Below are 56,476 nucleotides of genomic sequence, written 5' to 3'. Positions count from 1 at the left end.
TGGACAGCACGGCCACCGGGGTGTCCGAGCCCATGGCACCGAGCGGTTCGGCGCCGGTGCGGGCCATCGGGCCCAGCAGGATTTTCAGTTCCTCGGTGGTGTAGCCGAAGGTGCGCTGGCGGATGTTGACCGAGGCGGCGGTGTGCACGACGTGCTCGCGTTCGGGCAGGTTCTTGAGGTCGATCAGGTTGTCCTTGACCCATTCGGCCCAGGGGTTCGCCGCGGCAACCTCGGCCTTGACCTCGGCGTCGTCGATGATCCGGCCGGCCCCGGTGTCCACCAGGAACATCTTGCCCGGCGAGACGCGGCCCTTCTTGACCACCTTGGAGGGTTCGACGTCGATCACGCCGACTTCGGAGGCGAAGACGATCAGGCCGTCCTCGGTGATCCAGTACCGGCCCGGGCGCAGGCCGTTCCGGTCCAGCGTGGCGCCGACCAGGTTGCCGTCCGTGAAGGAGACGGCCGCCGGGCCGTCCCACGGCTCCATGAGCATCGAGTGGTATTCGTAGAAGGCGCGGCGGGCCGGATCCATGGTGGCGTGGTTTTCCCACGCCTCCGGGATCATCATCATGATCGAGTGCGTGATGGGCCGGCCGGAGAGCCAGAGCAGTTCGGCGACCTCGTCGAAGGAGGCCGAGTCCGAGGCGCCCGGGGTGCAGATCGGGAACAGCTCTTCGGGTGAGTCCCCCAGCAGCGGGCTGGCGAGCTGCGACTGCCGGGCCCGCATCCAGTTGCGGTTGCCCTTGACGGTGTTGATTTCGCCGTTGTGCGCGATGGTGCGGAACGGCTGGGCCAGCGGCCAGGACGGGAAGGTGTTGGTGGAGAAGCGCGAGTGAACGATCGCGAGCTTGGTCTTGAAGCGCTTGTCCGACAGGTCCGGGTAGAACGGCTCGAGCTGCGCGGTGGTGAGCATGCCCTTGTAGACGATGGTCCGGGAGGAGAGCGACGGGAAATACACGCCAAACTTGTTCTGGGCGCGCTTGCGGATCCGCCAGGCGCGGGAATCGAGCTCGTTGCGCTCGAGGGTTTCCCCGGTGCTGGAGGCGAAGAACGGCTGCGAGAAGTACGGCATGCAGGCCCGGGCCATGGCCCCGACCAGGTCGGCCACGATCGGGACTTCACGCCAGCCCAGGACGGTCAGGCCCTCGTCCGCGGCGAGGCCTTCGATGCCGGCGCGGGCGGCGTCGGATTCGCGCTGCTCGGCGGGCAGGAACGCGGTTCCCACGATGTACTGGCCGGGGGCCGGAAGTTCGAAGTCCGTGACTGCGCGGAAGAATTCGTCCGGCACCTGCATCAGGAGGCCGGCGCCGTCGCCGGTACCTTCATCGGCGCCCACGGCACCGCGGTGCTCGAGGTTGCGCAGGGCGGTCAGGGCGGCGTCGACGATGTCGTAGCCAGGCTCACCGCGGAGCGTGGCGATGATGGCCAGGCCGCAGGCGTCCTTCTCGTTTTCCGGGTTGTAGAGTCCGGCAGCGGCCGGAATCGCCGCGAAGCGGCTGAAGGGTGACGCGGCAGCCGAGGGCTGGTCCGGATCGGACCAGCTGGGGCTGTGAAGAGTTTGGGTCATTGGAGACGTCCTTCCTCCTGATCGTGCGTATGGGAGGGACAACATTGGCCCCACTCGGCACGCCGGTGTGTGACGGGCGCAACAGAGTGTTTTTCTAACTGGAATTGTAGGCCAGCCCGGCCTCCTGTACTAACAGTTACGCAGGTGCTGGCCCGGGCTTGCATGGACAGCTTCGATCTGCTGTCCACGGCAAGCCCTCTTGCCACGACGCTGTGGAGTCGGGTCCGGTGAGCGGTGGCTCCGGTCAACCCGAAGTGCCGGCGCTGAGCTACTTGGTGCCCTCAGCCTCCGGCGCGGTTCCAGTTCCCTGGCGGCCGGAAACTCCGGCTGCCGGAGCTCCATTGGCGGGCGCGGTGCCGCCCGTGGAGTCCCTGCCCGCATCCTCGGATGCGCGAACTGGTCCGCTTTGGTTATTCCGGAGATTAGCACGGGATTCACTATCTGAGACAGCGGCGTCCGAATGGCGGATGGTTGCCGCGTCTGCGGGAACGGTGGCGCGGACGGCGCGTTCGGCGCCGGTGGCGTCGGCGGTGCGGTCAGCGCTGGTGGCGCGGTCAGCGCTGTCGGCCTCGGTCGCGTCAGCGTCCGCCTTTGACTCTGCCGACTCTTCCTCCGCCGACTTTTCCTCAGCCGGCGAAGTCTCCACCGGCTGGGTCCCTGCCGGCTGTGTCTGTGCCGGTGCACGGCCGGGGAGGAACGGGGTGTCCGGCTCGGAGCGCTTGCGCAGGCCGAGGAGGATGAAGGCGAGCAGGGCTCCGGCGAAGACGATGATGCTGGTCCAGACATTGAGCCTGGTGGTGAGCCCGAAGAGGGTGATCTGTTCGGCGTCGTCGATCCGCATGGCCTCGATCCAGACGCGGCCCAGGGTGTAGTACATGGCGTAGACGCAGAAGAGGCGGCCGCGGCGGAAGCTGAATTTGCGGTCGAGTGCCAGCAGGATCAGCACGCCGGCCAGGTTCCACAGCGACTCGTAGAGGAACGTCGGGTGGAAGAGCGTGTCCGTCGGCATGCCGGCGGGGAAGTTCGGGTTGTTGGGATCGATCTGCAGCCCCCACGGAAGCGTGGTGGGACCGCCGAAGAGTTCCTGGTTGAAGTAGTTGCCCCACCGGCCAATGGCCTGGGCCAGCAGCAGTCCGGGGGCCGCGGCGTCCATGAAGGCGCTCAGCTTCACCCCGGCACGCCGGCACCCGATCCAGGCGCCCACGGCGCCGAGCACGACGGCGCCCCAGATGCCCAGGCCGCCGCGCTGGATCTGCGGAATCAGGGACAGGTCCCCTGTGCCGTCGAATCCCGGGCCGAAGTAGGCGTCCGGAGAGGAGAACACGTGGTACAGCCGTCCGCCGATAATGCCGAACGGGATGGCCCAGATGGCGATATCCCAGACGCTGCCCTCGGGGGCGCCGCGGCGTGCCCAGCGGACCGAGGTCAGCCACAGGCCGGCAATAATGCCGGCGAGGATGCACAGGGCGTAGGCGTGGATGCGCAGGGACCCCCACGGCAGCGGGATGTCGAATCCGGACCAGCTGGGGCTCGGAATGCTCGCGGGAATCATCGCCGCCGCGTGGAGGACTGACTGCATTGCTTAGGCTTCTTCCTTGGTAAGGCCGGTGCTGAGGTCTTTCGTCAAGGAGGCTACCGCATCCACGCCGCCGTCCCGGATTGCCGCGACGAGGGCGGTGCCGACAATCACGCCGTCGGCGTACTCGGCGATCTCGCGGACATGGCTGGCGGTGGAGACGCCGAGGCCCACGCAGACGCGCTCGGCGCCCGCGGCGTGCGCTGCGGCGACGACGTCCCTGGCCGCGGAGCTGACCGAGGTCCGGGCGCCGGTGACGCCCATGATGGAGACGGCGTAGACGAAGCCGCGGCTCGCGTCGACCGTGCGTTTCATGCGTTCGGGCGAGGACGAGGGAGCCACGAGGAACACCCGGTCCAGGCCGTACTTGTCCGAGGCCGCCATCCATTCGGCGGCCTCGTCCGGAATGAGGTCGGGCGTGATGAGCCCGGCTCCCCCGGCCTCGGCCAGGCGGCGGGAGAACTCGTCCACGCCCATCCGGACCACGGGGTTCCAGTAGGTCATGACCAGCACGGCGGCGTCGGTCTTGCTCGTAATGCCGCGGACGACGTCGAAGACCTCCCGGACGTGGAAGCCCTTCGCGAGGGCCTCCGTCGTGGCAGCCTGGATGACCTGGCCGTCCATGACCGGGTCCGAGTACGGGATGCCGATCTCGATGAGGTCGGCGCCGTTCTCGGCCAGGGCGATGCCGGCGGCAATGGTGTCTTTAACGCTCGGGTAGCCGGCGGGCAGGTAGCCGATCAGGGCCGCCCGGCCCTGGGCGCGGGCGCGGTCAATGGCCGCGGCCGACTTGCTGGCGTGCTGGGTGCCGTCCTGGCTGGTGCTCACAGCTGTTCCCCCTCTTTGGCGATTTCGGCTTCAGGTGAGTCCTTGTCCAGCAGGTCGAACCATTCCGCGGCCGTGGCCACGTCCTTGTCGCCGCGGCCGGAGAGGTTCACGATCACGATTTTCTCTGAGGAGGCTGTTGCCTTGCCTGCGGCCGCGTCGGCGGCGAGCCGCTGGCCCACCTTGATGGCGCCGGCGAGGGCGTGGGCGGACTCGATGGCGGGGATGATGCCCTCGGTGCGGCACAGGAGGCGGAAGGCCTCCATGGCTTCGCTGTCCGTGATGGGCTCGTAGCTGACCCGGCCAATGTCGGCGAGGTAGGAGTGCTCGGGGCCGACGCCGGGGTAGTCCAGGCCCGCGGAGATCGAGTGCGACTCGATGGTCTGGCCGTCGTCGTCCTGCATGAGGTAGGAGCGGGCGCCGTGCAGCACGCCGGGCTTGCCGAGGGTGATGGTGGCTGCGTGGCGTCCGGTTTCGACGCCCTCGCCGCCGGCCTCGAAGCCGTAGATCTTGACCGAAGGGTCATCGAGGAAGCCGTGGAAGATTCCGATCGCGTTGGAGCCGCCGCCGATGCAGGCACAGACGGCATCCGGCAGCCGGCCGGCCTGGTCCAGGATCTGGGCGCGGGCTTCCTCGCCGATGACCTCGTGGAAGTAGCGGACCATCGCCGGGAACGGGTGTGCTCCGGCGGCGGTGCCCAGCAGGTAGTGCGTGTTGCCCACGTTGGCCACCCAGTCGCGCAGGGCCTCGTTGATGGCGTCCTTGAGCGTCTGGGATCCGTTGGTGACCGGGATGACCGTGGCGCCGAGGAGCTCCATGCGGGCCACGTTGAGGGATTGCCTGCGGCAGTCCTCGGCGCCCATGTAGACCACGCATTCCAGGCCCAGCAGGGCTGCGGCCGTGGCGCTGGCGACGCCGTGCTGGCCGGCGCCGGTTTCGGCGATGACGCGGGTTTTGCCCATCCGCTTGGCGAGCAGCGCCTGGCCCAGGACGTTGTTGATCTTGTGCGAGCCGGTGTGGTTGAGGTCTTCGCGCTTGAGGAAGATCCGCACCCCGCCGGCGTGCTCGGCGAAGCGCTTGGCCTCGGTCAGCAGCGACGGCCGGCCTGAGTAGTTCTTGTTCAGTTCGGCGATCTGGGCTGTGAATTCCGGATCGGCCTTGGCCTTCTCGAAGGTGTCCTCGAGCTCGTCCAGGGCCGCGATGAGCGACTCTGGCATCCACCGGCCGCCGTAGTTCCCGAAGTAGGGCCCCGGGGCGTGGCGCAGGGACGGTTCGCCCTGCGCGGGATGCTCCGCGGGGCGGCCACCCTGCAGGAACGCGTCCACGGCACTTTCGTCAGAGCCGGCTGCTGGTGCATCGACCATCAGTCTCACCATCCTGTTCCACTGCTAGCTTTGGGGATCTGCTGATGAGATCCGCTCATTGGTCCGGGCAAAATCGCGGGCCCGGCACCGCTCACGGTCCGGACGGAGGCGCCAGGACCGGCCGGCCTCAGGCGCGCGCGGCGATTGCCGTCGCGCCGGCAGCCATGAATTCGGCGATCCGCTCGCGGGGCGTCGCGTCACTGACCAGCGCCTCGCCGACCAGGACCGCGTTGGCTCCGCGGGCCGCGTAGTGCTTGACGTCCTCGACGTCGCGCACACCGGACTCGGCGACCACGAGCGCACCGGCGGGAATGCCGCCGGTCAGCGCCGCGAAGACGGAACGGTCGACGTCGAGCGTCTTGAGGTTGCGTACGTTGACGCCGATGATCCGGGCCTCCGCGGCGACTGCGCGGTCGATTTCCTCCGCCGTATGGGTCTCGACCAGCACGTTCATGCCGAGCTCGCGGCTGAGGGCCGTGAACTCACGCAGCTGGGCGTCCGAGAGCGAGGCCACGATCAGCAGGATCAGGTCGGCACCGTGCGCCCGGGCCTCCCAGATCTGGTACTCGTCAACCATGAAGTCCTTGCGCAGCAGCGGAATGTCCACGGCTGCCCGGACGGCGTCGAGATCGGCCAGGGAGCCGCCGAAGCGGCGCTCCTCGGTCAGGACGCTGATCACGGCGGCCCCGCCGTCGGCGTACTGCGCGGCGAGGGACGCGGGATCGGCGATGTCCGCGAGCTGGCCCTTGGACGGGCTGCGGCGCTTGACCTCGGCAATTACCTTGAGCTGGTCCCGGCTGCTTGAGGTCCCGCCCAGGGCGGCCCAGGCGTCACGGGCGGGCGCCGCCGCGGCGGCACGCTCTTTCAGCTCCGCGAGCGTAACCAGACGCTGGCGCGCCTGCATATCCTCCCTGACACCGGCATTGATGTCGTCGAGAACGCTCACGCTCAGTGGCCGGAGTTCTTCAGCTTGCTGCCGCCGACGCCGTAGCCGGCCTTACGCATGGCCCAGCCGGCGAGCAGGCCGACCACCATGACCGCCGCACCCGCGACAAAGATCGGGGTGTTGGCGATGACGAAGGCGATGGACGCAATGAGGGCGCCGATCAGCATCACGATCACGCAGGTCCACGCGGCCGGGCTGTTGCCGTGACCCTGGGGTTCGCTGTGGTCGACGTCGTCGTAGACGCCCTTCGGCGCAGCGGACGTGGATGCGGAAACAGTGGCTTTGCTCATTGAAATCTCCTCAGGATGAATGCTGCTTACATTCTGCCATTTTTTGCTGTGTTATTTGGCCGCGTTGCCGGTCGCGTTGCTGGGCCGCGTAACCGGTCGCGTTGCCGGTCGCGCCCGCGGCATCGGCTCAGGTGGGGTCGTCACCGCGGGACAGCCGGTCCCAGCTGTCAATCTCGTCCGCGGGGGCGGCCGGCGCATTACCGCCAGCTGCAGTTCCGCCGGCGGCGGGCCCGGCGGCGGCCGCGTCATATTTGGTGCGGGTCTTCCAGTAGCGGCCGGCCGGCACGATCGCGAGGGCGCTGAGTCCCAGCAGGGCTCCGGCGACGACGGCGAGGACGGGGAACACCGTGACGTCCACCTGTACGCTGCTGCCGCTGATTCCGGTGGCGGCCGCGATCGATCCCTGCGCCGCGGCCAGCGGGTCCGCCAGCACGACGGCTGCCGCGGCGACGATGCCCGCGGCCGCGAGGAGGATGATCGCCGTGATCACCCAGCGGGCCACGCGGCCGGCGATGGAGGCCGCGAGGCCGCCGGCGAGGGCCACAAGCGCCAGGGCTGTCACGGTGGTGGCAGCCTTGCTGCCCTGGACCTGCAGGCCGTCCTGGCTGGCCACGGCCGCGCCGAGCTGCGTGGGATCGAGGTGCACGGTGAGCCAGGTCTGGGTGGTGGTCCCGAACACGGCAAGGGCCAGGGCAGCGATCACCAGGACCAGGGTGGACTTGCGGGCCCATCCCGGGACGGCGGCCCGCCCGGGGCTCTTCACAGTGCTCTTCACAGTGCCCTTCACGGTGTTCTTGGCGGTGTTCTTGGCGGTGGCTTCCGGCTCCCCCATCAGGACTCGGCTCCTGCGTCGGGCGCTGCGTCAGTGACTGCGTCAACGGTGATGTTGTGCAGCGACCTGGCGGTGTGCACGGCGCGCAGCGGGGCGGCGGCCTTGTTCACGGTTTCCTGGGCCTCGGTCGGGTTCACCGAATCTGCGACGATCCCGCCGCCGGCCTGGACGTACGCGCGTCCCTCACGGAGCAGGGCCGACCGGATGGCGATCGCCATGTCCATGTCCCCGGCGAAGTCCAGGTACCCCACCACGCCGCCATAGATGCCGCGTCGGTGCGGTTCAAGTTCGTCCAGCAGGCGCAGGGCCCGCGGCTTCGGGGCGCCGGAGAGGGTGCCGGCCGGGAACGTGGCCTTGAGCACGTCGTAGGCCTTGGCTGCCGGGGCGAGCTCTCCGACCACGGTGGAGACCAGGTGCATGATGTGGCTGAAGCGCTCCACTTCCATGAATTGCGTGACGTCGACGGATCCTGCCACGCAGACCTTCGAGAGGTCGTTGCGGGACAGGTCGACCAGCATCAGGTGCTCGGCGCGTTCTTTCTCGTCCGCCAGCAGTTCCTCGGCCAGGGCCTTGTCCGCCTCGACCGTCTTGCCGCGCGGGCGTGAGCCGGCGATGGGGTGGGTGATGACTTCGTCCCCGGTCACGGTGACGAGGGCCTCCGGCGAGGAGCCGACGATCGTGTATTCGCGGCCGGCGGCGTCCTCGAAGCTGAAGAGGTACATGTAGGGGCTGGGGTTGGTGTTCCGCAGGACCCGGTAGACGTCGAGGGGGTCGGCGCCGCACTCCATTTCGAAGCGGCGGGAGATCACCACCTGGAAGACCTCACCGTCCACGATCGCCTCCTTGCCGCGGTCCAGGGCGGCCAGGTACTCGGTTTCGTCCCAGCGCTCCTGCACACTGGACGCGAAATCCAGGGCGGCCGTCTCCAGCACGGAGACCGGCTGCTCCACGGGGCGGCTGATCTTTTCGAGCAGGGCTTTGACGCGGGCGACGGCGTCATGCCAGGCGTCGTCGACCCGTTCGGTGCTGTTGTCGAAGTTGATGGCGTTGGCGATCAGCAGGACGGTGCCGTCCATGTTGTCGTGGACCGCCATGTCGGTGACCAGGTTGAGGGCCATTTCCGGCAGTTGGAGGTCGTCCTCCGGCGGGCTGGTCAGTTTCTCCCAGTGCCGGACGGTTTCCCAGCCCAGGAACCCGACCAGGCCCGAGGTGAACGGCGGGAGGCCGTCGAAGCGCTCGGTGCGCAGCGCCGCGACGGTGTCGCGGATGGCGTCCACGGGGTTGCCGTCCAGGGGCACACCGACCGGGGGCTCGCCCAGCCAGTGCGCGCTGCCGTCCTTGGTGGTCAGGGTGGCCCGGGAGCGGGAGCCGATGAAGGAATAGCGCGACCAGGCGCCGCCGACCGCCGCCGATTCCATCAGGAACGTTCCGGGCTGGCCATGGGCGAGCTTGCGGTAGAGCCCGATCGGGGTTTCGGCGTCAGCCAGCACCTTGAGCCGGACGGGGATGACACGGCTGTGGCCTGCGAGTTCGCGGAACTCTTCGAGGCCGGGGCTGATGATTCCAAGGTCCTGCATGGCTGTGCTTTCCGCCTGTTCTTTAGGTGGACCTGCGACCGGATCCGGTCATGGGATCCTGCCTGGGGTCCGGTTCGTGAAGCTGTGGAAGCGCCGGGGCGCTCTGCCGGTGTGCCGGGCGCCTAGCCTCCGTGGCCGACGACGGCGTCGAGCTCGCGGCCGTCGAAGCACGTCCGGGTTCCGGTGTGGCAGGCCGCGCCGACCTGGTCGACCCGCACCAGCAGCGCATCGCCGTCGCAGTCCATGGCCAGCGACTTGACCCATTGCACGTGCCCGGAGGTGTCTCCCTTGCGCCAGTACTCCTGGCGGGAGCGCGAAAAGAACGTCACGCGCCCGCTGGTCAGGGTGCGGTGCAGCGCTTCGTCGTCCATCCAGCCCAGCATCAGCACCTCGTGGGTGTCGAATTGCTGGATGATGGCGGCCACCAGGCCGGCGCTGTCGCGCTTGAGCGCGTCCGCCAGTCCGGCCGGGAGGGGGCTGCCGCTGACGGGACTGCGATCGACGGCGCTGCCGTTAATGGCGCTGCCGTTGGTGGGGCTGGGGGCGGAGGCGGGCTGCTCAGACATCAGATCAAGTCTAGTGCCTCCGGGCCGGTCGCCGGCCTGCGGACAGGTCCCGCCGCTTAATACTGGCGCGCCAATCGGCCCGGCGCCGCGGTCCGGCCCTGCATCATGCGGCCGGGCGCGGTCACGGCGGCGATTCCTGTGCCCACGCACGGCCGTCTCGTGCTAGTTTCACAAGTGATGCATTTCGTCGAACCGTCCCGAGAAGTCCTGGCCGAAACCCTGCTGGCGGCCGGCCCTGATGCCGCCACGCTCTGCACAGGTTGGCTCACCCGCGATCTTGCCGCGCACCTGTACCTGCGCGAGCGGAAAATCGCCGTCGGACTGGGCCTGCTGATCAAGCGCCTGTCCAAGGCCTCGGACCAGGCGACGGCCGAACTGGCGGGCACCCTGAAGACCACCGAGGACTACGCCAAGCTGGTCAACGACTTCCGGGCCGGTCCCCCGGCGCTGTCCCCGCTGCGGATCAAGGCGCTGGACGAAAGCTCCAACCTGATCGAGTACTTTGTGCACACCGAGGACGTCCGCCGCGCCGTGGACCGCTGGGCCCCGCGCGCCCTGGACCAGGCCTACTCGGACGCGCTGTGGGACGAGCTCGTCAAGCGGGCCGCGATCCTGTACCGCGGCGTGGATCTGGGCATCGTGCTGGTGAGCCCCTCGGGTCCGCGGCATGTCGCCAAACGCGCCCCCGTGTCCGTGGCCATCGTCGGCGAACCGGGCGAGCTGCTCATGCACGCCCACGGCCGGACCCGCCACGCCCTCGTGACCTTCGAAGGCCAGCCGGACGCCGTCGCGCTCCTGCAGTCCGCCGAAGTCGGCCTCTAATCCCCACCCGCTCCCTAAAAAAATAGAGCAACGCGGGGTCACTTACGGCCCATAATCCCGTCCGGGATGGGCGGTAAGTGACCCCGCGTTGCTTTAAGCGGTGGGGATTAGCGGACTTCGAAGCCTGCGTCGCGGATCGCGGCCTTGACCTGCGCGATCATGTCCAGCGGGCCGAAGTGGAAGACCGAGGCCGCCAGGACGGCGTCGGCGCCCGCTGCCACGGCCGGCGGGAAGTGCTCCGGCTTGCCGGCGCCGCCGGAGGCGATGAGCGGGACCTTGACCCCCGCCCGCGCCAGGCGGATCAGTTCCAGATCGAAGCCGTCCTTGGTGCCGTCGGCATCGATCGAGTTCAGCAGGATTTCACCCACCCCGCGGTCGGCCGCTTCCCGCGCCCAGGCGATCGCGTCGATGCCGGTCCCCTGCCGCCCGCCGTGCGTGGTGACCTCGAAGCCGGACGGCGTAGGCTGCGAGCCCGGACGGGTGCGCCTCGCGTCGAGGGAGAGCACCAGGACCTGGGAACCAAAGTGCCGGGTGATCTCGTCGATCACGTCCGGCCGGGCCACGGCTGCGGTGTTGATCGCAGCCTTGTCCGCGCCGCAGCGCAGGAGCTTGTCCACCTCGGCCACGCCGCGGACGCCGCCGCCGACCGTCAGCGGAATGAAGACTTCCTCGGCGGTGCGGCGGACGACGTCGAACGTGGTCTCCCGGTTGCCGGAGGACGCCGTGACGTCAAGGAAGGTCAGCTCGTCGGCGCCGCTGTTGTCGTAGCGGTGCGCCAGTTCCACCGGGTCCCCGGCGTCGCGGAGGCCCTCAAAGTTGATGCCCTTGACCACGCGGCCGGCTTCGACGTCGAGGCACGGGATGACGCGCACGGCAACAGTCATGACTTCTCCTGGTACTTGCAGGCGGGTAATTGCTGCAGGGTGATTGCTGAAGGTGTTCCTGGCGGGACCCGGCGGGGCGGGGCGCCTAGATGCGGCAGGCGTGGATGCTGCTGACCAGGATGGCGCGGGCGCCGAGGTCGTAGAGCTCGTCCATGATCCGGTTGGTTTCCCGCTTGGGCACCATCGAGCGGACGGCCACCCAGTCCGAATCGCGCAGCGGCGACACGGTGGGCGACTCCAGGCCGGGGGTGAGCCCGGCGGCCTGCTCGACGAGTTCCTTGCGGATGTCGTAGTCCATCAGCACGTACTGCCGGGCCACGAGGACGCCCTGGAGCCGGCGGATCAGGACCTCCGTGGCAGGGTTCTGCTCGCCCTTGCGGCCAATCAGCACGGACTCCGAATTCAGGATCGGCTCGCCGAAGATCTCCATGCCGGCGGCCTTGAGCGTGGTGCCGGTCTCGACGACGTCGGCAATCGCGTCGGCGACGCCGAGGCGGACGGAGGATTCCACGGCGCCGTCAAGGCGGACCACCTTGGCGTTGATGCCGCGCGCGGCCAGGTAGCCGCGCAGCAGTCCGTCGTAGCTCGTGGCCAGGCGCTTGCCCTCGAGCTCGGCGACCGTGGTGAAGTCGCCGACCGGGCCGGCGAAGCGGAAGGTGGAAGCGGCGAAGCCCAACGGCAGCAGCTCCTCAGCCTCGACCTCCGCGTCGAGCAGCAGGTCGCGGCCGGTGATGCCGACGTCGAGCGTTCCCTGGCCCACGTACACAGCAATGTCGCGCGGGCGGAGGAAGAAGAACTCAATGTCGTTGTCCGGGTCCACCATGACAAGCTCGCGGGTGTCGCGGCGCTGGCGGTAGCCTGCCTCGGCCAGCATGGCCGCGGCAGCTTCGGACAGGGATCCCTTGTTCGGGACGGCAACTCTAAGCATGGGAAAAGTCTCTCTTGGGTGTGGAAGTCTCTGTTGGGGCACATCGGCCACGCGGTGCACGGGCTCCGCCAGCGAAGTCATGGCGGTGTCCGGTGCGGGCGCGGCTACAGATGCTTGTAGACGTCTTCCAGGGTGAGTCCTTTGGCGAGCATCAGAACCTGCAGGTGGTAGAGCAGCTGGGAAATTTCCTCGGCGGCGGCCTCATCGGATTCATACTCCGCAGCCATCCAAACCTCGGCTGCTTCCTCCACGACCTTCTTGCCGATGCCGTGGACTCCGGAATCCAGTTCGGCGACGGTGCGGGAGCCCTCCGGGCGGACGGCTGCCTTTTCACTCAGTTCTGCGAACAGCGACTCGAAATTCTTCACGCCCCCAAGCCTACTTGCTCCCGGCGCGGGAACGCCCGCCGGGGCGTTGCATGACGGCGGAGATGTGAGGCACTGCATATCCAACACGGCCAGCGAGGCCGGCACACTCAGCCGGCGCGGGCGGCCAGGGAGGCGCCCGCACCGGCTTTGGCTGCAGCCTGGCGGCTCAGCCGAACTGCTTGAGGGTCACTGCCGTGGCCAGGGCGGCGGTAACGGCCTCGTGACCCTTGTCCTCGGTGGATCCCGGCAGGCCGGCCCGGTCAATCCCCTGCTGCTCGGTATCGCACGTCAGCACGCCGAAGCCCACGGGAACCCCGGTGCGGACGCTGACCTCAGTCAGGCCCAGGGTGGCCGCCTCGCAGACATATTCGAAGTGCGGGGTACCGCCCCGGATGACGACGCCGAGCGCCACGACGGCGTCGAAGTGCGGTGCCAGCCGGGCGGCCGCGACCGGGAGCTCAAACGTGCCCGGCACGCGCAGGACGGTCGGCTCATCGATGCCGGCGTCCTTCGCGGCGCGCAGGGCGCCGTCGAGCAGTCCGTCCATGATCTGGGTATGCCAGCTCGCGGCCACAATGGCCAGCTTGAGCCGTGAGGTTTCTTCAGGCTTGAAGGTGCTGAGGTCGATCTGGGGGGCGCCGTGGCCGCTCATAGGGTATTCCTTGCTGTTGAGTCTGGTGGTCGTGTTGCTGCCCGGTCAGTCCTGGTCGTGCTCGAATCCGGACAGGCCGGCGGCCGGAGCCGGTTCAACGTCCAGGACCAGGCGGTGGTCCATCCGGTCCTTCTTCGTCTGCAGGTAGCGGATGTTCTGCTCCCGGGAGGGGACCTCCGTGGGGACCATCTCCACCACCTTGACGCCTGCCTGCGCGAGCCGGTCCTGCTTGTCCGGGTTGTTGCTCAGCAGCCGGATCTCGTGGAGACCCATCTCCGCGAGGATCTGGGCCGCGGCCTTGTAGCAGCGTGCGTCGACCGGCAGCCCGAGCTGTTCGTTGGCCTCCACGGTGTCAAAACCGGCCTCCTGCAGGGCGTAGGCCTTCATCTTGTTCGCCAGGCCGATCCCGCGGCCCTCCTGGCCGCGCAGGTACAGCAGGGTGCCGCCGAGTTCGTTGATCAGCTCGAGCGCATAGGCCAGCTGCTCGCCGCAGTCGCAGCGGTAGGAGCCAAACACATCGCCGGTGAGGCACTCCGAATGGAGGCGGACCAGCGGTGGCTGGCCGTCAACCGGCGCCATCGGTGAACTGACGGCCAGGTGCTCCGCGCCGGTGTCGAGGTCGGTCCAGGCCTGTGCCACGAAGTCGCCGAAGGCGGTGGGCAGCTGGACGATGGGTCCTGCGCTGACCGGATGCGGTTGACGGGCCATGGCCGTCTCTTCTCGGGTCTCCGAAGTCGTCACTATTTCTCCTCCATCAGACAGGGTCCGCTGCGTGGCTGCCGTGCTGTTCCGCTTCAAGATACGCCACCAGATCCGCAATCGAAATCAGGGGGCAGCCATGCTCGATGGCGAAGCCGCGCAATCCGTCCAGCCGCATCATTTCTCCGTTGTCGTACACCAGCTCTGCTATCACGCCCACGGGCTCCAGGCCCGCGAGCCGGCACAGGTCCACGGCCGCTTCGGTGTGGCCGGGACGTTCCCGCACTCCCCCCTTAACGGCGCGGAGGGGAAAAACATGCCCGGGACGGGTCAAGGAATTTGGCCGGCTTTGCGGGTCGGCCAGGATCCGGGCCGTCAGGGCGCGGTCCGTGGCGGAAATTCCGGTGCTGACACCCACGGCGGCGTCGCAGGACACGGTGTAGGCGGTGCCCTTCGCGTCTTCGTTGATTGCCACCATTGGCGGCAGCGCCAGGGCGTCGGCCCGGTCGGCGTCGAGCGGTACGCAGATCACGCCGGAGCTGTAGCGGACTGTCCAGCCCATCAGCGCGGGGGTGGCGTGCTCGGCAGCGAAAATGATGTCGCCTTCGTTCTCGCGGTCCTCGTTGTCCACCACCAGGACGGGCCGCCCGGCTGCCATGGCGCTGATGGCGTCCTCGATCGGATCGAGGCCTGCACGCCCGGTGCCGGCAGCGGCGGTACGGAGCACCGCGGCCACATCATGGCCGGGCTGGTCCGTGACCCGGCTCATTTCGCGGCCCCGTCCGTGAGGGCGGCTTCTCCGGCGGAACCTTCGGCTGCCCTGTGCGCGGCGGGCGACGAACCGCCGGCAAAGGACAGCAGGCGTTCGGTGTACTTCGCCAGGACATCGACTTCGAGGTTTACATGGCCGCCGGGTGTCTTCTGGCCCAGGCCGGTCTCGGCCAGGGTGGTCGGGATGAGCCCTACTTCAAACCAGGGCGCCGGATCGTTGGCCGGGCTGACTGCCGTGACGGTGAGGGAGACGCCGTCGACGGCGATGGATCCCTTTTCGGCGATGTACCGGGCCAGCCCGGCCGGCACCGCGAACCGCAGCCGGTCCCAGTTGCCAAGCCCCTCGCGCTCCACGAGTTGCCCGACGCCGTCGACGTGGCCCTGGACCACGTGGCCGTCCAACCGTCCCCCGGCGGGGACGCAGCGTTCCAGGTTGACGGGATCGCCCGCAGTGAGTTCTCCGATCGTGCTGCGGACCAAGGTCTCGCCCATGACGTCAACGGTGAAGTCCCTGCCGTCGATCTGCGTGGCGGTGAGGCAGACGCCGTTGACCGCTATGGAACCGCCCAGGGCGAGACCGTCCGTGGTGCCGGGTGCGTGGAGCCGTACGGTGGCGCTGCTGTCCCCGTTGCGCTCAATGGACAGGACCTTTCCCTGCTCGGCGATAATTCCGGTAAACATCAATTGCCTCCTGCGGCGGTGTCCGCGCCGGTGCGGTGCGGGGTGGTATCGGATGAAGTAGGGGTGGCGGCCGGGTCAGCCTCATCGGCCGGGGCGGCCGGGCGAAGATGGAGCCGGAGGTCGCGGCCGAGGACCTGGACGGCGCCGCCGGATGCCGGGTCCCATTCCCAGCGCTGGGCATCGGCCAGGGTCGTGATGCCGAGGTCGTCCAGGGCGGCGGTGCCGGAGCCAAGCAGTGTGGGCGCCAGGTAGACGATGAGTTCGTCGACCAGGCTGGCGGCCAGGAACGCGCTCAGGATCCGGGAGCCGCCCTCCACCATGAGGTGCCGGACGCCGTGTGCGAACAGCTGGTCCAGGGCCTCGCGCGGGTCGCGGGTGGCCAGGTGCAGGACGTTGCCGTCGGCTCCGTGGATGGCGGCGTCGTCGGGAATGCCCCGGTACCCCATCACGGCGCGGAGCGGCTGTTTGCCCTCTGCTTCGCCGTCGCCGTTCCGGGCGGTGAGCCGGGGGTTGTCGATCAGGACCGTCTGGGTGCCCACCAGGATGGCGTCTATCCGGCCGCGCAGGGCGTGGTTGTCGGCGAGCGATTCCGGGCTGGATATCCATTGGCTGGTGCCGTCGCTGGCGGCGATGCGGCTGTCGAGGGTCTGGGCGATATGCAGGGTGACGAACGGCCGTTTGGCGGCGACGGCGTCGAACCAGCGCCGGTTCAGGTCCAGCGCCGCCTCGGCGGCCAGCCCGGAGCGAACGCGGACTCCCGCGGCCCGGAGCGTCACGGCGCCGCCGGCGGCCGGGTCGTGGGGATCGTCGACGGCGTAGATGACGTCGGTGATGCCGGCATCGATGATCGCCTGCGCGCAGGGCCCGGTGCGCCCACAATGGTTGCAGGGCTCCAGCGTCACCACGATCGCCGCGCCGCGGAGGTCCCGGCCCGCCGCCTTCGCCTGGCCGATGGCGTCAGCTTCGGCGTGGGCAGTCCCGGCTCCGCGGTGGTAACCGGTGGCGAGGTGCGTCCCGTCGGCCCCGACGACGACGGCGCCGACGAGCGGGTTGGCGCCCCGCGGGCCCTGCGCCGCGGCGGCCAGGGCAGCCTGCATCGCAGCATTCTCGGCAGTGTTGAACGCGGCAGTGCCGGTCGGGGCAGCGCCGGACGGCGCGGCGCTGAATCCGGCGCTCACGCCGGCGGTGTTGAGGGCACTCACTTGGCCACCACGGGGTCGGAGAAGGCGGTTTCGACCGTGACCGGCCGGTTCGCCAGCCTGGAGGCACGCCACCAGACAAAGAACCCGGCCAAGGTGAAGAAGCCGTAGAAGAGGTACATGACGGCGCTGGCGTAGTAGCCGGCGCTGAACAGCAGTGGCACACCGACGATGTCCACCGCCACCCAGATGAGCCAGAACTCCGTCCAGCCCCGCGCCATGCCGTAAGTCGCCAGCAGCGAGCCCATGAACGTCCACGCGTCGGCCCAGACCGGCGGGTAGGAGCCGAGGGAGTCGAAGACGGGGGTAAGCGCCATGGTGCCGGCCACGAGGCTGAGGGCCAGGATCACCCGGGTCTGGTTGCCGGCCCAGCGCGGCGCGACGGCAGTCCCGCCGCTGCCGGACTTACTGCCCTGCTGCCAGCGGTACCAGCCGTAGAGGGCGACGCCGATGAACATGACCTGGCGTCCGGCCTGGCCCCACAGCGTGGCCGGCGTGGCGGAACCGAAGACGTTGCCCAGGAAGACCGTCAGGAGCAGCAAGTTGCCGGCGATGCCGACGGGCCAGGCCCAGACCCGGCGGCGCATGCCGCCGACGGCGCTGGCGAGGCCAAAGATGTTGCCTAGCACTTCACGAAGAATCAGGACAGATCCGCCTACGGGGATCTGCGCTTCGAAGAGCCATCGCAAGGGGTCCATGTGTGTGTCGTTCCTTCCCTCAAGAACCGCGATGGCTCCGGGGGTATACGACAGCGCAATTATGCGGCGCCGTTGGGGCGCCGCAGTAACAGCTGTACGTGCTTCTCTCATCCAGACTTTAACTGTCGGTACCGGAATTTCACCGGTTCAACCGTCTGCCGGCTTCCTCCCGAGGAAGGGCGCTGGCGCGCGGGTCGCGGACTGTCACCGCCGGTTCGGACTTTCACCGACCCCGGAGCACGTATGTGTGTTGTTATTCTGACACAACTGCGGCCCTGCCCGGGCTATTCCCCGGATGCCGATGTTACGCCCGGCGTCATCTTCGCAGCAGTTCCCTGCCGGGACCGCGCGTCAGCGGGACCCCGCGTCAGCGGGACCCCGCCGCCCGGAGCCTTTCGACAGCCTCCGCCGGATCCGCGGCGCCGTAGACGGCTGACCCCGCAACAAAGACGTTCGCCCCCGCCTCTGCCGCGCGCACGATCGTCTCCTCGGTGATGCCGCCATCCACCTGCAGTGCCACCGCGACGCCGGAGCCGTCAATGGCAGCGCGGGCCCGCCGGATCTTGGGCAGCGTCAGGTGCAGGAAAGACTGCCCGCCGAAGCCTGGCTCCACCGTCATGATCAACAGCAGGTCCAGTTCCGGGAGCATGTCCAGATAGGGCTCCACGGGAGTGCCCGGACGCAGCGCCATGCCGGCTTTGGACCCACGGGCGCGCAGTTCCCGGGCGAGTTTGATCGGCGCGATCGAGGCTTCGGCGTGGAACGTCACCGAGGCCACCCCGGCGTCGGCGAAGCCCGGCGCCCAGCGGTCCGCGTCGGCGATCATCAGGTGGGCGTCCAGCGGCACCGGGCTGACGGCCTGGATGCGCTGCACCACAGGCAGCCCAATGGTCAGGTTGGGCACGAAATGATTGTCCATGACGTCCACATGAACGGCATCGGCATTACTGATACGGCGCAGTTCGGCCTCAAGGTTGACGAAGTCAGCCGAAAGGATGCTCGGGTTGATGCAGCACTGGGCCATGGATTTCCTTCTCGTTCGTACTTTGCTGGTTCGTTTTTGGTGGCAGTGCCCCAGTATCAGCGAAACTCAGGCCAACTTGCGAATCAGCGCCAGGAACATGGCGTCCGTCTGGTGCACGTGCGGCCAGAGCTGGGCGGTGAGCTCGTGCCCGGCTTCGAGGTGGCCCGTGAGGCTGACGCCGTCCAGCACGGCGCCGGCGTCGAGGAGCTCGAGGTCCTCGCGCTTGCGCAGGGCATCACTGACGACGGCGGTGGTCTCTGCCGGGTGCGGCGAACATGTCACGTACGCCACCACGCCGCCGGGCTTGACGGCGTCGATCGCGGAGTTGAGCAGCTGGCGCTGCAGCGGGCCAAGGTCCACGAGGTCCTTGGGCGTGCGCCGCCAGCGCGACTCCGGACGCCGGCGCAGGGCGCCCAGGCCGGTGCACGGGACATCCACCAGGACGCGGTCGAACGACTCCGGCTGCTCGGCGCCGATGTCGCGGCCGTCCCCGGTCCTGACCTCCCAAGCCTCCCGCGGGACCGCGGACAGGGCCTGCCGCACGAGTTTGGCACGGTGCGGGGCGGATTCGTTGGCCAGCAGGTGGGCGCCCCGCTGCCGGGCGAGGGCTCCGAGCAGGGCGGCTTTGCCGCCGGGACCGGCACAGAGATCCAGCCAGCGCTCCCCCGCGCCCCCGCCGTCCGTCCCCGCTTCGCCGCCAGAATTTGTGTCGGGGTCTGCGCTGATGTTGTTGCCGGGCCCGGCGCCGGGGGTTGTGCCGAGGTCGACGGCGGCCATGGCGCGGGCCACGAGCTGCGAACCGACGTCCTGGACACGGGTGCTTCCGTCACGGACCGAGGCGAGCCGGCCGAGGTCCCCGCCGCTGGAGAGCGCGGATCCCTCGACGAGCTCGCCCGGGGTGGCCCCGCCTTCCAGGGCCTCGTCGAGGCTGCCGACGCCGGGCAGCGCCACAAGGTTCACCACGGGCGCGGCGTTGTCGGCTTCGAGGAGCGCGTCAATCTCAGAAACCGCCCGGCCGTGGGCCACGAGCGACTGGCGGAGCGCGCGGACGATCCACTCCGGGTGGGCGTAGCGGATGGACGCGATCTTGATGGCATCCGTCTCGGTGCTCAGCAGCAGGTCGAGCCACTCGTCGAGGGTGCGGGCGGAGACTTTGCGCAGGACGGCGTTGATCAGTGCCGAGGGCCCGGCCCCGATCACGGCGCGGGCCAGCCCCACCGTCTGGTCCAGGGCGGCGTGAGCGGGCACGCGCATGGCGAGCAGCTGGTGCACCCCGATCCGCAGGGCATCCAGGATCGCGGGATCCAGCTCCTCCAGCGGACGGTCCACGCACCGGGCCAGGATGGCGTCGTACGTGCCCTGGCCGCGGAGGGCGCCATAGCTGAGTTCGGTGGCGAAACCGGCGTCGCGCTTGTCCAGCCCGTGGTGCCGGATCCGGGCCGGGAGCACCAGGTTCGCGTAGGCGTCCTCGGCGGCCACGGCGCGGAGCACTTCAAAGGCAACCAGCCGGGCCGGATCGGCGCGGCGGGTCCGCTGGGACGGGGCGCTCTCGGTGAAGCCGCGCTGCGGGCCGCGGTTGCGTTCCCGGCCCTGGGCGTTCCGCCTGCTGCCGCCCCCGGCGCCCTGGCCACTGCCTCGGCTGTTGCCGTTGGTCCCGGAACCGCTCATTCGAATACCACGCTTTCAAGTGTTGCCTGCCCACGCGCCCAATCAGCGGCGGCCATCATTTTCTTGCCCGCGGGTTGCACCCGCGTCAATTCCACCGGGTGCGATCCCGTACCGACGAGAACCCGTTTTCCGTCCAATGCCAGCTGTCCGGGCCCAAGCGCCGCCGAGTCCGCTGCCGGCAGCACTGGCTCCAGTTTGATCCGCTGGCCCTCCAGCAGTGTCCAGGCGCCCGGTTCCGGCGTGACGCCGCGGGCTCGGCGGCCGATCGCCAGGGCGGGCTGCTGCCAGTCGAGCCGGCCGTCTTCGAGACTGAGTTTCGGTGCCAGGCTGACGTCGCCCTGCTGCGGGAGCGCGACGGCCTTGCCGGCGTCGATGGCGGACAGCGTTTGGGCCAGCAGGACCGCGCCGCTGTAGGAGAGGCGTTCGAGCAGGGCCCCGGCGGTGTCGGCGGGGTGCACGGTCTCGGTGAGGGTCCCGAAGACCGGACCGGTGTCCAGCCCCTCCTCCAGGCGGAAGGTGACGGCACCCGTGACGTCGTCGCCGGCGATGACGGCGCGCTGCACGGGAGCTGCGCCGCGCCAGGCCGGCAGCAGGGAGAAGTGCAGGTTCACCCAGCCGTGGCGGGGGACAGCGAGAGCCGCAGGGGGAATCAGCCCGCCATAGGCCACGATCGCCGCGACGTCCGGTGCTGCGGCGGCAATGCGGGCGGTGACCCCGGCATCGACTTTGGCGGCGTGGATGATCTCAATGCCGAGCTCGGCGGCCCTGGCGGCCACGGGCGACGGCGTCAGGACGCGTTTGCGTCCCAGCGGTGCGTCCGGGCGGGTGAGGACAGCGACGACGTCGAACCCGGCGGCAACAAGGGCGTCGAGCGACGGCACGGCGACAGCGGGGGTCCCGGCGAAGAGAACCCTCACGGGGTGATTCCGAAGCTGGACCCGCCAAAGCTCGTCCCGACGCTCTTCGCGCGCTTGGTGGTTGTCTGTTCCGTGATGGCGTCGTAGTTGGCATTGCGGATGGCGCGCAGGGCGGCCTTTCGGTCTTCGCCCTCGAGCCGGTCGGTATAGAGAATGCCGTCCAGGTGGTCGGTCTCGTGCTGGAAGCAGCGCGCCAGCATGTCTTCGCCCTCCACGGTGACGGGGTTGCCGTGCAGGTCCACGCCGGTCACCCGGGTTTGGCGGTACCGGCGGACGGGGAAGCCCAGGCCCGGGATGGACAGGCATCCCTCGACCTGGTCCGGCTGGAAGTCCTCGCTGTTTTCCAGCACGGGGTTGACGATGTGACCCTCGACGCCGCCGATCCGGTAGGTGAAGACGCGCAGGCTCACACCGACCTGGGGCGCGGCCAGGCCGGCGCCCTCGACATCCTCCATGGTTTCGGTCATGTCGGCGACGAGCTTTGCCAGTTCAGGCCCGAATTCCGTCACGGGATCGGCGACTGTGCGCAGCACAGGATCTCCGATGATGCGGATATTCAAAATGGCCATGTGCAGTCTGTCCTCACGGTGGGCGGCTAGGGGTCCAGTCCAGTTTAGTTGCAGCTGCCCGGCTTCTGTTCGGCGCGTCTGGTCGGTGCTTCTTGTCGGTGCTTCTTGTCGGTGCTTCTGGTCAGCGCTTCTGGTCAGCGCTTCACGGGCGGCGCCAGCGGGAGCAGTGCTGCTCCGGCGGTTGCCGTGTCGGCGGACATCTCCCACACGCGGCGCAGCGCACAGAATTTCCACCAGTGATGCTTCAGGACCTCGGGGTTGGCCCGCTGCGGACGGACCTCGGTCTCGCCGACCGCCACGGCCAGGAGGATCGGGGACTCGCCGTGCTGCCAGGCCTCCCACTCCCCCGCGACGGGATCCACGAGGCTTTCCTCCGCCTTCATGCCCGCCACGAGCTGCATGACCACCTTGTCATCAAGCGGTTTGACGGTGCCGTCCCGGCTGGTGCCCTTGGTCTTGTAGTCGATAAGACAGGTCCGGCCGTTGATCCGTGCGACGAGGTCCAGGGTGCCGGCATAGCCGACCGTCTTGTTCCACACCGTAATTTCCGGGGCGATGGGCTCAACCTGGAAGAGCTCCCACCATTCGTCGAAGCGTGCCGCGAAGGCTTCCTCGCCGTTGGCGGCCAGCGCCTCCCGTGTTTCCTTCATCTGGTGCGGCCGGCCGAGCGCACGCAGCGCAACCTGCTCGCAATAGTTGTGGACCCGGTCGCCGCGTTTGGCGGCATCGTCCCGGTACGACTCCGCCGCCTTGGCGGCCCGGCTGACCGCCTGCCGCAGTTTGGCCGGGCTCCCCAGGATGCCGGGGAGCTCGGGATCCTGGGCCAGGCTGTTGGCGCCCATGTACCCGAACCAGCCATCCAGGCCGTGTGGCTGCTGGCCGATCACCGTGGTGATGGAAGGGACAGAGAACTGAGCCGACGTGGAGCGGGCGTACATGCGGCCATGGTCCGTGGCGTGGGCGAGGAGTGGAGCGGTCATATGAAGACTCTTTCACGGGGGTCAGACAACGACGAAAAGCAAAATGGCCCGCCCCGCTGATTCAGCGGAACAGACCATTTCGTTAGTGGGCGATACTGGGTTCGAACCAGTGACCTCTTCGGTGTGAACGAAGCGCGCTACCACTGCGCCAATCGCCCTAACGACATTGAATGCTAGCCCACCCGGGCGGATTTTAGAAATCGGCCCGGGGGAACCTGGCCGCGGCGGGAATGCGGGCCCAATACTCCCGCGCAACAGGCCCATGCACGGGCAGTTCCACCGGCCCTCCACCGGCCGTTCCAGGCGTCCCACTCAGAAGGCCCGCTCAGTAGTCCCGGCGCCACTTAGGGCCACGGCTGAACACCGACGCTAATTACAGCGCTGTAATTAGCAAAATCCCCTAGAACTCGGGGAAGTAAGGCCATCGAACGCGGGCCAATGGGTCTCGATTTGTAGATTCCCAGAACCTCCTATAGAGTTCTTACTCGTTGGAACGCGAGGAAATGCCGAATGCGGCAAGGAAATGCACACCAACAATGCGGACGTAGCTCAGCTGGTAGAGCACCACCTTGCCAAGGTGGATGTCGCGAGTTCGAATCTCGTCGTCCGCTCGCAGGACACTGTCACGGCAAAGGTTCTTCGGAATCCTGCCTACACGGTGGGTTGGCCGAGAGGCGAGGCAGCGGCCTGCAAAGCCGTATACACGGGTTCGAATCCCGTACCCACCTCGGTGAAAACCCTGGTTTCCGGTTTCGATCGGATGCAAGGGGCGATTGGCGCAGCGGTAGCGCGCTTCCCTGACACGGAAGAGGTCACTGGTTCGATCCCAGTATCGCCCACCAGAGCAAGGCAACTTGCTTGATGCAGTACCACCGGCCCAGCCGGCATGGACTAAAATGCGGACGTAGCTCAGCTGGTAGAGCACCACCTTGCCAAGGTGGATGTCGCGAGTTCGAATCTCGTCGTCCGCTCTCTTCATTACAACTCCACTCCGGATCCTTCCGGTTGCGGGCGATTGGCGCAGCGGTAGCGCGCTTCCCTGACACGGAAGAGGTCACTGGTTCGATCCCAGTATCGCCCACCACAAGAGCAGCTCCCCCGGAGCTGCTCTTTTTTGTGCACTGCGGGTTTGTGCACTGCGGGTTTGTGCACTGCGGATTGGTGCACTCCGGGCCCTTCTACCCTGTGCACCTGGCCTTCCATCTTTTATCCTCTGGGCGGACACCCTTGGCACCCCCGCCACCTCCCGCTAGGGTAGAAAACGCAAGGAGCGATCTGGCTCCGCGACCGAAGGGAGGTGCCCGTGGGTTTACTTGACGATCTAAAGGGCAAGGCTCAGCAAGTTATTGGTGGCAACGAAGAAGCCATCAAGGACGGCATCGAAAAGGCAGGCGACTTCGTCGACTCCAAGACCGGCGGAAAGCACGCCGGCACGATCGATGCCGTGCAGCGTGGCGCTTCCGACTTCGTGGACAAGGCGAACGACCGGCCGAATTCGGCCCCGGTCGCCGATCAGACTCCCGCAGCCGGTGAGCCCCCCGTAGCCGGGGAACCCCGCCAGCCAGGCCTCTGACCCAGATCCGTCAGCGAGGTGCCGGTCCCGCCGAGAGGCGGCGCCGGCACCTCCGGCATTTAAGGGCGACTCCAACCAGGCAACGCGGGGTCAGTTACGGCCCATCCGGTGCATCCGGATGGGCCGTAACTGACCCCGCGTTGGATTTGGCGTTGTACTTGGAGGGGCTGGCGGCTAGGACGGTTCGTGGTTTTGGCCCTCGCGGGCCAGCGCGGTCAGCCTGGAGACGGCGCGGAAGTACTTCTTCATGTACCCGCCGGTCATCATTTCCTCGGTGAAGAGCTGGTCGAACGGCACACCGCTGGCAAGGATGGGCACGTCCTTGTCGTACAGCCGGTCAGCCAGCACCACGAAGCGCAGCGCAACGGCCTGCTCGGTAATCGTGTGCACGTTCTTCCAGACCACGCCCTCGATCCCCTCCAACAGCTGGCGGTAACGGCTCGGGTGCACGCCGGCCAGGTGGTTGATCAACGTGCTGAACTCATCGCGGGCCACGGTCTTGCCGTCGAACTCGGCATGCATGTGGTGGGTCAGGTCATCATTGCGCAGCGGCGACGGCGCGGCCGGCAGGCCACGGTGGCGGAAGTCCTCGCCGTCGATCCGCACGACGTCGAACTGGTCCGCCAGCACCTGGATTTCGCGGGCGAAGTCGACGGCGGCGAAGCGCCCGTCCCCGAGGGACCCCGGCAGCGTGTTCGATGTGGCGGCAAGCTTCACGCCGGCGTCGGCGAGTTCGCGCATGAGCCGGGACATGAGCACAGTGTCGCCCGGATCATCGAGCTCAAATTCATCGATGCAGACCAGCTTGTAGTGGCTCAGGGCCTCAACGGTCTTGCGGAAGGACAGCGCACCGACGAGGTTGGTGTATTCGACGAACGTGCCGAAGGCCTTGGGCCCGGGGGCGGCGTGCCACAGCGATGCCAGCAAGTGGGTCTTGCCCACACCGAATCCGCCGTCGAGGTAGATCCCGGCCCGCGAAGTGTCCTTCTTGCCGAAGAGCCGCTTGAACAGCCCGTCGCCGTCGCGTGCGCCCACGCCCGCCGCAAAATGCTGCAGGGCATGGACCGCCTGGGCCTGGCTGGGCTGGGCGGGATCGGGCCGGTAGCTGGAAAACGACACCTCACCGAACCGCGGCGACGGATAGAACCCATTGAGGAGTTCATCCACGGAAACTGCCGGTGTGCGGGCGGCGAGCTGTTCGATCTGTACCAAGGTGGTCCGTTCTGCTGGTCTCTTGTCCCCAGCAAGAATACCGGCAAAGCCCTGGCCGGCCCGCGTGCGCGACTGTGGACCCGCGGCCGGCGTGAGGAAGACCACATTTCCCCGTGTGAACCCGGTGGAGCATTCCCACCGGCCCGTGACTAGTGTTGTAACAGGCCCGGCGCGGCGCACGCTTTCCGCGCCCGGCCTCCTGACCGTTCAAGTGAAAGGCCATCGCAATGACCTACCCCGTTGAGCAGAACGAGAAATTCGCCGCCTACGCCCACCCTGACCGCCTGGTGTCCACGGAATGGCTGGCCACGGCGATCGAGGACGGTGCCCTCGACGGCGGCAATCTCGTGGTGGTCGAATCCGACGAAGACGTCCTGCTGTACGAGACCGGGCACATCCCGGGAGCAGTGAAAATCGACTGGCACACGGACCTGAACGACGAGGTGACCCGCGACTACGTCGACGGTGAAGCCTTCGCCGCGCTGGCCGCGTCCAAAGGCATTTCCCGGGACAGCACGGTGGTCATTTACGGCGACAAGTCGAACTGGTGGGCCGCATACGCCCTGTGGGTGTTCACGCTCTTCGGCCACGAGGACGTCCGGCTCCTGGACGGCGGCCGGGACAAGTGGATCGCGGAAGACCGGGCGCTCTCCACCGTCACGACCGTCACCACCCCTGCCGACTACCCCGTCGTGGAGCGGGACGACGCCCCGATCCGCGCCTTCAAGGATGACGTCCTGGCGCACTTCGGCAAGCCGCTGATCGACGTCCGCTCGACCGAGGAGTACACCGGCCAGCGCACCCACATGCCCGCCTACCCGGAAGAGGGCGCGCTGCGCGGCGGCCACATCCCCACGGCGGCCTCCATCCCCTGGGCCCGCGCGGCGGCCGGCGACGGCACGTACCGGAACCGCGGCGAGCTCGAGGCCCTCTACCTCGGCGAGGCCGGATTGAACGAAGGCGACGACGTCGTGGCGTACTGCCGGATCGGCGAGCGGTCCAGCCACACCTGGTTTGCGCTGAAGTACCTGTTGGGCTTTGAGACCGTGCGGAACTACGACGGCTCCTGGACCGAATGGGGCAACGCCGTGCGCGTCCCGATCGTCAAGGGTGCCGAACGCGGCGCGGTTCCGGCCGGCCGTTAGCCGCGGTGACCGTGGAGCGGGACCGGTCCCGACAGGGACACAATCGGCGCGCCTGCGTAAGCTGGGAGTGATGAATACTTCAGCCCTCCCCGCCGCACTGGCGGACATTGTCGACGATTTCCAGGCCCTGACCGAAGCAGAGCGGCTGCAGCTGCTCCTTGAGTTCTCGCAGGGGCTTCCGGAACTTCCGGAGCGGTTCCGGGATCACCCGGAGCTGCTCGAGCAGGTAGTGGAGTGCCAGACGCCGCTGTTCCTCACGGTCGAGACGGAACAGGCCGACGGCGACGCGCCTGAGCGCGTCCGGCTCTACTTCAAGGCACCCAAGGAGGCCCCGACCACCCGCGGCTTCGCCGGAGTGCTCCACGAAGGACTCGACGGGCTCAGCGCCGCGGAAATCCTGGCCGTCCCCGACGACATGCCCGAACTGTTGGGCCTGACCCGGGCCATCACTCCGCTGCGCATGCGCGGAATGACCGCCATGCTGGGCCGGATCAAGCGCAAGGTCGTCGCCTCCGGAGACCGCCAGCCGTCGGCGCAGTCCTGACCTTCGGCGCCCGGACAGCCAGAGAACATGGCCCGCAAGCACGCGTCGCAGGGAACTCCGGCCACCGCGGCACTCGCGGCGGCCGGGGTTCCCTTTGTGGCCCACCCCTACACCCATGACCCCGCGGCGGCCAGTTATGGCCTGGAAGCGGCGGAAGTGCTCGGCGTCGACCCTGACCGGGTCTTCAAGACCCTGATGGTCGACGTCGACGGCCGGCTCGCCGTCGGCGTCGTGCCGGTCAGCGGCAGCCTGGACCTCAAGGCGATGGCCGCGGCTTTGGGCGGCAAGAAAGCAGAGATGGCCGATCCGGCCGCGGCGCAGCGGCGGACCGGATATGTTCTCGGCGGCATCTCACCGCTCGGCCAGCGCCAGTCCTCCCCCACGGTGGTGGATGAGAGCGCACTGGCGCTGGAGACCATCCTCGTTTCGGGTGGACGGCGCGGCCTGGACATCGAGCTGGATCCGGCCGAGCTCATTCGGCTCACGGCTGCCCGCACGGCCAGGATCGGGACCCGGCGCGACTGACCCGGCCCCAGATATCGAGACGGCACGTCACGGCCATGTTCGCGCACAACACTGCCGTGATCTGTCAATGATCTGTCAATTGAATGCGGCATTGCCGGCCGGAGGCTCCTGGTCGCCGGGGTTGGCGCGGGGCGCCAGCTGCTGCCGGAGCCAGGCCGAGACCTGCCGCTCCCAGCGCTCCGGGTCCACGTTCCATTCCTTGGTATGCAGGGCCTTGTCGAAGGGCTCGAAGGTGACCATCTCGGGGTTTTTCTCGGCCAGCGCCGCTGAGGGCCCGTACGGTACGTACTCGTCGTCCACGCTGTGCACAATGAGGGTCGGCGTCCTCAGCTCCACGGCCCGCGAGACCCAGTCCATCGCTTTGAGGTCGACGGGCGCGGCCAGCCCGGTCAGCCGCCGGCCCAGGCGGTGGCTGAGCATGAGTTGTCCGTAGCGGCCCACGGACGACGGAATCCGGTTCAGCTCCGCGTGGTGGGCCAGCACGTTGACCCAGTTGATCACCGGCGCGTCCAGGACCATGGCCCGGATCAAGTGGCGGTGCCGGGAAAGGTCAGCGGTCTGGAGGCATATCGCGCCGCCCATCGACCAGCCGAACAAAACCACCTCGCGGGCGCCCTGCTGTACGGCGTAGCCGATGGCGGCCTCGACGTCGCGCCATTCGGTGGAGCCCAGGCCGTACCGCCCGTCGCTGGCTGACGGGGCCAGGCCGTCGTTGCGGTAGGAGATCAGAAGACTGGACATGCCCAGTTCCCTGGCGGTCCGGACGGCCCGCAGCCCTTCCTGCCGGGTGGCCCCGCGCCCGTGCACCATGATCGCCCACACGTCGGGGGCCACATCCTCCGCCACGGCCGGCGCGGCGCGGACGAGCCAGGCCGGCGCGGTCCCGGCGTCGACGTCGATCAGCACGTCCTCCACCGGAAACCCCAGGGCGGCCGGATCCGGAAAGGCCGCGCCGCTCCACCAGCCGCGCCGGGCGGTGGACATGTCCCCGCTGTAGACGTGCTCGACCTCGCGCAGCACGGTGCGTTCGGCCGGGGAGTAGGACAGGATCCGGCCGATCCGCGCATGCCCGCGGCCGCCGTCGAAGAAGAAACCGTACACCCCGTCGACCGTGGCGTCCGGGGTGGCGGCGAAAATGACCCGCAGCGCCCGTCCCTCGCGGATGACGGCCAGCACTTCCTGGTCCTCTGCCCGGAACCGGGCCGGGGTGATGACGCGGCGGGCGAAGTAGAGGGCGAGGGCGGAGGAGCCGGCGGCGAGCACGCCCGCAGCGGCGCTGCCGCCGATGATGCCCCCCACCGCCCACTTGGCGCTCCCTGACGTCACGCCGCCGGGGGCTGGCGCGGCGGGGAGTGCTGTTCTGCGGGCAGCGGCCCGCCGGGCAGCGGCCTGGCGGGCAGCGGTCTGGCGGAGGTCCGGGCGGAGGCGCAGGGAGGATGCCATGGCACCATTCTTACTGAAGCGCAGCCCAACCACGGCATTGGCGGGATTTCAGGCGCACGGCCGGGCCGGTACAGACACGCCAGGGTCCCGCGGGACACAACGATGCAGGTCAACACGAGCGCGACTAGGCTGGGGTCATGAGTGATCCAATCGTCATTTTGACAGAAGAGCCCCTCGGTGCGGATGACCGCGTCAATATTGAAACCCTGATTGCCGGCGGTGATGCGCCCCTGCTGATCCTGGTGCCGGCCAACACCGAGCGGCACCTGGTGGTGGATTTCCTGGAAAACCTTTCCATGCTTGAAATCGCCAAGGCCTTCCGTGAACTGACGGCACACTCGGATCCCGCCGAGGAGCGGGCCGAAGCAGCCGACACCCTGGCCTCCTCGCTGGCCGCGCTGGCCGGTCTGGGCGGCGGCGTCTCGGGCGAAGTCGTCGAGGGCAAGGCCGTTGACGGCCTGGTTGCCAAGGTCAAGGAACTCAGCGCCGGACAGGCTGTGGTCATCACCCGCCCGCACGCCGTGGCCGACACGTTCCACACCGACTGGGCCACCAAGGCACAGGACAAGCTGGGGCTGCCCGTCCTGCATCTTTACGCCGGTTCGGGATTTATCGGGGACTCCTGAGCGTTATTGAGGCTATGAGTATCTTTAACAGGCCTAAATCCATGCCCTCGGCAGTGCCCGCAGCCGACCCCGCGACCGACCCCGCCGCCACGGCCTTTGACCAGGCTCCGGCCGGAACGCCCGTCGAAAAGACAGACGCCCAGTGGCGCGAGGAACTGACGCCCGAGGAGTACCGCGTGCTCCGTCAGGCAGGCACCGAGCGGCCGTACACCGGCGAATACTGGGACACCCACACCCGCGGTGTCTACAAATGCAGGGCCTGCGGCACCGAACTCTTCACCAGCAACGAAAAGTTCGACTCGCACTGCGGCTGGCCGTCCTTCTGGGCGCCGCTCGCCGAGGGCACCGTTCGCTACATCCATGACCGCACCATGGGCATGGACCGGGTGGAAGTCCGCTGCAGCACCTGTGATTCCCACCTGGGGCACGTGTTCGACGGCGAGGGCTACGGCACCCCCACGGACCAGCGCTTCTGCATCAACTCGGTTTCCCTGAAGCTGGTTCCCGCGGACGACGCCGGGCAGTAGCCCGCAGCCCTGCCTCTCCTTCCGCTGGAACGGCTTTTCAGAATCACTTGCCACAGACTTTCTTATGCTCGAGGCAATTTTGCATTAGAGTCTCTGCTTGCTTGCTACGCTCGATTTAGATCCAGCGACACGCTCCACAGCAAACAGAAAGGCGACCGTCGACGATGACCACGACCGCTCTTACCGCCCCCGCCCCGATCACCGCCGGCAACCAGGAATGGCTGCGGCTCAAGGCTGCCGCCACCGCCCTGCGCGCCCTCCAGGTCCAGGACGGATCCGTGCCGGATGCCGAAGCCCACGAAGCCGCGGCCGGCCACGTCGCAACCATCACCTCGGCGGTCGCGGCCCTGGCCCCGTCCTTCCCGCACGACGCGAACTACCTGGAACTGCTGGTCACCGACTTTGACCGCTGGGCCGATGGCGGCTTTGGGGTCCCGGACTTCCTGGATTCCCTGCAGGCGTTCCAGCCGCAGCAGCACCGGGTCAACGGACTCCAGCACCTGGTCGTGTTCCCGATGTACACCCAGAACGGCAGCAGCAGCCGCCTCGTCGAGGCCGTGCTGATCGAGGTCATCTGGCCGGAATTCATCGGCGGCCTGGAAGCCGGCGAATACTCCAACAAGCTCTTCGTCCCGATCCGGTTCCTCGACTTCACCGCGGGCTACGACACCAACTCCGCAGTCCTGTTCCCCGAGACCGTCGCGGTCCGCGAGACCCCGACGTTTACGTGGGGCGCGATCTTCGCCGACCGCGAGGCCGCACGCTTCCGCCGCGTCCTGCGCGCCGCCGCCGAGATCACCTCCCTGCAGCTGCCCGAGGACGCCGCCGGGCTCCTGGAGGACCAGCAGCTGACGCAGGAAACCTTTGTCATGTGGGACCTGATCCACGACCGCACCCACATGCGCGGCGACCTGCCCTTCGACCCGTTCATGATCAAGCAGCGCATGCCGTTCTTCCTCTACTCACTGGAGGAGCTGCGCTGCGACCTCACCGCCTTCCGCGAATCCGTGAAGATCGAGAAGGACGAGGACGCTGACCCGGAGGCCCGCCGGCACGCCAAGCTGGTCCAGTACGCCGTGATCTTCGACCGCATCTTCCGCTTCGCCATCACCGGCACGCGCGTACGGAACTACGACGGCCTTGGCGGCCAGCTGCTCTTCGCCTGGATGCACCAGCACCACGTCCTGCACTGGACCGACAGCAAACTCAGCATCGACTGGGACGAGGCTGCCGACGTCGTGGTTGAACTCGGCGCGAAGATCGAGGAACTGTACTGGCGCTCGATCGACCGCCCCAAGATGGCCCACTGGCTCGCCGCCTACGAGCTCATCTCCGGCACGGTCACGCCCAACCCGGCCTCGGTCTGGGCCAAGGGTCCGGACGCCCTCCCCCTGGACGGTCCGCCCCGCGGCCTCACGGACCAGGTCCTCGACGACGAGTTCCCGCTCTCCATGTTCTACGAGGCGCTGGAGAAGAAGATGCGGCCCGTCATCGACTCCACTGCCGGCATCACCGGGTCGTCAGACATCAGCACAGATACCGGCACTGACACGGGATCAGAGTCCGGCGGCACCCAGGCCCTGAACGCCGGATGAGTGCCGGACGCACTTTGAACGTGCTGGTCACGGGGGGCAGCGGGCCGTCGGGAATCGCGACGGCCCGCGCCCTGCGCGGCGCCGGCCACAGGGTCTTCACGGTCGGATCGGATGCCGCGCGCATCGAGGCAGCCGCCGCCGAGGCCGGCGACGGCGTCACGCCGCTCGCCTGCGACCTCGCCAGCCTGGCCGACGTCCGCGCCCTGCGGGAAAGCATTGCCGGCCTGGCCGGACGCGTCGACGGCGTTATCCACCTGGTGGGCGGCTGGCGCGGCGCGAAAGGCATCACCGACCAGAGCGACGACGACTGGGACTTCCTGGCGCGCAACGCCGTCACCACCCTGCGGAACGTTACGCGCGTCTTCTTCGACGACCTCGCTGCCTCTGAGGCAGGACGCTTCGCCATGGTGTCCTCCACGGCGGTAAGCGCCCCGACGGCGGCGGGGGCGAGCTACGCCGCGGCCAAGGCGGCCGCCGAGGCCTGGACGCTGGCGGTCGCTGACGGCTTCCGCCGGGTCCACGCCGCGGGCAATGCCACCGGCACAGGCACTCCAGAGCAGGACAGGGCGCAACAGGATAACGCCGGACAGGACAGCGCCGCGCTGCGGAGCGCCGCCGTCATTTTCGTGGTGAAAGCCCTCGTTGACGCGAAAATGCGGGCCAAGGCCCCGGACCGCAAGTTCCCGGGCTTCACGGACGTGGCTGACCTGGCGGCTGCCGCAGCGGGACTCTTCAACGCTCCTGCCGGCGACCTGAACGGCCAGCGGCTGCTGCTCAGCCGCTGAACTGCCCCTGATTCCGCGGCCCGGATCCAGGGCCCCAGCGTCTGTGGCACAGGGTCTGGGACCCGATCCAGGGCCCCGGGCTTAGCCCGGGCGGCCCGACCTCTTAGACTGAAAGCGTGAGCAAAACGATGACCAGCACAGTTGAAACTGTCCCTGCCGGCACTGCGGTGCGGCTCCACGATCCCTCCGTCCGCGGCTTCGCCTCGGACAACTATTCCGGCGTGCACCCGGAAGTTCTTGCGGCCCTGGCCGCCGCCAACGAAGGCCACCAGGTCTCCTACGGCGAGGACGATTACACCGCGCGCCTGCAGCAGCTGATGGAAGAGCACTTCGGCGAAGGCATCGAGTGCTTCCCGGTGTTCAACGGCACGGGAGCCAACGTCCTGTCCCTGCAGTCGCTCCTTCCGCGCTGGGGTGCGGTCATTTGCGCTTCCACCGCCCACATCAACATGGACGAAAACGGTGCACCGGAGCGGATCGGCGGCATCAAGCTGCTGCAGGTCCCCACCACCGACGGCAAGCTCACCCCCGCACTGATCGACCAGGAAGCCTGGGGCTGGGGCGATGAGCACCGCGCCCAGCCGCTGGCCGTGTCCATCACCCAGACCACCGAGCTTGGCACCTGCTACACCCCGGACGAGGTCCGGGCCATCGCTGAGCATGTCCACGCAAAGGGCATGAAGCTGCATATGGACGGTGCCCGGCTGGCCAACGCCGCCGCCCACCTGGGCGTCCCGCTGCGGGCCTTTACCCGTGACGCCGGCGTGGACATCCTCTCCTTCGGCGGCACGAAGAACGGCCTGCTGTTCGGCGAGGTTGTGGTCGCCCTGAACCCGGAGGCCGCACACGGCCTGGTCTACCTGCGCAAGATGAACATGCAGCTGGCCTCCAAGATGCGGTTTATGTCCGCCCAGTTCATTGCCCTCCTCGAGGGTGAGCTGTGGCTGCGCTCGGCCTCGCACGCCAACGCCATGGCCGCCCGGCTGCGCTCCGGCGTCGAGGCGATCCCCGGCGTCGAACTGACGCAGAAGACCGAGTCCAACGGCGTCTTCGCCGTCCTGCCTGCCGGTGTCGCGGACCGGCTGCGCAAGTCCTTCCGCTTCTACGACTGGAACGAGGCGGCCCGCGAGGTCCGCTGGATGTGCTCCTTCGACACCACCGAGGATGACGTTGATTCCTTCATTGCGGCCATCAAGCGCGAGCTCGCCGCTGCCTGAACCGTGCACCGCTTCCCCTGCCCGGCGGCGAGCCTGCCGGGCAGGGCTCCGGCCGTTGCATAACCTTCCAAGGTGAGCTCCCTCGATCAGGTTCCGGCAGATTTCCTCTTCGCCCTGGGGACCCTTCGGCAGGCACGGTGCCGCAGCGAGCTGCACCTGGACGAAATTCCGGCCCCGTCCCGGCTGGCACCGTTCGCGGTGGCCCTGGGCGCGGAAGTGATCGGCCCGGGCGACTCCCCCGCCGGCGGACCGGTCCACGGCCCGGCCGCCGCGGCGCTGGCACGGGCGTCCGGCAGCGACGACGTCGAGCTGGCCACTGGCCGCTTCATTCTGCTCCACGATCCCGACGGCTCTGCCGTATGGGACGGGGAATTCCGGATCGTCACCTACATCCGCGCCCAGCTGGAACCCGAGATGGGCAACGACGAACTCCTGGGGTCCGTGGCGTGGACCTGGCTGGTCGAAGCGCTGGAGAACCATCAGGCCCCCTACCGCTCCGCCGGCGGCACCGCCACCCGGGTGCTCTCGGAGAGCTTTGGAACGTTGTCGGACCGGCCGAATTCAATCGACATTGAGCTCCGGGCCTCCTGGACCCCGGCCACCCCGGACATCACCTCGCACCTGGAGGCGTGGTCGGACATGGTCTGCACCTTCGCCGGGCTGCCGCCCCTGCCCGAGGGCGTCACGGCCCTTCCCCGCCGCCCCCGCGGACACGCATGAGGCCCCTGTTCGGCCGCGGTCACGGCCCTATACGCCATGTTGTCGGTAAACTGTAGAGACCATGACCCCTCAGAATCCGGAAATCAGCACGGCCGGCGCCAGTCGCACCACGGCCGAGGCTGCTGACACCACAGCCCACATCACCGTGGAAGGCTTCGACAGCCTGGTCCCTGAAGTGATCGACCTCGACATTCCCCGCGACGGCGTGCCGCTGGTCATTGAAACCCAGTCCGGACTCGAACGCTGCGCCGCGGCCCTCGCCGCCGGCCACGGCCCTGCGGGCGTGGACGCGGAGCGCGCCTCGGGGTTCCGCTACGGCCAGCGCGCCTTCCTGGTCCAGATCCGGCGCGAAGGCTCCGGAACCTGGCTGATCGATCCCGAACCTTTCGGGGACCTCAGCATCATCAATGACGCTTTGCGCGGCGTCGAATGGATCCTGCACGCCGCCAGCCAGGACCTGCCCTGCCTGTCCGAACTCGGCATGTGGCCGGACAAACTCTTCGACACCGAGCTCGCCGCCCGCCTGGCCGGGCTGCCCCGGGTGGGCCTCGCCGCCGTGATCGAACAGCTCCTGGGCTTCGGCCTGGCGAAGGAACACTCCGCCGCCGACTGGTCCACCCGCCCCCTGCCGGAACCGTGGCTGCGCTACGCCGCGCTCGACGTCGAAGTCCTGACCGAGCTGCGCGAGGAACTGATTGAGCTGCTCGTGGCGGACGCGAAGCTGGAATACGCCGAGCAGGAATTCGCCGCCATCCTCGAAGCCGGACAGGCCCCGCCGCGCGTTGATCCGTGGCGCAAGACGTCCGGGCTGCACCAGATCCGGGACCGACGCCAACTGGCCGCAGTCCGGGAGCTGTGGCTGGAACGCGATTCCCTGGCCCAGAAACGTGACGTCGCCCCCGGCCGGCTGATCCCGGACTCCGCGCTCGTCGCCGCGGCCAAAGCGATGCCCTCCACGGTTCCCCAGCTCCTGGGCACCAAGGGCTTCCACGGCCGCGCCGCACAGCGGGAAGCCCCCCGTTGGCTGCGCTGCATCGGCGTGGCCCGGGCCCTGGAGGACCTGCCGCCGCTGCACCTGCCCACCAACGCTCCCCCGCCCCCGCGCGTCTGGGCGGACCGGGACCCGGAGGCGGCCGCCAGGCTCGCCACCGCCCGTCCAAAACTCCAGGCCAGGGCCGAGGAACTGAACCTGCCGGTGGAGAACCTGCTGACCCCGGACTATCTTCGGCGGGTCGCCTGGCGTCCACCGGCAGAATGCAGCGAGGAAGGCGTGGCCGAGGAACTGGCGAACCTCGGGGCGCGCCAGTGGCAGATCGAAATCACGGCTCCGCTCATTGCCGAGGCCTTCCTGCACCCCGAGCCGCTGCCCGCAAAGGAACCCAAGGCCGCCGCGGAGGCGCCGTCGGGTTCCACGGTCTAGCGGCTCCTTCCGGGGCCGCTCATCTCCTCCTTGCCAGCTATGTTACTGGCGAGTAACATAATGCATGATGTCGCTCGGAACCCTCCTGCCTGTGGCAACCCCTGCCACAGGCACGGTTCCGGCACCATGTCTCAATGAGGAGTACGCCGTGAGCCAAGCCCGCACCAGCGGAAAACCCAGCAGCGCAAACCCGAGCAGCGGAAGAAACAGGACCGTGCGCGACGTCGTCTTTGTCGACGGCGTCCGCACCCCGTTCGGCCGCGCCGGCGACAAGGGCATCTACGCGGGCACCCGCGCCGACGACCTCGTGGTCAAGTGCATCCGCGAACTGATGCGCCGCAACCCTTCGCTTCCGGCGGACCGGGTCGACGAGGTCGCGATCGCCGCCACCACCCAGACGGGCGACCAGGGTCTGACCATCGGCCGCACCGCCGCCCTGCTGGCCGGACTCCCCCGCACCGTGCCCGGCTTCGCGATCGACCGCATGTGCGCCGGCGCCATGACCGCCGTCACCACGACGGCGAGCGGCATCGGCTTCGGCGCGTACGACGTCGTGATCGCCGGCGGCGTGGAACACATGGGCAACCACCCGATGGGCGCCGGCGCCGACCCCAACCCGCGCTTCATGTCCGAACGGATCGTGGACCCGGCCGCGCTGAACATGGGCAACACGGCCGAGAACCTGCACGACCGTTTCCCGGCCATCACCAAGGACCGCACCGACGCCTACGCCGTCGCCTCGCAGGACAAGCTCGCCGCAGCCTACGCCAACGGCCAGATCCAGCCCGACCTCGTACCCGTCGCCACGATGAAGCCGGGCCAGGGCTGGACCGTCAACACCGTGGACGAACCCCCGCGCCCCGGGACCTCGCTCGGGGACCTGTCCACGCTTAGGACGCCGTTCCGCGCCCACGGCCGGGTCACGGCGGGCAACGCCGCGGGCCTGAACGACGGCGCCACCGCAGCCCTGCTGGCCTCCGCCGATGCCGCCGAAGAACTCGGGCTGCCGGTCAGGATGCGCCTGGTGAGCTATGCCTTCGCCGGCGTCGAACCCGAGGTCATGGGCATCGGCCCGGTCCCGGCCACCGAGAAGGCACTCAAGAACGCCGGACTCGGCATCGGGGACATCGGGCTCTTCGAAATCAATGAGGCCTTCGCCGTCCAGGTCCTGAGCTTCCTGGACCATTTCGGGATCGCCGACGACGACCCCCGCGTCAACCGCTATGGCGGCGCGATCGCCGTCGGGCACCCGCTGGCGTCCTCGGGGGTCAGGCTGATGAACCAGCTGGCCCGGCAGTTCGAGGAGGACCCCTCGGTCCGCTTTGGCATGACCACGATGTGCATCGGCCTGGGCATGGGCGCCACCGTAATCTGGGAGAACCCGCATCACGCGGATTACGGCACCGAAGCACCGGGCATAGAAATGCACAACACAGAAGCACAGCACGCAGAGACCACGACCACCGAGACTGGAGCCACAGCATGAGCGCCGCTGACTTCCGCAAGCTTGCAGACCTCTTCCCGCACGAGACGGTCACCCACTCCTACGTCCAGGACATCGAACTGCCGCCCGTCGACGGTGGGGAGACGACTGACGGCAAAAGCCCCGGCATCTTCGCGCTGGTCACCCTCGACAACGGCCTGGACCACTCCAAGCCCACCACCCTCGGACCCAACACCCTGATCGAACTCGGCACGGTCCTGGAAGGACTGAAGGAACGCGCCGCCCGGGGCGAGATTGCCGGCGTCGGCGTCACCGGCAAGCCGTACTTCCTCGTGGCCGGCGCCGACCTCTCCACGGTCAAGTCCGTCAGCGGACGCGAACAGGGCCTGTGGATGGCCCAGCTCGGCCACGACGTCTACGCCACCCTCGCGAACCTCGGCGTGCCGAGCTTCGCATTCATCAACGGACTGGCCCTGGGCGGCGGCCTGGAGATCGCGCTGCAGTCCACCTACCGCACGGTCTCTACCGGCGCCGGCGCTCTGGCCCTTCCCGAGGCGTTCATCGGACTCATCCCTGGCTGGGGCGGGGTCCACATCCTGCCGCGGCTGATCGGGCCGGAGAACGCCCTCAAGGTCATGATCGAAAACCCGCTGAGCAACAACCGCACGCTCACCGGGCCGCAGGCCTACCAGCTGGGCATGGCGGACGCGATGTTCGAGCCGGCCGACTTCGTGGAACAGTCCCTGGCGTGGGCCGCGAAAGTCATTGCCGGTGCCGTGGCGCCGGAGCGGGCGAACGCCGTGGACCCGTCCGCTCCGGAGGTCGCCGCCCGCTGGGCGGCCGCCGTCGCCAAGGGCCGCGCCTTCGTGGAGGCCAAGACCTCCAACGCTTCCCCGGCGCCCGCCAAGGTCCTGGACGTCATGGAGGCCAACCGCACCCTGACCCAGGCGCAGTCCGCTGAGCTCGAATGCGAGACGCTCGCCGACCTCATGCAGACCGACGAGTTCCGCTCCACGGTGTACGCCTTCCTGGACCTCGTGCAGCGCCGCTCCAAGCGTCCAGCCGGCGCCCCGGACCGCAAGCTTGCGCGCCCGGTGACGAAGATCGGCGTCGTCGGTGCCGGCCTGATGGCCAGCCAGCTCGCCCTGCTCTTCGCCCGCCAGCTCAAAGTGCCCGTGGTCCTCACGGACATCGACCAGGCCCGCGTGGACAAGGGCGTGGGTTACGTCCACGCCGAGGTGGAGAAGCTGCTGGCGAAGGGCCGGATCAGCCCCGACGCCGCCAACCGCACCCGCGCGCTCGTCACGGGATCAGTTTCGAAGGAGGCCTTCGCCGACGCCGACTTCGTCATTGAGGCCGTCTTCGAGGAACTCAACGTCAAGAAGCAGGTCTTCAAGGAAGTCGAGGCGATCGTCTCGGAAGAGTGCATCCTCGCGACCAACACGTCCTCGCTGTCCGTCACCGCGATGGCGGAGGACCTTGAGCACCCCGAGCGCCTGGTCGGCTTCCACTTCTTCAATCCGGTGGCCGTGATGCCGCTGCTGGAGATCGTGCGGGCACCGAAGACCGACGACGCCGTGCTGGCCACCGCGTTCGAGCTCGCCAAGGGGCTCAAGAAGTCGGCGGTGCTGGTCAGGGATGCCGCCGCGTTTGTGGTCAACCGCGTCCTGCTGCGCCTCATGGGTGAAGTCACCGCGGCCTTCGACGAGGGCACCCCCGCCGACGTGGCCGATAACGCGCTGCGGCCGATGGGCCTGCCCATGACGCCCTTTGTGCTCGGCGCCATGGTGGGCCTGCCCGTGGCGCAGCATGTCCAGGAATCGCTGCACACGGCGTTCGGGGACCGCTTCAGGGTCTCGGCGAACCTGCAGGTGCTGATCGACAACGGTGTGACGTCCATTTGGGCCGTGCAGAACGGCACACCGGTGCCGGGCCCGGACGGCAAGCCGTTCATACCGGCCGAAACCCTGGCGCTGATGTCCTTTGGCAGCACCCCGTCCACCGGCGAGGAGGTGCTGCGCCGGACGCAGGACGCCCTGGCGGAGGAAATCGGGCTGATGCTCGAGGAAGGCGTTGTGGCCGGTCCCGAGGACATTGACCTCTGCATGATCCTCGGCGCGGGCTGGCCGATGTTCCTGGGCGGGATCACCCCGTATCTGGACCGGGTGGGCGCCTCGGAACGGGTCAACGGCAAGAAGTTCCTGGCCCCGGGCGTGGCGTCAGAGCCGGCCTAAAGCCAGGCTTCACCGCTCGCTTTTGTTGGCGCCGCCGCCCGGACTTTGGTCCGGGCGGCGGCGCTGCTTTCGGGAGAGTGGCCGGGCATCCCGGCGGCGCCATGACGTGGGCAGCCTCGATGTCTGCGGTGTTTCCGTGCCTACCCCGCGGCCCCAGTCAGATTTCCCGCAGGCTCCCGCCGCTGAGTTCCAGGACGCGGTGCGCGTTCCTCCGTGCGTAGTCCAGGTCGTGGGTGACCATGACGACGGCGGCGCCCCGCGCGGCGGCGCGGTCGACGGCGCCCTGCAGCGCCTCGAGGCCGTGCCGGTCCAGCCCGACGGTCGGTTCGTCCAGGGCCACCACCGCCGGTTCGCGGGCCAGGACCGTGGCCAGGGCGAGCAGCCGCTGCCGGGAGGCGGACAGCTCGGCCGGGTGTGCCTCCTCGGTACCGGACAGGCCCACCGCGGCAAGCGCGGCCCGGGCCTTGCCCTCGGCGCCGGCCTTTCCGGACAGTTGCCGGAGTCCGAACGCGGCTTCCCGCAGGACGGTGCGTTCGAAAAGCTGGTCCCGGGGGTGCTGGAACAACAGGCCCACGGAGGCCGCGACCTTTCCCACCGGCTCGCCGGCAATGCTGCGCCCGCAGACCAGCACGTCCCCGGCCGAGGGCCGGAGCAGTCCATTGAAGTGGCGCAGCAGTGTCGACTTGCCGGCGCCGTTGAGCCCGGTCACGGCGATGATCTCGCCCGGGCGCACGGCGAAATCCACGTCCCGGAGGACCCGGTCCTGCGCGCCGGTGCCGTGCCGACGCGGGTCCCGAGCGTAGCCGAACCCAACCCCGCGCAGTTCCAGCGATGCCGGGCCGGGACCGGGCGCCGCGGCAGGCACCGGCCCGGGATGGCGGGCGCCGGCGGCGACGCCGGACCCACTGGCCCCCAGGACGCCGGACCCAATACCGCTCGGCCCAATGCCGCCGGGCCCGCCTACGCCAATCACTCCGGCGCGCTCCAGTTCGGCCGAGCCCGCCAGCTGCGCCGGCGTCCCGGCAGCGGTGACCGTCCCGGCAGCGGTGACCCTCCTGCCGTCGGGCCCGGTCTGAGCGTCAAGAATCGTCCAGTGCGTGGCTTCCCCGGCGAGCCCGTCGGCTGCCTGGCTCAGGAGGACGACGCCGGTCCCGGCGCCGCAGAGGCTGCGGACCAGGGCCTCGACTTGCGCGGCTCCGGCCGCGTCCAGCGATGCCAGCGGCTCGTCCAGGATGAGCACGTCCGGTTCCGTGATGACGGCGCAGCCCACGGCGAGCCGGCGCAGCTCCCCGCCGGAGAGCGTGGCCGGGTCCCGGTCCAGCAGGTGAGAGAGTCCGGTGCGGGCGGCGGTGCGCTCCACCGCGCGGAGCATGTCCTCCCGGGCCGTCGCGCGGTTTTCCAGGCCGAAGGCCAGCTCCTCCGCGACCGTGGCGCGCACCGAGGAGAGCATCGCCGCGGCGTCCTGCGGAACGAAGGCCACGCGGCGCGACCACTCGGCGGGGTTGATCCGGGGGTCCTCGGGCACGCCGCGGAATTCCAGCACCGTGCCGCCAAGCTCCAGGCTGCCGCGGAATTGTCCGGCGTGACCGGCCCGGAGCCAGCCGGCCAACAGTTTGCCCAGCGTGGATTTTCCGCTCCCGGACCCGCCCAGGACGGCGGTCAGGGAACCCGACGTGACCGAGAGTGCGGCATCCCTCAGCACCGGGGTGTCATCGCCGTGGAACGTGAACGCCTCGATCCGGATCTGAAGCGCCGTGCGGGTGGTGGCCGTCATGACACCGCCCCGGCAGGCCAGGAGGCCACAATCCGCCCGGCGACGGCGGCCGCCGCGAATACCAGTGCGGCTGCCCGGCATAGCCGCTGGGCGGGCGGGTCGGCGACTTCGCGGTAGCTGGTCCGGGGCCCCGGGCTGCCGAAGCCGCGGGCGTCGAGCGCCTGGGCGCGGCTTCCGGCGTCGTCAATCAGGGCCAGGACCAGCGGCACCATCTGCAGACGGAGGGTGCCGAGGCGGGACAGCAGGCCGCGTCCGACCACCATCCCGCGGGTTTCCTGGGCCTGCCGGATCCGGTCCAGGCGGCCCGCGACGGCGGGCAGGAGGGTGAGCGTGGAAGCCAGGACGAAGCCGAACTGCGGTGGGATCCTGCGCCCGGCGAGGGCGGAGACGAGGTCGGGGACGCTCACGGTGAAGGAAAAGAGCAGGAATACCAGCACGCAGGCCGTGGTCCGGGTTCCCAGCTCCAGCGCGAAGCCCAGACCCTCGGCCGTGACCCTCGCCGGACCCCACTGGGCCAGCACGGTCTGGCCCTCAGGGAAGAAGAGGCCGTGCAGCACCAGCAGGGACAGGCACAGAGGCGTCAGGATCACGGCTCCTGCGGTCAGGACGCGCCCCGCAATGCCATGGCGGGCGGCAAGGATCACCGCGGCGAGGGCCACGGCGACAGACAGCGGCCAATAGGCGGCCGCCGTCGTGACGACGGCGGCGCATACGGCGAGGGTCAGCGCGGTGAAGGGGTGCAGTCGCGGTGTCATGGTCGCTGTGTCAGTGTCTCAGGGTCAGTGTCGCTGTGGCAGTGTCGCAGGGTCGGGGTGTCCCAGCCGCAGCGGGGCTCAGGCGTCCGGCGCTGCCGGGGCCTTGCCGGCGAGTACCCGGTAGCGCCGCACGAAGGGGAACTGGAAGGTGGCGCGGCGGGGCAGCGCGTAGGCGAGCAGCGCCGCGATGGTGAAAACGATCGCCTTGTCCATGGGGTCGGAAATCAGTGCCTGCTTGGTGATGGCGGCCAGGAGGGTGTCCCCCATGGCGCGGAAGGCGCTGACGATCGCCCCGGTACCCAGCCCTGACGTGCCGCCAAAGACGAACGCGGCGATCGGGGCGGAGACGACGCCGGCCAGGATGCCGGTGACGAAGCCGGCGACGGGGGCGAGGTAGAAGCGGCGGAACAGCCCGCCGCGCGCGGCCATGCCGGCGAGGAATCCGATCAGGGCGGCACCGGCGGCGAACGGCAGAACGGTGGGGTTGAAGAAGGACCAGACGATGCTGCTCAGCGCGCCCGTGGCGGCACCCGCTGCGGGTCCGGCGAGGACGGCGATCAGGACGGTGCCGATCGCGTCAATGTAGAACGGCAGGCCCGTGCTGCCCATCAGCTGTCCGAGGACCACGTTCAGGACCAGCGCCACCGGGATGAGGACCACGGTGGAGGTGGGCAGCGCCGGCAGGACGGCCACAATCAGCAGCACAGCGCCGAGCAGGAAGCCGCCGAGGGCAACGAGGGCCGAGAAGCTGGCCGGGCCGTTGGCAATGTCAGCGGGCTGGGTCAGCACCAGGAAGATGTAGGTGGCGGCGATCGCGGCGGCGCCGGCGATTTCGAGCAGGCGGCGCCTGCGGCCGGCCGCCTGTCCAGGGGCAATGATGGTGAGGGCTGGCTGTGACATGAGGGGTGTTCCTTTGGCTGGGTACAACAAGTTCCGCCTCATGTCACCTCGGCGCAGCTACCATCCTAGCGAGCGGCGACCATTCTAGCGATCTGCAGACCCGTCCGGGCACTCCCCGCATTGGCCCAGCCGTACTGTCCGGTTTCAGGCCACCGGCGCCCGGGGGCCCACCGCGCGCGCAAGGGCGCCGATCGAGGAAATCAGTTCGTCGAAGCACTGCCCGGGGTTGTTGTCAGAGACGATCCTGACGTTCGGCGCCAACCCCCACAGCCCGCGGAAATCGGCCACCGTGGTGCCGATCAGCAGGGGCGAATCCGTTTCGACGTCGACCGTGGCCAGCCGGGTGGCGAACGGTGTGCGCCCCGCTGCAGCGCAGGCCGCGAAGGCGTCGTGCACGTGCGCCACATAGCCTTGGTCATAGAGGCGGTGAAATTCCATGTAGAAGCGCAGGGCGTCGGACAGGCAAGCGACGAGGGGGTTCCCGGACTGGCTCCGCTGGCCTTCGGACTGCTCCGGGAGGACGAGTTCGGGCTCCGGTGCACCGGCGGCCTCGCCAAGTCGGCGCAGGTGCTCCGGGTGCATCTCGATCCGCTCGGTCATTTCCAGGGCACACAAGATCGGCAGTTTGTCCTCGGGCAGGCCCCGGTAGGCGGCAAACACCTCCTTGGCGGCATGCGGATCCACCGAGGTGTTCCATTCGGCCGTAGGGGTGGTGTTGCCCTGGTAGTAGAAGCTGCCGCCCATGATCACAAGTCCCTTGAGCAGCCGGGGAAGTTCCGGTTCCCGGCGCAGGGCCAGGGCGAAGTTGGTCAGCGGTCCGGTGATCAGGCCGGTGAGCTCCCCCGGGTGCGCCCGCACCTCCTCGACCCAGACGTCGACGGCGTGCCGCGCCGAGATCTGCTGGCGCGGCGGCGGCAGCTCGGCATAGCCGATGCCCTGCGGCCCGTGGGTCTCCTCGGTGGTGACCAGCGGGATCTCCAGCGGGACCTCGGCGCCGATGGCCACCTCGATGCCCTCGCGGCCGCAGAGCTCCAGCAGGGCCAAGTTGTTCAGCGCCACCTGACGGGCCCCGACGTTCCCGGCGGTGCACGTGATCGCCTGGACGTGGACCTCGGGCCGGGACAGCAGGTAGACCAGGGCCAGGGCGTCGTCGATCCCAGTGTCGACGTCCATCAGGATCGAATGCGTCACGGCAGGTACCGCCGCCCGGGCGCTTGCAGCACTGTTCAGACCAGCACTGTTCATACGATCAGTGTTCAGACCTGGACCGTTCAGAACTGGACCGTTCAGAACAGCGCCACCTTGGGCGTGCGCGGGAAGAGGTCGTCCAGCTCGGCGAGGTCGGCCTGGCTGGGTTTCCAGGCCACGGCGGCGGCGTTCTGGCGCACCTGCTCCGGCGTGGTGGCGCCGGCGATGACGCTGCTGACGGACGGCTGGGCGGCCAGCCAGGAGAAGGCCACCTGGACTTCGTTGAGCCCGCGGTCGGCGGCGAACTTGCCGAAGGCACCCAGCTGTTCCCAGTCGGCGTCGTGGACCAGGTTGGTGCGGGTGTGGCTGAGCCGGCTTCCCTCGGGGGCCCGGCCGGCGGAGTATTTGCCGGTCAGCAGGCCGTTGGCGAGCGGGAAGTACGGCAGGACGCCCAGGCCGTAGGCCTCGGCCGCCGGGGTCACCTCGAGTTCGGCGCGCCGGTCCAGCAGATTGTAGTGGTTCTGGCTGGAGATGAAGCGGGCTCCCCCGCGGGCGCGTGCCACGTACTCAGCCTCGGCGATCTGCCAGCCGGCCCGGTTGGAGTGGCCGATGTAGCGAACCTTGCCGCTGGTGACGAGGTCATCGAGGGCCGAGAGCGTCTCGTCGATGGGCGTGAGCGGGTCCGGGGTGTGGAACTGGTAGAGGTCGATCCAGTCCGTGCCGAGCCGGCGCAGCGAGGCCTCCGCCGCCTTGATGATGTAGCGGCGGGATCCGCGCGCACCAAAGTCCTCGCCGTTGGCGCCGCGCATGTCCATGCCGAACTTCGTGCCGATGACCGCATCGTCGCGGCGGGAACCGAGGGCCTTGCCGAGCATTGACTCGCTGAGGCCGGGCTCGCGGCCGTAGGCGTCCGCGACGTCAAAGAAGGTGATCCCGGCGTCGAGCGCCGCATGCACGACGGCGTCGGTGCCTTCCTGCGATTCGGTCACGGTCCCGGACCGGCCCAGGTTGTTGCAGCCAAGTCCCACGACAGAGACGGACAGTCCGGAATTTCCAACGCGGCGGTATTCAGTCATGGTTTTAGCCTATATCGCCCCGGCGGGTGCCCCGGCCAGGCCGCCGCGGGCGGCGGACAGCGGGCCCGCGCTACCCTGCCGGCAGCTTCAGCCCGTGCTCGTCCATGGCGTCCTGGAGCTGCGCGAGGGTGCGAGGGCAGACGCCCGGCATCCCGGCAAGCCGGCGCCGGCCAAGCTGCACGAGGTGTTCGAGGGTCTCGACCCCCGCGTGCGCGAGCGACTTTCGCGCCGGCGCCGCGAGTCCCGCGGGCAGCGGGGTGCAGCCTGGTTTCGAGGGTTTGCGCGTCATTGCGTTGCCTTTCAGTCCGTGCCCCCAAACTGGTGTGAGCCGTGCCCGGCTCCTTGCCCGTGCTGCCTACAGCGTGAAGCCGTTTGCCGGCTTCGGCGAGTGCTTGAGCTTGAAAGTATCCTCGCCAAACGGCGCGGCGCCAATGCTCAGTTTGGTGAAGTCGAGGTCTTCGCCGCGGACGCAGACCTTGATGGCGTTGACCGTCTTATTCACGTCCGGGGTGAGGCAGAAGATGTTGAGCCGGGCGTCGGAAAATTCGCTGCGGTCCACGATCCCCAGGCCCCGCCAGGCCAGATGGCTGATCAGGGCGTCTTTGGCTTTTTCCTCGAGGTACCGGTCGCGGCTGGTCCCCTCTTTGGTCTTCAGCGCGTACTGGGCCACAACCCAGGACTGTTCCTCCGCCGGAATTTCGGCGTAGCCGTCCTCGGCGCACTGCGCCGCGAAGGCGTCCATGAGGCGCTCCGCGGCCTCCGCGTCCGCGACGTCCGTCTCGTCCGTCTTGCTCTGGTGTCCGACGACGCCGTGGTTCATCACGAACTGCCTGTAGTCCTCATCAAACCAGGCCTCCCTGAAGTGCAGGGTGCCCTCTTCGTCGCGCTTGTAAACTCTGATAATTCCACTCATATGCCAGTTCCTTCCTGGGCCGTCCGGCGCCGGATTCAGTGGCGCCCACGGGTAGTGCTCAACGGATGTGCTGGCTACAGCTGCGGGATGCTGCCGGTGCTGGGGTGTTCCTGGCCGGGCAAGGGCCGCGCAAACGGCACCTTGGTGCCCAGGACCTGGGCGACGACGTCGTGCGTGATCTGCTGGGCGGTCAGGCCCACGCGTTCGAGCACCTGGCCGCGCGTGCCGTGTTCGAGGAACTCGACCGGCAGGCCGACCTCGTTGAGGGCAGTGTCCACGCCCGCGGCACGCATCTCCTGGCGGATCCGGGAGCCGACGCCGCCGGCCCGCACACCGTCCTCGATGCAAATGACCAGGCGGTGGCGCGCGGCGAGATCGATGATGGACTGCCGGACCGGGAGGACCCAGCGGGGATCCACCACCGTGGAGCTGATGCCCTGGGCACCGAGCCGGCCGGAGACGTCCAGCGCGAGTTCTGACATGGCGCCCACGCTGACGATCAGGACGTCGTTCTCGCTCGAGCCCGCGGGCCGGCGGGCCAGCACGTCCACGCCGTCCTCCAGGCGTTCGACCGCATCGACTTCGGGGCCGACGTTGCCCTTGGAGTAGCGGAGCACGCTCGGGGCGTCTTCAATGGCCACAGCCTCGCGCAGTTCCTCCCGCAGCCGGGTGGCGTCGCGCGGCGCCGCGAGGTGCAGCCCGGGGACGATCTGGACCATGGCCATGTCCCACATGCCGTGATGGCTTGCGCCGTCGGGTCCGGTGACGCCGGCCCGGTCCAGCACGATCGTGACGCCGGCTTTGTGCAGGGCGACATCCATCAGCAGCTGGTCGAAGGCGCGGTTCAGGAACGTCGCGTAGACCGCGACCACCGGGTGCAGTCCCCCGAACGCCATGCCGGCAGCCGAGGTGAGGGCGTGCTGCTCGGCGATGCCGACGTCGAACACGCGCTCCGGGTGCCTGGCGGCGAACTTGTGCAGCCCGACCGGAATCAGCATGGCACCAGTAATCCCGACGATGTCCTGGCGCTCGTCGGCGATGTCGGCGATCTCGTCGGCGAACACCGCGGTCCAGGACTTCGCGCCACCGGCTTCGGTGGGTGCGCCGGTCTCCGGATCGATGATCCCCACGGCATGGAACTGGTCCGCTTCATGGGCGCGGGCCGGGGCGTAGCCGTGGCCCTTTTCCGTCATGGCGTGCACGATCACGGGGCCGGCATAGTTCTTGGCGGTGGACAGGGCGTTTTCCAAGGCCTGGAGGTCGTGGCCGTCGACGGGACCGATGTACTTCATGCCGAGGTCCTCGAACATGCCCTGCGGGGCCCACCAGTCCTTGATGCCCTTCTTCATGGCATGCAGGCTCTTGTACGTGAACTGCCCCGCGGGGCCGCCCTTCTGCAGTTTGCGCTTCCACCACTCGAGCGTGCCTTCATAGGAGGGGGCGGCCCGGAGGGAATCGATGGTGGGGCGAAGGGACGCCAGGTAGTCGGCGAACCCGCCGACCGTCGGGGCGTACGAGCGGCCGTTGTCGTTGACCACAATCACGACACGGCGTTTCTTGTCCGCCGCGATGTTGTTGATCGCCTCCCAGGCCATGCCGCCGGTCAGGGCGCCGTCGCCCACCACCGCGACGACGAAGCGGTCGCCGTCGCCGGTCAGCTGCCGGGCGCGCGAGATACCGTCGGCCCAGGACAGCGAGGAGGACGCGTGCGAGCTTTCGACGATGTCGTGCTCGGATTCGCCACGGTCCGGGTAGCCGGACATGCCGCCCTGCTGGCGGAGCGTGCTGAAATCCTGCCGTCCGGTGAGGAGCTTGTGCACGTAGGACTGGTGCCCTGTGTCGAAGACAATGCTGTCGCGGGGGGAATCGAAGATCCGGTGCACCGCGATGGTGAGCTCGACGACGCCGAGGTTCGGGCCCAGGTGCCCTCCCGTCCGGGAGACGTTGCCGATCAGGAAATCCCTGACCTCGGCTGCCAGCTGATCCAGCTGCGCCCCGGACAACTTACTCAGGTCCTGCGGATTCCGGATGGTGTCCAAGATTCCCAACGGCCCCTCCTTCGGGTGGTAGACATGCCTTTTAACTCTAACGCCTCCGGGCGGGCCGCCGCGCCGGAGGCCAGCACCGGTGCCCTGCACGCTTCACGCTCTCCGCTCCCCCGCTCCAGATCCAGCACCCGCGGCCGAAACCGGGAACGCAAAGGCCCCGGCCGGTCAGTGACCGGCCGGGGCCTTTGCATGCGTTACCGGAGCGTGCCCGGCAGCTCCGCTAGTGCGCGGAGATCTGGCGCAGGACGTACTGCAGGATGCCGCCGTTGCGATAGTAGTCCGCCTCGCCCGGGGTATCGATGCGCAGCACGGCGTCGAAGGACGTGACGGAACCGTCTTCAGCGGTGGCCGTGACCTTGAGGGTCTTCGGCGTGGTGCCGTCGTTCAGGGCGGTGACGCCCTCAACTGCGTAGGTTTCCGTACCGGTCAGGCCCAGGCTGGCGGCGTTCTGGCCGGCCGGGTACTGCAGCGGGAGGACACCCATGCCGATCAGGTTGGAGCGGTGGATGCGCTCGTAGCTCTCGGCAACGACAGCCTTGACGCCCAGGAGCGCGGTGCCCTTGGCGGCCCAGTCACGGGACGAACCCGAGCCGTACTCCTTGCCTGCCAGGACCACCAGCGCGGTGCCGGCAGCCTGGTAGTTCTGTGCAGCGTCGTAGACGTAGGCCTGCGGGCCGTCGGCCTGGGTGAAGTCGCGCGTGAAGCCGCCCTCCACGCCGTCCAGGAGCTGGTTCTTGATGCGGATGTTCGCGAACGTGCCGCGGATCATGACCTCGTGGTTGCCACGGCGTGAGCCGTAGGAGTTGAAGTCCTTGCGCTCCACACCGTTGGCCAGCAGGTACTGGCCGGCCGGGGTGTCCGACTTGAAGGAACCGGCCGGGGAGATGTGGTCCGTGGTGACGGAGTCGCCGAGCTTGAGCAGCACGCGCGCACCGGTGATGTCCTGGACCGGCTCCGGCTGGGCCTTCATGCCCTCGAAGTACGGGGGCTTACGGACGTACGTGGACTTCTCGTCCCAGGCGAAGGTGTCGCCGGCGGGGGTGTCGAGCGCCTTCCAGCGATCGTCACCCTCAAAGACGCCTTCGTAGCCGCGGGCAAACATTTCCTTGTCGATCGAGGAATCGATGACCTGCTGGACCTCAACCGGGTTCGGCCAGATGTCCTTCAGGAAGACGTCGTTGCCGGCCTCGTCCTGGCCCAGGGCGTCGTTGTCGAAGTCGAAGTCCATGGTGCCGGCAAGGGCGTAGGCGATGACCAGCGGCGGGGAGGCCAGGTAGTTCATCTTTACGTCCGGGTTGATCCGGCCTTCGAAGTTGCGGTTGCCGGACAGCACGGCGGTGACGGAGAGATCGTTGGCCTGGATGGCCTCGGAGATCTCGGCGTCGAGCGGACCGGAGTTGCCGATGCAGGTGGCGCAGCCGTAGCCCACGATGTAGAAGCCGAGCTTCTCCAGGTAAGGGGTCAGGCCCGACTTGTTGTAGTAGTCGGTGACTACCTTGGAGCCGGGAGCCACGGAGGTCTTGACCCACGGCTTGGACGTCAGGCCCTTGTCGACGGCGTTGCGGGCCAGCAGTGCGGCGGCCAGCATCACGGACGGGTTGGACGTGTTGGTGCAGGAGGTGATCGAGGCGATCGACACTGCGCCGTGGTCCAGCTCGAACTCGCGTCCGTCCGCGGTCTTGACGCTGACCGTGTTGGACGGGCGGCCGTTGGACTTCGGGCCATGCGCGTGCGGGGCCACGTCACTCAGGTGCGACGCTGAGGCGGTGAACGAGGGCGAGTCCGAAGCCGGGAAGCTTTCGTCGATCGCTTCGTCCAGGCTTCCGCCGGCCAGGTCTTCCTTCACGTAGTTGCGCAGGTCCTCGCGGAACTGGGCCTTGGACTCGGTGAGGATGATGCGGTCCTGCGGGCGCTTCGGGCCGGAGATCGACGGAACAACCGTCGACAGGTCCAGCTCGAGGTACTCCGAGAACTTGATCTCGCGGGAGGGATCGTGCCAGAGGCCCTGTTCCTTCGCGTAGGACTCCACGAGGGCGACGTTCTCGTCGGACCGGCCGGTGAGGCGCAGGTAGTCGAGGGTGACGTCGTCGATCGGGAACATCGCGGCGGTGGAGCCGAACTCCGGGCTCATGTTGCCGATCGTTGCACGGTTGGCCAGCGGCACAGCCGCGACGCCTTCACCGTAGAACTCGACGAACTTGCCGACCACACCGTGCTTGCGCAGCTGCTCGGTGATGGTCAGGACGACGTCGGTGGCGGTGGCGCCGGCCGGGATGGAGCCGGTGAGCTTGAAGCCCACGACGCGCGGGATGAGCATGGACACGGGCTGGCCGAGCATGGCAGCCTCGGCCTCGATGCCGCCAACGCCCCAGCCCAGCACGCCCAGGCCGTTGACCATGGTGGTGTGCGAGTCAGTGCCGACGCAGGTGTCCGGGTAAGCGCGGACAACGCCGTCGACTTCACGGGTCATAACGGTGCGGGCCAGGTACTCGATGTTGACCTGGTGCACAATGCCGGTGCCCGGCGGGACGACCTTGAAGTCATCGAATGCAGTCTGGCCCCAGCGCAGGAACTGGTAACGCTCACCGTTGCGCTGGTATTCGATCTCCATGTTGCGCTCCAGTGCGCCGGAGTTGCCGAAGGCGTCAATCTGGACCGAGTGGTCAATGACCATTTCGGCCGGCGCCAAGGGGTTGACCCGCTTCGGGTCGCCGCCGAGCTCCTTGACGGCCTCACGCATGGTGGCGAGGTCAACGACGCAGGGCACGCCGGTGAAGTCCTGCATGATCACACGCGCCGGCGTGAACTGGATCTCGGTGTCGGGCTCGGCGCTGGGATCCCAGCCTGCCAGCGCACGGACGTGGTCGGCCGTGATGTTGGCACCGTCCTCGGTCCTCAACAGGTTTTCAAGCAATACCTTGAGGCTGAACGGAAGGTTCTCTGCACCTTCGACGGAGTTCAACCGGAAAATTTCATATTCGGTTCCGGCTACATTAAGTTTGCCTTTTGAACCGAAACTGTCCACAATGCTCATTCGCAGGACTCCTCTCGCAACAGTTTCATCTTTGTCGCGCCGCAGGACCCTTGCTAGTTAGGGCGGCCTAACTAATACAGGCATCAGTACAACGTGGTACGCAATGCAGGTAAGAAACGCAGGGAACGGCCGTTACATCAACACCAGTCAAATTAAAAGCAGCGGTGATGGAGCGCGACGACGGACTACTACGCCCATCCTAGTGGCATCACGGTTGAGGAGTCAGCAACGCCACAGTCTCCATGTGGTGGGTGTGCGGGTACAGGTCGAAGGCACGCAGCCCGGCCAGGCCCCAGCCGCCCTGCCGGAAATAGCCCAGGTCGCGGGCGAACGAGGCCGGATCGCAGGAGACGTAGGCTACGGCCCGGGGACCGGCGTCGATCAGCTGTTTGACTACCGCCTTACCGGCACCTGCGCGTGGCGGGTCCAGGATCAGGGCGTCGAAGTTGCGCGGTTTCTGCCGCAGCACGCGCTCCACACGGCCCTGGACGATCTCGACCTGGACGGCGTCGTGCAGGTTCTTGCGTGCATCGCGGCTGGTTCCGGGTGCTCCCTCGACCGAGAGCACGGATCCGGTCACGCCCACGGCATCAGCCAGCGGTGCCGTGAACAGCCCGGCCCCGGCGTACAGGTCCGCCACCACCGAGCCCGGCGCGAGGTAGCCGCCGTCGTGCAGGAAGTTGGTGACGGCGCCGACGAGTGTCTCCGGGGCATCCCGGTGGATCTGCCAGAAGCCGTCGCCGGTAACCCGGTACTCGTGGCCCGCGGCCGACTCCTGGACGTAGGTGCGGCCGCGCAGCTGCAGCACCTCGCCGGTGGCCGGGTCCAGGCTGGCGACCGAGACGTCGTCGGGCAGCTGGGCCAGGATGCCGCTGAGCCGCTTGGACCGGGTTCCCGGGGCTGGCACCAGCAGCACCAGCGGCCGGGAGCCGTTCGCCGGGGCGGCAACCTCGATCCGGTCGATGCCCTGCAGGTCGATGTCCCAGAGCCGGAGCGCGTTGATTCCGTCCACGGCCAGCGGCATCTCGCGCACGGGCAGGATGGCATCGGAGCGGTGGGCGTGCATGCCGAGCTTGCCGGCCTGTGTCACGGCGAAGCCGGCGCGCGTGCGCCAGCCCAGGCCGGACGCGGCGGACTCCCCCGCACTGCCGGCATCCTCCGGCGCGCCTGCGCCGGCGCCTGCCGCCTCGCCGACGGCCTCGACTGTGATCTGCTCCGCCGGCGCAAGTTCGACGCCGGCCAGCCGCTTGAGTTGTTCGGCCAGGACCTCGGCCTTGAGGCTGCGCTGGCGCGCCAGGGAGATGTGGCCGAGTTCGGCGCCGCCGACGGGCGGGTGCCGGTGCGACCAGGAACGTGCGGAATCGGCGAGATCCCAGAAGTGCGGCACTCTGTCCGGGGAGGCCTCCAGGACCTCCACCACATCGGCGCGCCAGAATTTCGCGGCCGGGCCGTCGTCGGTGAGCCGGACGCGGACCTTTTCGCCGGGAATCCCGTGCCGGACGAAGATGACGCGTCCCTCGTGCCGGGCCACACAGTGGCCGCCGTGGGCGACGGGTCCGACGTCGAGCGTCAGCTCGGTGCGGGTCTCGGTGTGGGTGTGCGTCCGGGTGTCGGGGGTCATTGGATATCCTGCAGTTTCTTGGCTTCTTCGGACGATTTCAGCTGCCACGGCACACTGCACACCATGACCCCGGGCTCGAAATGCAGCCGGGTTTTGATGCGCAGCGCGGTCTGGTTGTGGACCAGTTGCTCCCACCATTTGCCCACGACGTACTCCGGGATGTAGACCACGATCAGGTCGCGCGGCGAATCCCGGCGCATGCTCTTGATGTAGTCCATGATCGGAGTCACCGTTTCGCGGAACGGGCTGGCAAGGACGGTCAGCGGCACAGGGATTTCGAGCTTCTCCCAGTCCGCAACAGTCGCCTCGGTCTCCTCTGAGCTGATGTCCACGGTAATGGCGTCCAGCCGCGACGGGCGGGAGGCCCGGGCGTAGGCGAGGGCGCGCAACACCGGCTTGCGCACGTGCGAGACGAGCAGCACGGCGTGCACCCGGGTGGGCAGCGCGCGCGGCGAGGAGTCCTCGTCCACGGCGAGTTCCTTGGCCACGTTGTCATAATGCGCCCGGATGCTCCACATGATCAGGAACAGCACGAACATGGCCAGCAGCGCGATCCAGGCGCCCTGCGAGAACTTGGTGATCAGGACGATCACCAAGACCAGGGCGGTCATGCAAAAGCCCACCGTGTTTATGGTCCGGGACTTGATGATGCGCAACCGCACGGCAGGTTCCTTGGAAAGCTTCAGCTCCCGTCCCCAGTGCCGGATCATGCCCAGCTGGCTCATCGTGAAGGAGATGAAGACGCCCACGATGTAGAGCTGGATGAGCTTTGTGACGTCGGCGTTGAAGGCGATGATCAGCACCAGGGCGCCGGCCGCCAGGGCCAGGACACCGTTGCTGAAGGCCAGCCGGTCGCCACGGGTCCGCAGCTGGCGCGGCAGGTAGCCGTCCTGTGCCAGGATCGAGCCGAGCACCGGAAAACCGTTGAACGCCGTGTTGGAGGCGAACACGAGGATGACGCCGGTGGCGGCCACCACGATGTAGAACGGGATGGACCCCTCGCCGAAAACTGTCTGCGCGATCTGGCTGATGGCCGGGTTCTGGATGTACCCCTCTTCCAGCGGTTTGCCGTTCAGGAGGAATTCCGTCGCCGGATCCAGCACGATGTGCACCTTGGTGGCGTTGGCCAGGTAGATGATGCCCGCCAGCATGGCGGAGGCAATCACGCCAAGCAGGAGCAGTGTGGTGGCCGCGTTCTTGCTCTTGGGCTTCTGGAAGTTGGGCACACCATTGCTGATGGCCTCGACGCCGGTCAGCGCCGCCGCGCCGGAGGAGAAGGCACGCAGCAGCAGGAACGCGCCGGCCAGGCCGACAAGTCCCTCATCGAAGCCCGGCTCCGGCACAATCTCGAACGCCGCCGACGGTGCCTGCCCCAGCTGGCCTGTCGCGGCCTGGAAGATCCCGACGGCGGTCATGCCCAGGATGGAGGCCATGAAGATGTAGGTCGGGACGGCGAAGACACTGCCGGCCTCTTTGATGCCGCGCAGGTTCACGAGGGCCAGGATGATGACGCCGATCGTGGCAATCGCCGCCTGCTGTCCGTGCAGCGAGGGCACGGCGGTGGTCAGGTACGTCGCGGCCGAGGACATGGACACGGCCACGGTCAGCACGTAGTCGACCAGGAGCGCCGAGGCGACGGTGAGGCCGGCGAACTTGCCGAGGTTGACGTTGGCGATCTCGTAGTCGCCGCCGCCGGAGGGGTAGGCGTGGACGTTCTGGCGGTAGGAGGCCACCACGGTCAGGAGCACCACCATGACGGCGAGGCCCACCCACGGGGCGACGGCGACCGCGCTCACGCCGGCGATGGCCAGGGTCAGGAGGATTTCGTCAGGGGCATAGGCCACGGAGGACAATGCATCCGAGGCGAAAATGGGCAGCGCGATCCGCTTCGGCAAGAGCGTGTGGGCCAGACGGTCGTTCCGGAAGGGCTTGCCTACCAGCACCCGCTTCACGGCATTGAAAATTGTCAGCACCACACAAAGCTAGTCTGATTCGGACGCGATGTCATGACGGCGAAGCCGGCGTGCGCAAGGGCGCCGGCCGGCGCCCCGTGCCCGTGGCCTTCCGGGACCGCGTGGCCGGTAGAGTTTTACGCAGTATCAGACGCAGAACCAAGAGGAGGCCCATGTGGCGCACTTCGTGATCATGGGTTGTGGCCGTGTCGGGGCAACCCTGGCACACACGCTCGAGGACGCCGGGCATTCGGTGGCCATCATCGACCAGGACGACCGCGCCTTCCGGCGGCTCCGCACAGGATTTTCCGGACGGAAGGTCACGGGGGTCGGGTTTGACCGCGAGACGATGAAGCGCGCCGGCGTCGAGGAAGCCTATGCCTTCGCGGCGGTTTCCAGCGGCGACAACTCCAACATCCTCGCCACCCGGGTGGCGCGGGAGACCTTCCACGTGCCCCATGTGGTGGCCAGGATCTATGACCCGGGCCGCGCCGAAATCTACCAGCGCCTCGGCATTCCCACGGTCGCCGCGGTCCGCTGGAGCGCCGACCAGGTGCTGCGCCGCATCCTGCCCGAACAGCACATCGCCGGTGACTTCCGGGAGCCCTCGGGCCGGCTGGTGCTCGCGGAGGTTGACCTCAACCCCGACTGGATCGGGCACCCGATCTCCTCGATCGAGAAGGCGGCCGGCATCCGGATCGCGTATCTGACCCGGTTCGGTGAGGGCATGCTGCCCGCTGCCGCCACGTCTTATCAGGACGGCGACACTGTCCACGCCATGCTGAACGTGGACCGGAGCTCCGAGATCGGCCACATTCTCGCCAAATCCCCCGCCAAGGAGTCCTGAGTGAAAGTCGTCATCGTCGGTGCCGGAAGCGTCGGGTCCTCGATCGCCCGCGAGTTGTTGGCCCACAAGCACGAAATCCTGCTGATCGACGAGAAGCCGGAGGTGATCGGCCGGAGCGGGCTGCGCGGAGCCCACTGGCTGGTCGGTGATGCCTGCGAGCTGAGCACGCTGCAGGACGCCAAACTCGAGGACGCCGACGTCGTGGTCTCCGCCACCGGTGACGACAAGGTCAACCTGGTGGTCTCGCTGCTGGCCAAGACGGAATTCGGTGTCGGGCGTACCGTCGGCCGGGTCAACAACCCCAAGAACGACTGGATGTTCGACGACTCCTGGGGCGTCGACGTCGCGGTCAACACCCCGCAGCTGATGACCGCGCTGGTGGAGGAGGCGGTGGAGATCGGCGACCTGGTGCGGCTGCTGACACTGCAGACCGGGGTGTCCTCTCTGGTGGAGTTCACGGTCCCGCACGACTCGCATGTGATCGGGCTGACCGTGGGCGATGTCCAGTGGCCCGAAGACGCCACCCTCGTCGCGATCCTGCGGGACCAGGCGCCCATTACGCCGAGCCGCGACGACGTGATCGACGGCGGCGACGAACTGTTCTTTGTCACCACGATCGCCGCCGAGGACGACCTCCGCGCCCTGCTGGCGCCCGAATCACCGCTGGAGGACCAGCACCCGGTGACCTCGGACCAGCACGGCCACGGCACCCAGCCGGCCGGGGACGACGGCTTCGACGGCTAGAGCAATTCCGCTCCCAATAGTTGCGCTATCAGATATGGCCGTTCCCGAAGTCTGGGAACGGCTGTGGAGTCTCATGACTTAATGGACGTTTCTGTCTCAAGACATCGTGGACAGTGTGTCTCAGGACATCGTGGACACTCGGACCGGTTTTGCTCGGGTCATGAGCAAAATGCACCCCGATATCAAGATCCGGCATTTGGTGGCGACATAT

The 56,476-nt window shown here is 68.3% G+C and carries 52 protein-coding genes, 6 tRNA genes and 1 riboswitch (1 of these 59 cut by a window edge); of the genes, 21 read left to right on the top strand and 37 right to left on the bottom strand.

Translation table 11 applies throughout. The annotated features are described in order from the left end of the window. From gltB to hisI, 9 genes are all read right to left on the bottom strand, one after another. Positions 1–1,567, bottom strand: partial view of a glutamate synthase large subunit gene (gene gltB, locus AC1DN2_RS18995; protein ID WP_476851528.1) — the 5' portion only. The gene continues 3,050 nt to the left of window position 1, outside the view; only the first 1,567 of its 4,617 coding nucleotides appear in the window; it begins with the start codon at positions 1,565–1,567; its stop codon lies off the left edge, out of view. Positions 1,568–1,835: 268 nt separating this feature from the next. After that, complete coding sequence (lgt, locus tag AC1DN2_RS18990) at positions 1,836–3,146, bottom strand: prolipoprotein diacylglyceryl transferase (protein WP_476851527.1); 1,311 nt, start codon at positions 3,144–3,146, stop codon at positions 1,836–1,838. Between the two features lie 3 nt (positions 3,147–3,149). Further along, the gene (gene trpA, locus AC1DN2_RS18985; RefSeq protein ID WP_476851526.1) at positions 3,150–3,971 is read right to left on the bottom strand and encodes a tryptophan synthase subunit alpha; all 822 of its coding nucleotides are present in this window, start codon (positions 3,969–3,971) and stop codon (positions 3,150–3,152) included. Next, a complete protein-coding gene (gene trpB, locus AC1DN2_RS18980; protein WP_476851525.1) occupies positions 3,968–5,332 on the bottom strand; it encodes a tryptophan synthase subunit beta in 1,365 nt (454 codons plus the stop codon). Before trpB ends, trpA begins: the two co-directional genes overlap by 4 nt. A 127-nt stretch (positions 5,333–5,459) precedes the next feature. Continuing rightward, positions 5,460–6,278 (bottom strand): indole-3-glycerol phosphate synthase TrpC, encoded by an 819-nt coding sequence (trpC, locus tag AC1DN2_RS18975; protein ID WP_476851524.1) that lies wholly within the window; start codon positions 6,276–6,278, stop codon positions 5,460–5,462. Between the two features lie 2 nt (positions 6,279–6,280). After that, complete coding sequence (locus AC1DN2_RS18970) at positions 6,281–6,568, bottom strand: HGxxPAAW family protein (protein ID WP_476851523.1); 288 nt, start codon at positions 6,566–6,568, stop codon at positions 6,281–6,283. 127 nt (positions 6,569–6,695) lie between these two features. Further along, a complete protein-coding gene (locus AC1DN2_RS18965) occupies positions 6,696–7,400 on the bottom strand; it encodes a Trp biosynthesis-associated membrane protein (protein ID WP_476851522.1) in 705 nt (234 codons plus the stop codon). Then, positions 7,400–8,977, bottom strand: a complete 1,578-nt coding sequence (locus AC1DN2_RS18960) for an anthranilate synthase component I (RefSeq protein ID WP_476851521.1) — start codon at positions 8,975–8,977, stop codon at positions 7,400–7,402. Before AC1DN2_RS18960 ends, AC1DN2_RS18965 begins: the two co-directional genes overlap by 1 nt. 122 nt (positions 8,978–9,099) lie before the next feature. Further along, positions 9,100–9,543, bottom strand: coding sequence for a phosphoribosyl-AMP cyclohydrolase (gene hisI / locus AC1DN2_RS18955; RefSeq protein WP_476851520.1), 444 nt, complete (start codon positions 9,541–9,543; stop codon positions 9,100–9,102). A gap of 177 nt (positions 9,544–9,720) precedes the next feature. Here hisI and AC1DN2_RS18950 point away from each other — a divergent pair, with 177 nt between their 5' ends. Continuing rightward, positions 9,721–10,365, top strand: a complete 645-nt coding sequence (locus AC1DN2_RS18950; protein WP_028277041.1) for a TIGR03085 family metal-binding protein — start codon at positions 9,721–9,723, stop codon at positions 10,363–10,365. Positions 10,366–10,472: 107 nt separating this feature from the next. Here AC1DN2_RS18950 and hisF read toward each other — a convergent pair whose 3' ends face one another. The 15 genes from hisF to AC1DN2_RS18875 form a co-directional block, all read right to left on the bottom strand. Next, the gene (hisF, locus tag AC1DN2_RS18945) at positions 10,473–11,249 is read right to left on the bottom strand and encodes an imidazole glycerol phosphate synthase subunit HisF (protein ID WP_476851519.1); all 777 of its coding nucleotides are present in this window, start codon (positions 11,247–11,249) and stop codon (positions 10,473–10,475) included. Positions 11,250–11,334: 85 nt separating this feature from the next. After that, a complete protein-coding gene (gene hisG / locus AC1DN2_RS18940; RefSeq protein WP_028277039.1) occupies positions 11,335–12,177 on the bottom strand; it encodes an ATP phosphoribosyltransferase in 843 nt (280 codons plus the stop codon). A gap of 104 nt (positions 12,178–12,281) precedes the next feature. Continuing rightward, complete coding sequence (locus AC1DN2_RS18935) at positions 12,282–12,545, bottom strand: phosphoribosyl-ATP diphosphatase (RefSeq protein ID WP_018772463.1); 264 nt, start codon at positions 12,543–12,545, stop codon at positions 12,282–12,284. A gap of 166 nt (positions 12,546–12,711) precedes the next feature. Next, a complete protein-coding gene (gene ribH / locus AC1DN2_RS18930; protein WP_476851518.1) occupies positions 12,712–13,197 on the bottom strand; it encodes a 6,7-dimethyl-8-ribityllumazine synthase in 486 nt (161 codons plus the stop codon). 45 nt (positions 13,198–13,242) lie between these two features. Continuing rightward, positions 13,243–13,905 (bottom strand): GTP cyclohydrolase II, encoded by a 663-nt coding sequence (gene ribA, locus AC1DN2_RS18925; protein ID WP_230008403.1) that lies wholly within the window; start codon positions 13,903–13,905, stop codon positions 13,243–13,245. 46 nt (positions 13,906–13,951) lie between these two features. Beyond that, positions 13,952–14,665, bottom strand: a complete 714-nt coding sequence (gene ribB, locus AC1DN2_RS18920) for a 3,4-dihydroxy-2-butanone-4-phosphate synthase (protein WP_476851517.1) — start codon at positions 14,663–14,665, stop codon at positions 13,952–13,954. After that, positions 14,662–15,348 carry a riboflavin synthase gene (locus AC1DN2_RS18915; protein WP_476851516.1) on the bottom strand — a complete coding sequence of 229 codons (687 nt, stop codon included), beginning with the start codon at positions 15,346–15,348 and terminating at the stop codon, positions 14,662–14,664. Before AC1DN2_RS18915 ends, ribB begins: the two co-directional genes overlap by 4 nt. Next, positions 15,348–16,550 (bottom strand): bifunctional diaminohydroxyphosphoribosylaminopyrimidine deaminase/5-amino-6-(5-phosphoribosylamino)uracil reductase RibD, encoded by a 1,203-nt coding sequence (gene ribD / locus AC1DN2_RS18910; protein WP_476851515.1) that lies wholly within the window; start codon positions 16,548–16,550, stop codon positions 15,348–15,350. The genes AC1DN2_RS18915 and ribD overlap by 1 nt, the downstream gene beginning before the upstream one ends. Beyond that, complete coding sequence (gene pnuC / locus AC1DN2_RS18905) at positions 16,547–17,245, bottom strand: nicotinamide riboside transporter PnuC (RefSeq protein WP_476851514.1); 699 nt, start codon at positions 17,243–17,245, stop codon at positions 16,547–16,549. The genes ribD and pnuC overlap by 4 nt, the downstream gene beginning before the upstream one ends. Positions 17,246–17,339: 94 nt before the next feature. Next, positions 17,340–17,490, bottom strand: a riboswitch (FMN riboswitch). 122 nt (positions 17,491–17,612) lie between these two features. After that, positions 17,613–18,269, bottom strand: a complete 657-nt coding sequence (rpe, locus tag AC1DN2_RS18900) for a ribulose-phosphate 3-epimerase (RefSeq protein WP_476851513.1) — start codon at positions 18,267–18,269, stop codon at positions 17,613–17,615. A 66-nt stretch (positions 18,270–18,335) separates the two neighbouring features. Next, positions 18,336–19,937: an RsmB/NOP family class I SAM-dependent RNA methyltransferase gene (locus AC1DN2_RS18895; protein WP_476851512.1), complete on the bottom strand. Its 1,602-nt coding sequence runs from the start codon at positions 19,935–19,937 to the stop codon at positions 18,336–18,338. Next, positions 19,934–20,854, bottom strand: a complete 921-nt coding sequence (gene fmt, locus AC1DN2_RS18890) for a methionyl-tRNA formyltransferase (RefSeq protein ID WP_476851511.1) — start codon at positions 20,852–20,854, stop codon at positions 19,934–19,936. Before fmt ends, AC1DN2_RS18895 begins: the two co-directional genes overlap by 4 nt. Further along, entirely contained in the window at positions 20,851–21,423 is a 573-nt protein-coding gene (gene def / locus AC1DN2_RS18885; protein ID WP_230011447.1) for a peptide deformylase, read from the bottom strand. The genes fmt and def overlap by 4 nt, the downstream gene beginning before the upstream one ends. Before the next feature lie 134 nt (positions 21,424–21,557). After that, positions 21,558–22,403, bottom strand: coding sequence for a cytochrome (locus AC1DN2_RS18880; protein ID WP_476851510.1), 846 nt, complete (start codon positions 22,401–22,403; stop codon positions 21,558–21,560). Between the two features lie 86 nt (positions 22,404–22,489). Then, a tRNA-Val gene (locus AC1DN2_RS18875) sits at positions 22,490–22,561 on the bottom strand. 380 nt (positions 22,562–22,941) lie between these two features. On the opposite strand from AC1DN2_RS18875, the gene AC1DN2_RS18870 reads away from it, so the two are divergent. The 6 genes from AC1DN2_RS18870 to AC1DN2_RS18845 all read left to right on the top strand — a co-directional run bounded on the left by AC1DN2_RS18870 (position 22,942) and on the right by AC1DN2_RS18845 (position 23,976). Further along, positions 22,942–23,014, top strand: a tRNA-Gly gene (locus AC1DN2_RS18870). A gap of 46 nt (positions 23,015–23,060) precedes the next feature. Then, positions 23,061–23,131, top strand: a tRNA-Cys gene (locus AC1DN2_RS18865). A gap of 39 nt (positions 23,132–23,170) precedes the next feature. After that, a tRNA-Val gene (locus tag AC1DN2_RS18860) sits at positions 23,171–23,245 on the top strand. Between the two features lie 56 nt (positions 23,246–23,301). Further along, positions 23,302–23,374, top strand: a tRNA-Gly gene (locus AC1DN2_RS18855). A 38-nt stretch (positions 23,375–23,412) separates the two neighbouring features. Continuing rightward, positions 23,413–23,487, top strand: a tRNA-Val gene (locus AC1DN2_RS18850). Positions 23,488–23,706: 219 nt separating this feature from the next. Then, a complete protein-coding gene (locus AC1DN2_RS18845) occupies positions 23,707–23,976 on the top strand; it encodes an antitoxin (protein WP_028277028.1) in 270 nt (89 codons plus the stop codon). Between the two features lie 174 nt (positions 23,977–24,150). Here AC1DN2_RS18845 and zapE read toward each other — a convergent pair whose 3' ends face one another. Then, a complete protein-coding gene (gene zapE / locus AC1DN2_RS18840) occupies positions 24,151–25,188 on the bottom strand; it encodes a cell division protein ZapE (RefSeq protein WP_476851509.1) in 1,038 nt (345 codons plus the stop codon). Between the two features lie 227 nt (positions 25,189–25,415). Here zapE and AC1DN2_RS18835 point away from each other — a divergent pair, with 227 nt between their 5' ends. The 3 genes from AC1DN2_RS18835 to ybaK all read left to right on the top strand — a co-directional run bounded on the left by AC1DN2_RS18835 (position 25,416) and on the right by ybaK (position 27,402). Next, positions 25,416–26,333: a sulfurtransferase gene (locus tag AC1DN2_RS18835; protein WP_476851508.1), complete on the top strand. Its 918-nt coding sequence runs from the start codon at positions 25,416–25,418 to the stop codon at positions 26,331–26,333. A 70-nt stretch (positions 26,334–26,403) separates the two neighbouring features. After that, a complete protein-coding gene (locus AC1DN2_RS18830; protein ID WP_476851507.1) occupies positions 26,404–26,877 on the top strand; it encodes a SufE family protein in 474 nt (157 codons plus the stop codon). A gap of 27 nt (positions 26,878–26,904) precedes the next feature. Then, positions 26,905–27,402: a Cys-tRNA(Pro) deacylase gene (ybaK, locus tag AC1DN2_RS18825; protein ID WP_476851506.1), complete on the top strand. Its 498-nt coding sequence runs from the start codon at positions 26,905–26,907 to the stop codon at positions 27,400–27,402. A 75-nt stretch (positions 27,403–27,477) separates the two neighbouring features. On the opposite strand, the gene AC1DN2_RS18820 is transcribed toward ybaK, so the two are convergent. After that, positions 27,478–28,845, bottom strand: a complete 1,368-nt coding sequence (locus tag AC1DN2_RS18820) for an alpha/beta hydrolase family protein (RefSeq protein ID WP_476851505.1) — start codon at positions 28,843–28,845, stop codon at positions 27,478–27,480. 137 nt (positions 28,846–28,982) lie between these two features. Here AC1DN2_RS18820 and AC1DN2_RS18815 point away from each other — a divergent pair, with 137 nt between their 5' ends. The 9 genes from AC1DN2_RS18815 to AC1DN2_RS18775 all read left to right on the top strand — a co-directional run bounded on the left by AC1DN2_RS18815 (position 28,983) and on the right by AC1DN2_RS18775 (position 39,413). Continuing rightward, positions 28,983–29,471 carry a hypothetical protein gene (locus AC1DN2_RS18815; RefSeq protein ID WP_476851504.1) on the top strand — a complete coding sequence of 163 codons (489 nt, stop codon included), beginning with the start codon at positions 28,983–28,985 and terminating at the stop codon, positions 29,469–29,471. 14 nt (positions 29,472–29,485) lie between these two features. After that, positions 29,486–29,998: a peptide-methionine (R)-S-oxide reductase MsrB gene (msrB, locus tag AC1DN2_RS18810; protein WP_476851503.1), complete on the top strand. Its 513-nt coding sequence runs from the start codon at positions 29,486–29,488 to the stop codon at positions 29,996–29,998. A 164-nt stretch (positions 29,999–30,162) separates the two neighbouring features. Further along, positions 30,163–31,593 carry a DUF6421 family protein gene (locus AC1DN2_RS18805; RefSeq protein ID WP_476851502.1) on the top strand — a complete coding sequence of 477 codons (1,431 nt, stop codon included), beginning with the start codon at positions 30,163–30,165 and terminating at the stop codon, positions 31,591–31,593. Next, complete coding sequence (locus tag AC1DN2_RS18800; RefSeq protein WP_476851501.1) at positions 31,590–32,378, top strand: SDR family oxidoreductase; 789 nt, start codon at positions 31,590–31,592, stop codon at positions 32,376–32,378. The genes AC1DN2_RS18805 and AC1DN2_RS18800 overlap by 4 nt, the downstream gene beginning before the upstream one ends. Before the next feature lie 128 nt (positions 32,379–32,506). Beyond that, complete coding sequence (locus AC1DN2_RS18795) at positions 32,507–33,595, top strand: threonine aldolase family protein (protein WP_476851530.1); 1,089 nt, start codon at positions 32,507–32,509, stop codon at positions 33,593–33,595. Between the two features lie 72 nt (positions 33,596–33,667). After that, positions 33,668–34,315 (top strand): DUF3000 domain-containing protein, encoded by a 648-nt coding sequence (locus AC1DN2_RS18790; RefSeq protein WP_018772438.1) that lies wholly within the window; start codon positions 33,668–33,670, stop codon positions 34,313–34,315. Positions 34,316–34,376: 61 nt separating this feature from the next. Then, complete coding sequence (locus AC1DN2_RS18785; protein WP_476851500.1) at positions 34,377–35,735, top strand: HRDC domain-containing protein; 1,359 nt, start codon at positions 34,377–34,379, stop codon at positions 35,733–35,735. A 148-nt stretch (positions 35,736–35,883) separates the two neighbouring features. Next, positions 35,884–37,221: a thiolase family protein gene (locus AC1DN2_RS18780; protein ID WP_476851499.1), complete on the top strand. Its 1,338-nt coding sequence runs from the start codon at positions 35,884–35,886 to the stop codon at positions 37,219–37,221. Then, on the top strand, positions 37,218–39,413 hold the full coding sequence (locus tag AC1DN2_RS18775; protein WP_476851498.1) for a 3-hydroxyacyl-CoA dehydrogenase NAD-binding domain-containing protein: 2,196 nt from the start codon (positions 37,218–37,220) through the stop codon (positions 39,411–39,413). The genes AC1DN2_RS18780 and AC1DN2_RS18775 overlap by 4 nt, the downstream gene beginning before the upstream one ends. A 157-nt stretch (positions 39,414–39,570) precedes the next feature. Here AC1DN2_RS18775 and AC1DN2_RS18770 read toward each other — a convergent pair whose 3' ends face one another. From AC1DN2_RS18770 to AC1DN2_RS18720, 11 genes are all read right to left on the bottom strand, one after another. After that, on the bottom strand, positions 39,571–41,187 hold the full coding sequence (locus AC1DN2_RS18770) for an ABC transporter ATP-binding protein (RefSeq protein WP_476851497.1): 1,617 nt from the start codon (positions 41,185–41,187) through the stop codon (positions 39,571–39,573). Continuing rightward, positions 41,184–41,942, bottom strand: a complete 759-nt coding sequence (locus tag AC1DN2_RS18765) for an energy-coupling factor transporter transmembrane component T (protein ID WP_476851496.1) — start codon at positions 41,940–41,942, stop codon at positions 41,184–41,186. The genes AC1DN2_RS18770 and AC1DN2_RS18765 overlap by 4 nt, the downstream gene beginning before the upstream one ends. A 78-nt stretch (positions 41,943–42,020) precedes the next feature. Continuing rightward, positions 42,021–42,842, bottom strand: coding sequence for an ECF transporter S component (locus tag AC1DN2_RS18760; RefSeq protein ID WP_476851495.1), 822 nt, complete (start codon positions 42,840–42,842; stop codon positions 42,021–42,023). Between the two features lie 144 nt (positions 42,843–42,986). Further along, complete coding sequence (locus AC1DN2_RS18755) at positions 42,987–44,015, bottom strand: nucleoside hydrolase (protein ID WP_230009738.1); 1,029 nt, start codon at positions 44,013–44,015, stop codon at positions 42,987–42,989. Between the two features lie 113 nt (positions 44,016–44,128). Further along, positions 44,129–45,106: an aldo/keto reductase gene (locus AC1DN2_RS18750; RefSeq protein WP_476851494.1), complete on the bottom strand. Its 978-nt coding sequence runs from the start codon at positions 45,104–45,106 to the stop codon at positions 44,129–44,131. 70 nt (positions 45,107–45,176) lie between these two features. Continuing rightward, a complete protein-coding gene (locus tag AC1DN2_RS18745; protein WP_026537002.1) occupies positions 45,177–45,395 on the bottom strand; it encodes a helix-hairpin-helix domain-containing protein in 219 nt (72 codons plus the stop codon). 66 nt (positions 45,396–45,461) lie between these two features. Next, positions 45,462–46,019 (bottom strand): hypothetical protein, encoded by a 558-nt coding sequence (locus AC1DN2_RS18740; RefSeq protein WP_476851493.1) that lies wholly within the window; start codon positions 46,017–46,019, stop codon positions 45,462–45,464. Positions 46,020–46,093: 74 nt separating this feature from the next. Beyond that, on the bottom strand, positions 46,094–48,067 hold the full coding sequence (gene dxs, locus AC1DN2_RS18735; protein WP_476851492.1) for a 1-deoxy-D-xylulose-5-phosphate synthase: 1,974 nt from the start codon (positions 48,065–48,067) through the stop codon (positions 46,094–46,096). Between the two features lie 220 nt (positions 48,068–48,287). Further along, a complete protein-coding gene (locus AC1DN2_RS18730; RefSeq protein ID WP_476851491.1) occupies positions 48,288–51,101 on the bottom strand; it encodes an aconitate hydratase in 2,814 nt (937 codons plus the stop codon). Positions 51,102–51,309: 208 nt separating this feature from the next. Then, positions 51,310–52,722, bottom strand: coding sequence for a class I SAM-dependent RNA methyltransferase (locus tag AC1DN2_RS18725; RefSeq protein WP_476851490.1), 1,413 nt, complete (start codon positions 52,720–52,722; stop codon positions 51,310–51,312). Further along, positions 52,719–54,695 (bottom strand): APC family permease, encoded by a 1,977-nt coding sequence (locus tag AC1DN2_RS18720; RefSeq protein ID WP_476851489.1) that lies wholly within the window; start codon positions 54,693–54,695, stop codon positions 52,719–52,721. Before AC1DN2_RS18720 ends, AC1DN2_RS18725 begins: the two co-directional genes overlap by 4 nt. A 154-nt stretch (positions 54,696–54,849) precedes the next feature. Here AC1DN2_RS18720 and AC1DN2_RS18715 point away from each other — a divergent pair, with 154 nt between their 5' ends. Both AC1DN2_RS18715 and AC1DN2_RS18710 read left to right on the top strand, forming a co-directional pair. After that, a complete protein-coding gene (locus tag AC1DN2_RS18715) occupies positions 54,850–55,521 on the top strand; it encodes a potassium channel family protein (protein ID WP_079553719.1) in 672 nt (223 codons plus the stop codon). After that, positions 55,522–56,265 (top strand): potassium channel family protein, encoded by a 744-nt coding sequence (locus AC1DN2_RS18710; RefSeq protein ID WP_018772421.1) that lies wholly within the window; start codon positions 55,522–55,524, stop codon positions 56,263–56,265. Positions 56,266–56,476 lie beyond the last annotated feature (211 nt).

This window comes from Arthrobacter sp. 01L42, from assembly GCF_056400005.1.
The sequence above is the reverse complement of the archived record's forward strand: the minus strand, read 5'-3'. Positions and strand labels throughout refer to the sequence as shown.

Coding starts and splice junctions, on each gene's coding strand:
- AC1DN2_RS18775 (WP_476851498.1), top strand. CDS start 37,218: ATGAGCGCCGCTGACTTCCGCAAGCTTGCAGACCTCTTCCCGCACGAG.
- hisG (WP_028277039.1), bottom strand. CDS start 12,177: ATGCTTAGAGTTGCCGTCCCGAACAAGGGATCCCTGTCCGAAGCTGCC.
- msrB (WP_476851503.1), top strand. CDS start 29,486: ATGAGTATCTTTAACAGGCCTAAATCCATGCCCTCGGCAGTGCCCGCA.
- hisF (WP_476851519.1), bottom strand. CDS start 11,249: ATGACTGTTGCCGTGCGCGTCATCCCGTGCCTCGACGTCGAAGCCGGC.
- ribA (WP_230008403.1), bottom strand. CDS start 13,905: ATGGCCCGTCAACCGCATCCGGTCAGCGCAGGACCCATCGTCCAGCTG.
- AC1DN2_RS18830 (WP_476851507.1), top strand. CDS start 26,404: ATGAATACTTCAGCCCTCCCCGCCGCACTGGCGGACATTGTCGACGAT.
- AC1DN2_RS18770 (WP_476851497.1), bottom strand. CDS start 41,187: ATGACGGCCACCACCCGCACGGCGCTTCAGATCCGGATCGAGGCGTTC.
- AC1DN2_RS18835 (WP_476851508.1), top strand. CDS start 25,416: ATGACCTACCCCGTTGAGCAGAACGAGAAATTCGCCGCCTACGCCCAC.
- hisI (WP_476851520.1), bottom strand. CDS start 9,543: ATGTCTGAGCAGCCCGCCTCCGCCCCCAGCCCCACCAACGGCAGCGCC.
- AC1DN2_RS18725 (WP_476851490.1), bottom strand. CDS start 52,722: ATGACCCCCGACACCCGGACGCACACCCACACCGAGACCCGCACCGAG.
- AC1DN2_RS18765 (WP_476851496.1), bottom strand. CDS start 41,942: ATGACACCGCGACTGCACCCCTTCACCGCGCTGACCCTCGCCGTATGC.
- rpe (WP_476851513.1), bottom strand. CDS start 18,269: ATGGCCCAGTGCTGCATCAACCCGAGCATCCTTTCGGCTGACTTCGTC.
- AC1DN2_RS18745 (WP_026537002.1), bottom strand. CDS start 45,395: ATGACGCGCAAACCCTCGAAACCAGGCTGCACCCCGCTGCCCGCGGGA.
- lgt (WP_476851527.1), bottom strand. CDS start 3,146: ATGCAGTCAGTCCTCCACGCGGCGGCGATGATTCCCGCGAGCATTCCG.
- AC1DN2_RS18740 (WP_476851493.1), bottom strand. CDS start 46,019: ATGAGTGGAATTATCAGAGTTTACAAGCGCGACGAAGAGGGCACCCTG.
- AC1DN2_RS18800 (WP_476851501.1), top strand. CDS start 31,590: ATGAGTGCCGGACGCACTTTGAACGTGCTGGTCACGGGGGGCAGCGGG.
- ribB (WP_476851517.1), bottom strand. CDS start 14,665: ATGAGCCGGGTCACGGACCAGCCCGGCCATGATGTGGCCGCGGTGCTC.
- AC1DN2_RS18755 (WP_230009738.1), bottom strand. CDS start 44,015: ATGGACGTCGACACTGGGATCGACGACGCCCTGGCCCTGGTCTACCTG.
- AC1DN2_RS18820 (WP_476851505.1), bottom strand. CDS start 28,845: ATGGCATCCTCCCTGCGCCTCCGCCCGGACCTCCGCCAGACCGCTGCC.
- AC1DN2_RS18965 (WP_476851522.1), bottom strand. CDS start 7,400: ATGGGGGAGCCGGAAGCCACCGCCAAGAACACCGCCAAGAACACCGTG.
- AC1DN2_RS18805 (WP_476851502.1), top strand. CDS start 30,163: ATGACCACGACCGCTCTTACCGCCCCCGCCCCGATCACCGCCGGCAAC.
- ybaK (WP_476851506.1), top strand. CDS start 26,905: ATGGCCCGCAAGCACGCGTCGCAGGGAACTCCGGCCACCGCGGCACTC.
- AC1DN2_RS18960 (WP_476851521.1), bottom strand. CDS start 8,977: ATGCAGGACCTTGGAATCATCAGCCCCGGCCTCGAAGAGTTCCGCGAA.
- AC1DN2_RS18785 (WP_476851500.1), top strand. CDS start 34,377: ATGACCCCTCAGAATCCGGAAATCAGCACGGCCGGCGCCAGTCGCACC.
- AC1DN2_RS18760 (WP_476851495.1), bottom strand. CDS start 42,842: ATGTCACAGCCAGCCCTCACCATCATTGCCCCTGGACAGGCGGCCGGC.
- trpB (WP_476851525.1), bottom strand. CDS start 5,332: ATGGTCGATGCACCAGCAGCCGGCTCTGACGAAAGTGCCGTGGACGCG.
- AC1DN2_RS18815 (WP_476851504.1), top strand. CDS start 28,983: ATGAGTGATCCAATCGTCATTTTGACAGAAGAGCCCCTCGGTGCGGAT.
- AC1DN2_RS18880 (WP_476851510.1), bottom strand. CDS start 22,403: ATGACCGCTCCACTCCTCGCCCACGCCACGGACCATGGCCGCATGTAC.
- AC1DN2_RS18795 (WP_476851530.1), top strand. CDS start 32,507: ATGACCAGCACAGTTGAAACTGTCCCTGCCGGCACTGCGGTGCGGCTC.
- AC1DN2_RS18970 (WP_476851523.1), bottom strand. CDS start 6,568: ATGAGCAAAGCCACTGTTTCCGCATCCACGTCCGCTGCGCCGAAGGGC.
- AC1DN2_RS18950 (WP_028277041.1), top strand. CDS start 9,721: ATGCATTTCGTCGAACCGTCCCGAGAAGTCCTGGCCGAAACCCTGCTG.
- AC1DN2_RS18750 (WP_476851494.1), bottom strand. CDS start 45,106: ATGACTGAATACCGCCGCGTTGGAAATTCCGGACTGTCCGTCTCTGTC.
- AC1DN2_RS18915 (WP_476851516.1), bottom strand. CDS start 15,348: ATGTTTACCGGAATTATCGCCGAGCAGGGAAAGGTCCTGTCCATTGAG.
- pnuC (WP_476851514.1), bottom strand. CDS start 17,245: ATGGACCCCTTGCGATGGCTCTTCGAAGCGCAGATCCCCGTAGGCGGA.
- def (WP_230011447.1), bottom strand. CDS start 21,423: ATGGCCATTTTGAATATCCGCATCATCGGAGATCCTGTGCTGCGCACA.
- AC1DN2_RS18895 (WP_476851512.1), bottom strand. CDS start 19,937: ATGAGCGGTTCCGGGACCAACGGCAACAGCCGAGGCAGTGGCCAGGGC.
- AC1DN2_RS18730 (WP_476851491.1), bottom strand. CDS start 51,101: ATGAGCATTGTGGACAGTTTCGGTTCAAAAGGCAAACTTAATGTAGCC.
- ribH (WP_476851518.1), bottom strand. CDS start 13,197: ATGAGCGGCCACGGCGCCCCCCAGATCGACCTCAGCACCTTCAAGCCT.